The following is a 56,492-nucleotide window of genomic DNA, read 5'->3' on the forward strand; positions in this document are numbered from 1 at the left end:
ACGTGCCACTGGTGCCACGTGATGGAGGAAGAGTCATTTGAGGATGAGGAGGTCGCGGCGGTTCTGAACGATACCTTTGTCCCGATCAAGGTCGATCGCGAGGAGCGGCCCGATGTGGACAACATCTACATGAGCGTCTGCCAGATGATGAGCGGACGGGGAGGGTGGCCGCTAAACGTCCTGCTAACCCCGGACCGGCGTCCGTTTTATGCGACGACGTATCTGCCGAAGCGAGGACGCATGAAGCGGATGGGCGTCATGGAACTGGCGGAACGGGTCGGGGAACTATGGTCGGACGACCGGGCGTCTCTTCTCGCTGACGCCGACAAGATCACCGATGCACTGAAAGATGCCAGCGAGCGTACGCCGGATGGGTCGATGCCCGGGACCGAGGCCCTCACTCGTGCTTTCGACACCCTCTCCAATCGGTTCGACGAAGTGAAGGGAGGATTCGGGTCGCAGCCGAAATTCCCGTCCCCTCACAACCTTCTGTTTCTGCTGCGCGAGTACGACCGGACCGGCGACGAGCGCGCGCTCGACATGGTGACGAAGACGCTCGACTCCATGCGTCTGGGTGGCATCTTCGACCACGTCGGTTTTGGCTTTCACCGGTATTCGACAGATCGTCACTGGCTGCTCCCGCATTTCGAAAAAATGCTGTACGACCAGGCCATGCTGATGCTGGCGTACACAGAGGCCTATCAGGTCACGGGAAATGCTCGATACGCAGAGACGGCAACCGACATTCACCGGTACCTCGTCCGCGACATGCAAGCGGAGGAGGGCGGCTTTTTCTCGGCAGAGGATGCTGATAGCCTGACGCCAGAGGGCGAGCGCGAGGAAGGCGCCTTTTACGTTTGGACGACCGAGAAACTTCGGGAGGCCCTGGATGAAGACGACGCCGAATGGGTCATCGAAGTCTTTCAGGCCCGCGACGGCGGAAACTATGCCGATGAGTCTACCGGCAAGAAGACGGGTGGCAACATTCTCCACCTGACGCGTTCGCTGGAGGAGGTCGCAGAGGAGGAGAGCAAGGACGTAAAGGATCTGCAGCGCCGGTGGAATCGCATCCGGCGCCGTCTGCTGGAGGTTCGAAGCGAACGGCCGAGGCCAGGGCTCGACGACAAAATCCTGACCGACTGGAACGGTCTCCTCATTGCCGCTCTGGCACGGGCCGCGCGAGTGCTTCCTGAGGGGGCGCCGTTTCGTGGTTCGGCCACGGATGCCGCGTCGTTTCTGCGGCAACACATGGTGCAGCGAGGGGACGACGGTTCCGTGCAGCTACGTCATCGCTATCGAAACGGCGAAACCGCGATCCGCGGGCACCTCGATGACTACGTGTTTTTCGGGTGGGGTCTCATCGAGTTGTACGAAACCACGTTTGATACCGGATGGCTCGCGCTCGCGAAAGAGTTGGCCGACGCCATGCTGGATCGATTCGAGGATGATGCGAACGGGGGGTTCTTTTTCACGGCGGATGACGCAGAGCGTCTCATCGTTCGGCCGAAAGAGTTCTACGATGGTGCGATGCCGAGCGGGAACTCCGCCGCGCTCAGCCTGCTTGTGCGGCTGTCTCGCATGACAGGAGTAACGCGCTACGCCGAGGCAGTCGAGCGGCTGCGGGCTGCGGCCGGTGAACAGGTCCGTTCCCAGCCTGCAGGATTCACGGGATTCCTCGTCGGTCTCTATGAAGCCCTGGCCCCGTCCCGCGAGGTCGTTATTGCCGGCGATCTGGACGAACCGGGTACGCAGGCGATGATCGAGGTCGTGCGCCGGCGCTACATGCCCGGCACCGTGCTGTTGCACCGGCCGCCGGGAGACCACCCGGCCATCGCCGACGTGGCTCCGTTTACGGAGATGCAAACGGTGATCGAGGAGCGCCCGACGGCCTACGTGTGCCACGAGTTCGCCTGCCAGGAACCGGTGCAGTCGGCGGCGGAACTGGACAGGCAACTGTCCGGGTAAGGGCGGCTTTGCCGGAAACCTGGTGCCTCCGGCGTGAACCCGGGTGCAGCCGACCACGACCACACTTGGCAAAAATTCGTTTGCCATCCTGAAAGCGGTTCCGCAACGTGTCAAAGCATAATGCGGGTGGATGCGCGTCCACCCTGCAGCCTTTTCCCTTCCGACTTGTCCTCCTTCTGCCATGCGTGACGTCTTTCTCTGCTCTGCCGTACGAACCCCGATCGGTCGTCTCGGAGGAACGCTCAAGAAGCATTCACCCGTTGACCTCGGTGCCCACGCGATGAAAGCCGCTCTCGAGCGGGCGGATGTGGACGGGGGCGCCCTGGACATTTTCGTGTTCGGAAATGTACTTCGCGGCGGTCACGGGCAGCTCGTGCCGCGTCAGGCTTCGTTCAAGGCCGGGATTCCAAAGTCGATCGATGGATACGCGGTCGACATGGTCTGTGCATCGAGTATGATGTCGATTCTCAACGGCGCGACCATGATTAAGGCCGGGGAGGCGAATCTCGTTCTGGCCGGCGGCACGGAGTCGATGTCGCAGGCCGGCTTCTACCTGGATGCAAAGGCACGCTGGGGCTACACGTATGCGCCGCAGGGAGGAACGCTGGAGGACCTGATGTTCCGCGACGGTCTGTCCGATCCGGTCAGCGGCGACGCCATGGGAGACCAGACGGAGCGCCTTGCCGAGGAGCACGGCATCACACGCGAGGAACTGGATGAGATTGCCGCTACGTCGCAGCAGCGCGCCCACGCGGCGGCTGAAGCGGGGCGATTCGATGCGGAGATTGCCCCCATGGAGATTGAGACGCGCAAAGGGACGGAGACCTTTGAAACCGACGAAGGCGTTCGCCCCGGGACGACAGCCGAATCGCTCGGCAACCTGCGGCCGGCGTTCCGCTCGGACGGCGTGCTGACGGCCGGAAATTCGAGCCAGATCTCCGACGGCGCAGCCGCGGTGGTACTGGCCAGCCAGGAAGCGATCGATGCGCATGGATTGACGCCTCTCGCCCGGGTGACGCAGAGCTCGTGGTCGGCCGGGGAGTCGTGGCGCTTTCCCGAAGCTCCGATTCCTGCCGTGGAATCTGTTCTGGAGAAAACCGGCCGCACGGCGGCAGACGTCGACCTCTACGAGAACAACGAGGCGTTTGCCATCAACAACATCCTGTTTCACCGGGCTCTCGACGTACCGTACGAGAAGCTGAACGTGAACGGTGGTGCCATCGCCCTCGGGCACCCGATCGGCGCCTCCGGAACCCGGATCGTTGTGACGCTGCTTCACGCGCTCCAGCAGCGCGATGAGGAGACCGGCATCGCCGCGATCTGCCACGGCACCGGCGGAGGCGTCGCCCTTGGCGTGGATCGCGTGTGACGTTCACCGCAATCGCGAGGCGGTACGGACAAAACAAAAGCGAGCGCAGGCTGCCGACATCGGCGGCCTGCGCTTGCCGTTTCCAGGCGAGGCCGGACGTGACGACGCTGTTCTACGAGGCACTTCGACACCGAACCGTGCCCGGAACGGCGCGAAGCGAAACCAGAGGTCCGCCCCCGTTGATCGTTCCTTCCGCCCGGCGGGTCTCCAGGTCGCCCTGGAAGGGGAGAGACCGATCGAGTTCGACCGGTCGGCCTTCAAGCCGAACCTCCGCGCCCCGGTCGACCTCCACATTCATCGTGATTGGGGAGCCGAGGGCCACCAGGTCGATGTCTGCCGTAAGCGTTCCATGCAGGGAGATCGGGCTCGCGTGCAGATCGCCCCGAACGGGACCGGTGACGTCGATCAGCGTGACCGTCGATCCGTTCGCCTCAATGTCGACCGATCCCTCCACGTTGCGGACGTTCAGGCGTCCGCCAGAGGCCCGCAAACCGACAGCGTCCGACCGGGCGTCCCCGACAAAAACATGGGCGGCCGTGCTGTGGACCTGCAACTCCTGCCCGGAGAACTCCTTCACCGATACCGGTTCCCCGTTGGCCGTGATGCGCAGGCTGCCGCCAATATCGACAACGTCGACCGGGCAGGCTGCCGCGATGATGTCGATATCGCCGCGGAGGCCCGATGCGTGAATCTCGCCGGACGGAGCTGAGATCTCGGCATCGGTGTTCGGCGGGAGGGCGAGATCCAGGAACAATTCGGTGCCGTCCCTTCGCAACCATCGCCAGTAATCCGCGTCCCGGGAAGGTTCGTCCGCTTGCACATAGACGCGGTCCTGGACCTGTCGGGTGGAGAGGCGCAGCCGCTCAAGGACGTCGTTGGCGTCCTCTTCGCGGCATCCGGCGACCGACACACTCACGACCACGCGGTCCTCGGTGTCGCCGTGTCGGAGGCGGAGGGAGGCGCCGGGAACGCTCACATCGAGACGGCAACGGCGGTTGACACGGAATTCCTGATTCATCACCAGGACGGCATCGGAAGGAACGGTTCGCTCCTGCATGGCGTGAGGGAATCGGGCGTTGAGCAACGAGGTGCGCACCGGGTTCATCCGGCACGGGCAATATAAGCGCGGCGTCTACTCACTACAAGCAGAATAGAAGATGAATCCCCTTCCCACAACATTCTTCGCACGAGACACCCTTCTCGTCGCGCGGGATATGCTGGGTACCCATCTCGTTCGTCGTCATCCGGACGGCTCAGCGCGCATCGGACGGGTCGTGGAAACCGAGGCATACACGCAGGATGATCCGGCCTTTCACGGCTGGGGACTTCTCGACCCGGAAACGGGCACCCTTCGTCATGAAGGACGTGCTGCCGATCTCTTCAAGCCGCCCGGGACGGCGTACGTCTACCTGATTTACGGAATGCACTGGCTGCTGAACGTCGTCACCGAACGGGAAGGCGTCGGTGGGGCGGTGCTGGTGCGCGCGGTGGAGCCCATCGAAGGCATCGATCGTATGCGGATGTCGCGTTCCGTTGAGCAGGACTGGGACCTGACCAACGGGCCCGGTAAGCTCACGCAGGCCTTCGGGATCGACGGTGATGATCACACGCGAGACCTCACGGAACCGCCGATTTTCTTCACGCGCGGCCATCCCGTACCGGATGAACAGGTCGACACGACGTCACGGATCGGGATCTCCAAAGGCGTGGACCGATCGTGGCGGTTCCTGATTCGCGGCAACCGCTTCGTGTCTCCCGGCACGCCGTCCGATCAGACTTCCTGAAGCGCGCTCGGTGACGCGTCGAGGGACGAAGCCCTCCCGGAGCGATCGTGTAGTCGCGGCGGAATTAACGGACAAATGGGCAGATGGCGCCTTGCCGACCGCTGAGTGGAGGAATCCTTTGACGTGTAACGCGTAGCATAACAGCCCGCATACATCCGCGCCTTCAACCCGGGGCGCGTCCGACGTTTCGTATCGATTGCTCACGTCTTCCCCGAACATGGATCGACATCTACAAGCTTCTGCCGACGTTCAGCGAACCTCCGAGGAGATTCGCGATGAGTTCCTCCGCTTTTTCGAGGACAAGGGACATGAGGTGGTGCCGAGTGCATCGCTCGTTCCAGAGGGGGATGCTACCCTGCTGTTCACGAACGCCGGCATGAACCAGTTCAAGGATGTCTTCCTTGGCAGCGGGCAGCGTCCGTACACGCGCGCCGTCGACACGCAGAAGTGCCTTCGCGTGTCTGGCAAGCACAACGATCTGGAGGAGGTAGGGCATGACACGTACCACCATACCTTCTTCGAGATGCTCGGTAACTGGAGCTTCGGAGATTACTTCAAGCAGGAAGCCATTCGGTGGGCGTGGGAGCTGCTCGTTGACCAGTGGGGGTTGGACCCGGACCGCCTGTTTGCGACGGTTCACGCCGGCGATGAGGACCTCGGTCTGGACGCGGACAGCGAAGCGGCGGACCTGTGGGCGTCAGAGACGCCGATCGACCCGGACCATATCCTGTATGAGCCGTCGCAGGAGAACTTCTGGATGATGGGCGATACCGGGCCGTGCGGTCCATGCTCGGAGATCCACGTCGACCTGCGTACGGAGGAAGAACGGGCTGAAACGCCGGGCCGGAACCTGGTCAATCAAGACCACCCGCGGGTGATGGAGATCTGGAACCTTGTCTTCATCCAGTACAACGCCCAGCCGGACGGCTCGCTGGAGCGGCTCGCGGACCAGCACGTGGATACGGGGATGGGCTTCGAGCGCATCTGCGCTGTGCTGCAGGGCAAGTCTTCGACCTACGATACGGATCTTTTCACCCCGATCCTGCAGGCCACGGCCGATCTCTGCCCGCATGAGATGGTCCGCGGCTACGACGACATCGAGACGGAAGACGGCGATCAGCGCGAGCGTATTCGGATTGCGCTACGCGTGATCGCCGACCACATCCGCACGATTGCCTTTGCCATCTCCGATGGTGTGATGCCGGGCAATGCCGGCCGCGGATACGTCATTCGCCGGATTCTGCGGCGCGCCGTCCGCTATGGATACCAGACGCTCGGCATGCGTGAGCCGTTTCTGCACCGCCTCGTCAACCCGCTCGTCGAGAAGATGGGAGGGCAGTTCGACGAACTGGCCGGGCAGCAGGCATACGTCGAGCGGATGATCCGGTCGGAGGAGGAGAGCTTCCTGAAAACGCTTGGTACAGGCATCGACATCTTCGACCGGGTCACGCCGTACGTCGATAGCGTGGCCGAAGGAGCCGATGACGGTCAGGATGTAGAGGACGTGGTGGCCGAGATTCGATCCGACGGCCGCATGATGGACTTGCTTCAGAAAGCATTCGTGGACGCAGACGACCGCGATGTCATGCTCCGCGACTTCGTCGAGGCCGCCGGGGATGGCGATGTGCCAGGCCAGATCGCGTTCTTACTTCATGACACATACGGCTTCCCGATTGACCTCACCCAGCTGATGGCGAGGGAGCGCGGACTCGGGGTCGACATGCCGGCCTACGACGAACTGATGCAGCGCCAGAAAGAACGGGCGCGGTCGGCAGCGCAGTTCGACGTGGACCAGAGCGAAATCCACGCCTGGCAGGAGACTTCAACGGGGGAGTCGTCCGTGTTCGTCGGCTACGAGACCCTCACGGTAGATGATGCCGAGATCCGGGCCGTACGCAAAGTCGAAACGGAGGACGACACACGGTATGAGATGGAACTCGACCGCACGCCGTTCTATGCCGAGAGCGGAGGGCAGGTGGGTGACAGCGGGACCCTGCAGGTAGGCGACGAAACGCTCGCGGTCCTTGACACGCAGCGTCAGGGCGAGCGGATCGTTCATACTACCGACCGGCTGCCCACCGATCCATCCGGACCGGTGACGGCCACGGTCGATGCGGAGCGAAGGCGTCACATCGAAGCGCACCATTCAGCGACGCATCTTCTGCACGCCGCGCTGCGGAACGTTCTGGGCGATCACGTGCAGCAGAAAGGCTCGCGCGTCGCACCGGACGGCCTGCGGTTCGACTTCAGCCACATGCAGGGTGTGACGGATGACGAACTCAGAACGATCGAGCAGATCGTCAACGAGCGCATCCAGCAGAACATTTCAACCGGGGAGGACCGCAATGTCCCGATCGACGAGGCGCTGGATCGGGGTGCTATGGCCCTGTTCGGGGAGAAATACGGCGACCGTGTGCGTGTGATCACGTTCGATCCCGACTACAGCGTTGAACTGTGCGGCGGAACGCATGTCGGGGCCACGGGCGAGATCGGTCTGTTTCGCTTTCTTTCCGAAGGCTCCGTTGCGGCCGGCGTTCGCCGCGTCGAGGCGGTGGCAGGTGCACCGGCCGTGGATTACGTAGATGAGAAAATCGATGAACTGAACGCTGCTCGCAGGCAGTTTCAGTCACTTCAGGGGCCCTTGCACGAAGAGATCGCCCGGTTGCAGGAGCAGCGTGATCAGCTCGCCGATGAGCTCGAGGCAACACGACGAGAGGCGATGGCAGGAAAACTGGACGACGTGATCGCGTCTGCTTCTGACGTGGACGGCGTCCGGTGCGCCACCGGTCGCATCGGGGAAGCGAGCATGGACGACCTACAGGCCCTTGCGCAACAGTTGCGCGATCGGATGGGAGTGGAAAGCGTCGGCGTGCTTGGAAGCGTCGACTCCGAGGACGGCAAGGTCTACGTGGTCGTATCGGTCAGCGATGATCTCGTAGGTCGCGGCGTCAAAGCCGGCGACATCGTGGGCGTTCTCGGTCGGAAGCTGGGAGGGGGAGGCGGCGGGCGCCCGCAGCTCGCCTCCGCCGGCGGGCGCGAGATAGAAAAGCTGGACACTGTTTTGGCGGAGGCGCCCGATCTCGTCCGCGAGAATCTGTCGTAAATGCGGCGGCCGCACAGGCGAAAATATTAAGCGGTCCCTGCCTCCGACGGGCGGGGACCGCTCGCTATATGTCCACGTCGTTCCGTATTCTACGGGCGGCGTCTGTTCAAATCTCCGGCGCGGGCAGACGGCTGAACCCACACAAAAAACGCCTCTCCCGGCGCGTGCTGGAAGAGGCGTTCGGACGATACTTAGGCGGTGGGGGAGGGATTCGAACCCCCGGTACCCAAAAGGGCACTCCGGTTTTCGAGACCGGTGCGTTCAGCCAGGCTCCGCCACCCCACCGAATTCTGTGCAGCCGCGGAGAACATTACTCGCGGCGCCTGTTAATATGTCGAGTAGCGGTTACACGGCGCTACTTTCTGCGTTCCGAGGGGGCGTCATCTTCGTATTTTTATCACAGCGGCACCGACGCTGATGGCCAGCAGAGGCTCCGGGCTAGGACAGCGAGGCGGCAGCGCTGTCTACTGTTTCGCGAAGCCAGTGCGCGTACCCGAACGAATCAGCACAGGTGAGCTGTTCAGCCAGGGTATCGTCCACCACGCCGGGGAGAATCTGGAAAAGGGTCGACTCAAGGCCGTCCGGGTTTCCCTTCGACTCGATATTGACGGTCCATGCGCGGGTGTCCCGGCAGGTTACGACCGTACACTCCGCAAGCACGTCCACAGGGTCTGGCTCGATGATCTCCTGACCGACACGTTCCAGCAGGTTGATCTGACGCTTGCCTCGCAAAACGACCTGGCGGCGGTGTTTCGTGACCGGCACCCAGAGATCAGACCCGTTTCCGGTGATGGACGAGGGGGCGGTTTCGTCCAGAGGAAAACTCCATTTGACCCATCGCTCGATCGTCCCGCCGATACCGTGCGCGCGATCTACGTCGAGCGGGTTGCCGACGCGACGCTTTACCTCGACCCTGTCTTTCCGGATCTTGAGGTTCATGGCCGGGTCTCCGGATACCAGGTACCGATCCTGCCGGGTGGAAGCCGGGGAGGCGGCAAGCCGATCCATCCACGAGCCGGCTGCCGACGGCAGTTCTCCTTCACCGAACCAGCGAATCTCCAGGGTATGTTCGGTTGTCACGGGCGTGTGAGTCGGTAGGGGTATGCTCGAGAGGTGGAGGACGGCGGACCGAGTCCTTGCGCAATCCGGGCGCCGGCGATTGGGGGCTGACGGTCAGGCAGGTCGATACGCCGCTTCGACCCGTTCCTCTGCGCGACGGATCAGCTGGTCCTGCAGGCTCGAATCTTCCTCCTCCGCGTTCGACGGCGTCCGCTGGACGTATCGTCCGTCCGGATGCAACTCCCACGCCGACCGGTGATCCGCCAGGGCAAGATCCAGGATCTCCACGATGCGCCCTTTCAGGCGCGGATGCCGGACCGGGACGATCGCTTCGACGCGACTGTTAAGGTTGCGGCTCATCCAGTCCGCACTGCCCATAAAAACCTCCGGCTGGCCAGCGTTTTCGAAGTAGTAGATGCGTGTGTGTTCAAGGAAGCGCCCCAGAATGCTGATAACGCGGACGTTTTCGCTGAAGCCTTCGAGACCCGGACGCATGCGACAATGACCGCGAACGATGAGATCGATGTCTACACCGGCCTGGGAGGCGCGGTAAAGCTCCTGGATGATGCCCGTATCGTTCAGCGCGTTCATCTTCGCAACGATGCGCCCGGATCCGCCCGACTGTTCGATGTCGATCTCTCGCTGGATCAGCGCCTCGAACTTCCGGCGCATGTTCGTCGGGGCTACCAGCAGCTCCCGGTACTCCTGGTGCGGTGCGTACCCCGTCAGGTAGTGGAAGAGATGCGTCACGTCGTAGCCGATGTCTCGATCGCACGTCAGCAGACCGAGGTCCGTGTAGAGCCGGGCCGTCGTGGAGTTGTAATTACCCGTCCCGATGTGACAGTACGTTCGCGGGCCATCATCCTCCTGCCGGATGACGAGCGTCGTCTTGGCGTGTGTTTTCAGGCCAACGAGTCCATACGCCACGTGAACACCGGACTCTTCGAGCATGCGCCCCCATTCGATGTTGTTGGCCTCGTCGAACCGGGCCTTTACTTCAACCAGGACGGCCACCTGTTTGCCTTTCTCCGCGGCATCGACGAGTGCGGCTACGATCGGGCTATTGTCCGAGGTCCGGTACAGGGTCTGCTTGATCGCCAGCACCTGTGGATCGGTCGCCGCCTCCTCGACGAAGCGCTGCGCGCTGTGTTGGAAGGATTCGTAGGGATGATGGACGAGCAGATCGTCTTCCCGAATGGCAGCGAAAATGTTCGGATAGTCGGCGGTTTTCCCCTGACGAACGAGATCCGTCGGGTTACCCTCCCGGAGCAGGCGGGGCGGCGTGACCGGTTCCCAGGGTTCGAACTTCAGGTCGGGCCGGTCGATGCCCATCAGCTGCATGGCATCTCCGAGTCCGAGGAGGCTTTCGCTGACGTAGACGTCACCCGCCTCGATGGAGAGCTCATCGACCAATAGCTCGCGTACGTCGTCGGGCATATTTCCGTCGAGCTCCAGACGCACAACCCGTGCAAACCGCCGTTCCCGGAGTTCCTCCGAGATCATTTCAAGGAGGTCGTCGGCTTCTTCTTCGTCGCGCCGGATGTCGGCGTTGCGGGTTACGCGAAACGCGTGCACGGTCTTGATCTGCATCCCTCGGAAAAGGTCGCCGAGATTGTTGGCGATGACCTGCTCGAGCGGGACGTAATGATTGTCGCCGAGGTCGACCCACCGGTCTCGGTTCGAGGGGACCTTCACCCGCGCGAAGTGGTCGCTATTTCGAGCCGGATTCCGAAGGGTGACAGCCAGCGACAGGCTCAGGTTGGAAAGAAACGGGAAGGGGTGCCCGGGTCCGACGGCGAGCGGGGTGAGGATGGGAAAGATATTATTCTGAAAATGGTCGTCCGCGCGTCGCCGCTGACCCGAGGTGAGGTCTTCAAAGTCGAGAATGTGGACATCCGCACGACGGGCGAGAAGCGGCACCAGTTCGTTTTTCCAAAACCCCGTCATACGCCGGTAGAGCCGCTCTGCCGGCGCACGGACGGCCTCGATCTGTTCCTCCGGCGAGCGGCCGTCTGGAGACGTGGCGGATACGCCTGCCGCCTGTTGGCGCTTCAGGCCCCCCACGCGTTTCCGGAAAAACTCGTCCAGGTTGCTGTCCGTGATCGCGGCAAAGAACACGCGTTCCATCAGCGGCGTGCGATCGTCAAGGGCCTGACAGAGGACGCGCCAGTTGAAGTCCAGCGTGGACAGCTCACGGTTCAGGTAGAGGTGCGGGTCGTCGAGCGTCGCGTCCGCCTCGATGTCCCGCACAACAGTTGATGGCGGGAAGGATTCCCCGGACGGGTCTTCCGCATCCGTGAGGACGCGGCCACGCGTCTTGATCGCAGCGCCGGATGCAGGCGCTGCACCGGCATCTCCGCCCGGCTCTGGCCCGTCCTTGCTCTGGGACGAGCAGCCGGGTGTTTCTTCATCCAGGGGCGTGGGAGAAACGGCTTCCACGTCATCCGGGCGACGCGGACCGCCGGACGTCGATGACGCGGCTGGTGCGTCTCCGGACGTGGATGGATGCCCGTCAGCGTCATCGGAGTACGAGGGAGAAGAAGTGGCCACGGAAACCGAGAACGTAAGAAGGAGAGTCGGTGGAGGACGTCAAAACAGGACCGGCATTCCCGGTTCCATCCGAGACGGCTTCAGCCGGGCCGGAACGGACATCGTTCGGTTCGAGGACGGTGTTCGCGCCAGGTCTCGCCCGGCACGGGTCACAATTCCGCCTCTGCGGGGGGGCGGGCCGGCGATTCGGTGCCGGACGGTATGTCCTCGTCATGGGGCAGGACATCCGAACAGTGCTCGTATTCAAGCTCAAGCGTGGCGTGGTCGATGCCATACTCTTTGTCGAGAACACGCTTGATCGCTTGTTTTACCCGATCGAGATCGGACAGGCTCTTGATATCGCAGGTCGCAACGTGAGCCTCCAGAGCCACCCGCGTTTCATCCAGGCGCCAGATGTGGATGTGATGCATTTCCCCGACGTGCTTGAGCGAGGCGACCCGATCCGCCATGGCATCGATGTCGAATCCGCGCGGAGCGCTCTCCATCAGGATTGAGATTGTCTCCCGGAGCATTCCGTAACTCTGGATGAGTATGTACGCGGCGATCGACGCGGTAAGAATCGGGTCGATGATCGTCCAATCGAACCAGAGAATTACGAGGCCTCCGGCAATGACCGCGACGGAGCCGAGCGCGTCCGCAACGATGTGCACGAACGCGCTTCGGAGGTTCAGGCTGTCCCGCGAGGGGGCGTACAGCACGGCGGCCGTGGCCACATTGCCGACGAGGGTGCCTGCGCCGACCCAGATCATGAGCGTCCCGTCCACAGATGTAGGGTGCATCACTCGTTGTACCGCCTCCACGGTAAGATAGAGAGCGATCAGGACGAGCGTGATTAAATTGACGAAGGCACCGATCAGCTCGGCCCGATCGTACCCAAAGGTGCGGCGATCATCGGCCGCTCGGGCAGAAAGCCGACGCGCGATGAGCGACGTGCCCATGGATGCCGTGTCGCTCAGGTTGTGCGTGGCATCGGCAATCAATGCGAGGCTTCCGGCGAGGACTCCCGCGATGAATTCTGCCGCCGTGATCAACCCGTTGAACACGATCGCCAGAACCAGGCGTGTCGTACCTGTTGCGTCGGAAGGGGCGTGGTCGTGACGACGACTGTCGTAATGCTCGTTCGATGGACTCATCTCGGTCCCGCGATTGGGGAGCAGTCGGTGAATGGAGGGTGGCGATCGTAGGTCGCGCCGTCACCGAGTGATGCGACCGGAATTGGGCGGTCCACGTTGCACGCTTTCGGTATGTGGAACCGTACTCAACGCGTCGGCTTCCATGCTTGCCCACGGGCAGCCGTCACCAGATCTTGAACGAGCACAAAATGCACGTCCCACGACGCACGCAATGTGCCGGCACGCTGAAATGCGCGACACGTCGGCTGTGCGTGTGTATAGTGCTGCTTTTCGCTACGCAGTTTGTCGATGCTGACTTTACTGATGTCCGAGCGCAGACAAGAGAGTACGCGACCACGTACCGTCCTGCGGAGGTTGAGTATGTCTTGCGAACCTCCGGCCCGTTTACGGTGATATACCAGCGCGGATACGATCACGCGGCCAAACAGGCCGCGTCCGAGCTACACACCGAACGGCTGGCGACGGACTCCCTCATCTCCAGTCCTGTTCAAGGGCGCGACCTCCGTCTTCCTGTTGTACTAAACGCGTTCAACGATCGATCCAACGGGTACGTCCGGTCTTTTCCGTTCCGGACAGAGATCGAGTTGCCTACTCTTCAGTCCCCCGACCTCATTGGCGGGTTCGACACGTGGACCGGCATTGTCGGGCCGCATGAACTGGTTCACGCGATGCACGGCGACCTGCAGGCGCCGTTCGGAGTGGGGCGCGTGCTTGGGTGGATGGGAAACGACCTGGAGCGGACGCTAAATTTGTCGGTGCCATCCGGTTGGGTAGAGGGCGTAGCGGTATATCGCGAAAGCCGTATCGTGCCGGGCGGTGGGCGGCTGAATGCGCCTCGCTTCACGATGCGATACCGGGCGGCAATGGAGTCGGAGGACCCGTGGTCCCTCGCCCAGATGCTGGAACGACCGGCTTTTACGCAGCCCTTTGACCGGTTTTACGTTGGCGGGGCTCACGCCTTTACGATGCTTGCGCTGGAGGACAGCCCAGCATCCGCAGACGTATTTCCGCGCACGGCCGGCTTTTTCAATCAGTTCCCGTTTCTCGGCTTCGGCGCGGCGCTGTGGCACGGCACGGGTGAAGCACCCAACACCATTCGGGACCGCCTTCGTCGCCGGGCACAGGAGACCCGTAGGATCCGCAAGGCCGATCGACCGGCGCCCAGCACTATAGGGTCGGCCGCCGGCCTTTCCCATCGCCGGCCGTACTGGCTTGACGCGAATCACGTGGTCGCGACGGCCCGGGGGTATAACCTGCGCCGTGGACTCTACCGGATTAACGTGCGCACCGGTGAACGAGCGCGCATCGCGGCACACGCCGTGGCGAATGACAACGAATACACGCTTGCTCCCGACAGCCTCCGTGTCTGGACGACCCGCTTCGTCCCCGATGCGTTTTCCTCGACCCAGGAGCGCGTGGAAGTTCAGCCGGTTTCGCTAAAGAATGGACAACGAGGAGAGCGTACCGAAAGGCGGCGCGTGCGCACGCCGGTCGAGATGCCGGACGGCCGCCTTTTTGCCGTTCGCAACGACGGTCCGACAACGCACATCGTTGAACGAACATCGAGCGGTCGGTTCGTGCAGCGCACGGCATACACCAACGTCCGTGTCCTTCACATGTCGGCGTCTCCATCGGCGAATGTTGTCGCCGTGCTCGCGAATGTTGGCGGCGATCACCGCATTTATCGCTTCGAACCGGGGGAAGACGACAATCCCTCATCGTTCGTTCTGGAGCCCTGGTTCGCCCTCCCTGGTCTCCGCATGTACGACGTCAGTTGGGGCCCGGACGGCCGGTACATGCTGGTCTCGGCGGCGGCACCCTCGTCGTCCCCGGCGTTGCCGAAGCGGCCCCCGACCGCGACGGAAACGCCGAACGTTTACGTGCTGGACACCCAGCAAGGAGATGTTACGCGTCAGACGGATGCGCGGTACGGCGCCTTCGAGGCGGCCCTGTCGCCCGACCGTTCGGAACTCGCCTACATTCGGTATCGCCACGAGCGCTACGACCTAGTCGTTTCAGACTTCGACCCGACCGTTCCGCCGATTCCGGCCGATGCGGTTGAACGCGGGCCGGGGGCTTGGAGTGATCCAGCGCTGCTCAGAAGTGAGTCCGAGGTTCCGGACATCCCCTGGTCGGAGGCCCGGCCCTACCGCCCGAGGCGCCACCTCGCCCCACGGGTGCTCTACCCGGTCGTGCGCGACATCGACGACGCATCGGACATAGACGATCTGAGCGCCGGGGACGCATCGCCGGTGGGCTGGGGGCTGGGCATTCAGGGGACCGACCCGCTCCAGACGTGGTCCTACGGGGCCGAGGCATGGGTGCAGGATGCGTCGCTCTGGTCGGAGGCGTCCATCCAGTATGCCGGTGTCGCCCCCAGACCGTCGCTCAATTTCTTTCGCCGGCCCACCCTTCTCGGACCGGGTGCTCGCCTGGAGGAGGAGGGAGCTGGCGTCGGCCTCGACGCGCCGGTTACCTTTGCTTCAAACGTATATCAGTCGGTTGGGCGATTCGGCCTCGACATGGAGTGGCGGCGCACCCGCCTCGTGCGCGACGGTCAGCCGGAGAGCCGTGTCCAGCGGGTGACGCTGGATCCGTCGGCGGTCCTCGGGTATCGCCTTCAGCAAAACCCCAGGGACCTGATCCCGAACAGCGGCCTCCTTCTTTCGGGCGTCAGTACGCACGACGTGTGGACCGACGGGACGGCCCAGCAGGGCGTGCTCGGGCTCGTATCCGGATTCGTTCCGCTGCTTTCACGCTGGAATACCGGCATCCGGATCGGGGCGGGCGTCGTAAGCCAGCGACGGGGCACGGAGTTCGGTCTCGGCACATTCCTCCCGCGGGGAAACGAAAACTTTTCGCTCCCAGCCGGGACGTTCGTGCGGTGGAAAGGAGAGATTCTCCAGCCCCTGGCATTCGTGGATGATGGGCTCGTTACCGTGCCGGTGTACCTGAAAGCTGTCTACACGTACGCGTTCGGGTCCACGGTGACCCGCGCCTCGAATGTCTTTGGCGGCGGTCCACGCGTGAGCGCCGTCGGTGCCGGACTCGGGGCCCGCATCCGGCTGTTCTCCGTTGCTGACCTGGACCTGCGCCTCGGTCTGGCCTACGACGTGGAGGACAAGCGAGTGACCGTGGTCTACCGGTGACGGAATGCACGGGACCGCCCAATGCGGCTGACTGGTGACCGCGCGTGCGGCTGATGGGTGACCCGGAATTCAGGCGGAGGTGTGAACTTTCAAGATGAACGCGAGGTCGACGGCGACGTCTAACGTGTGTCACCTACAGCTGTCGAACTTTCGCCGCCATCCGTCAGTACGACAGTTATCCGATAGACGCGCACACAGCGGTGCTCAAATATGGATAAGCTGAAGTGCAAGACCTGCGGCTGCGAGAGCCTGCGCCCGATGCAGGTAGTATTTGATGAGGAAGAGGCACCGGAACTCATCGGTGACGATCAGGACTCGCGGTTCTACAGTTGTCAGGTATGCGGGGACAACTGGCTTTCTGTCAAGGAAACGACTCAGGATGGCAAGTGCACGATCACCTACGTTCACCAGATGGGGACGTCGCCGGTGCTGAAACGTGTCGCTCACATGTCAAACCAGATCATCGTCGACGACGACAACGTGGACGAGTGGGAGTACTTCAAGGGCGAAGAGCCGGTTGAGGAGGAGGAGTGGCGCGATCTTCTGTCAAGCCGACGTGACACGCTCAAAGCGACGTGCGTAAACTGAGAAGTTATACCGACCGGATGACGCGTGGCTGTATTAGCCTGTAATCGGCCGGCGTTCGCGAACGCCAAACGAGAGCCGCCCTGTCGACCAGATCGACGGGGCGGCTTTCTTTCTCTTTCCGTAAACACCGGCGCATATGCAACCCTCACGACGTCAGGCCGACTGCGTCCCCTGCGTTTGTTCCAGGCTGGTTTCGATGGCTGAGGTCAGATCCGCGCGCGTAAACGGCTTGCTGACGTACTGGTCGAAGCCTGCCTCCAGGAAATCTTCCCGGTCACCGGGCATAGCATACGCCGTGAGCGCGATGGCCGGCACGTCGGCCAGTTGCTCTCGTTGCCGGAGCAGATGAAGCAGATCCGTCCCGGTCCGCTGCCCGCTGAGGTTGATATCAAGGAGAAAAATATCGAAATCATTCTCATCGGCGGCATCCAACGCGTCGTCGACGCCGGATACAACGACGACATCGAACGAGCTCTTGAGCAGATGCTTCAGGAGGAGCTGGGTTTCGGAATTATCCTCCACCGCAAGGATGTGGGCTCGGGTCGAACTCATGGGACGGGTCGGAGCGCTCTCGTGGTCAGTCGTAACGGGTGACATCCGTGGCCAAAGTCGGATCTGCGGATCGGTATGGGCTGCTTCTGGAACCGGTATGTATTAGAACTTACGTGTCCGACCGGACAATTTCTTACCGAACGGACGCCCGTATCCATATCTGTTTGGATTCAGGTGTATTTCCTTCCATCAACGCCGTTCGGATCCACGACCGTTTCCGTAAAGAGTTCCTCTTAAACGATACCCGTGGTGAGCTTCGGGCGGGTCAAGGGAATCGCCAGTGCAGCTGCAGGTCTATCTCCCGCACGCGATTGCCGAGGTACTGATCCCGGCCTGATCCAACGCGGGCACGGTCGTCGTAGCGGGTGACGGCGTACTTCGCTTCCAGGAGAAGGTGATCGGTGAGTTCAGCGCGCAGCATCAGGTAGGACCGTTCGCCGCGCCCGAACAATGCCGGCACGCGAAACGCGTAACGCGGACCTCGCTCGTAGGCAAATACCCGCGCTTCGTAGCCGTCGGTTTCGAAGAGCGCAACACGTCCGATCAGTCGCACTCGTTCGATCAGCTTCCACGTGACATCTTGAACGAGGAGTGTGCCGTGAGCGCGGGGGCCGCCGGTATCGGATTCGCCCGGCGGACGGACGACGACGGCCTCCACACGTGTACCGAGCCTTAACCGGTCCGACCACGTGTAATCGACATTCCATCGCAGGCTGCTCCGCGATTCCGGTGCTACCCCATCCGTAACCAGTGGCGACGGACCCGTGTGACCGTCGATCCTCTGGTCCTTCATTTCCGTTCGTAGCTGTAGGTAGTGGTTCAGCCACGGCCGGGGCGTGTGTTCGACGATGAGCCGCACGTCCCGACCCGTCGTGGGGCGTGGCGTGTTGTAGCGGAGCCACGGAAATCGGTACTGATCAACGTACCCCATCACGTTCCAGTGGTCGTGAACGCGGACACGAGTCGCCAGGTATAGGCCGGTCTCGTTTTGAGGTGCCGTTTCTGAAAAGCCGAATCCGAAGCGATTGTCGTAATCCGGGGCATAGTAACGGGCGTGAAGTGCCAGGTCGAGCCGGTCGTCGTCTCGATAGGCGAATCCCCCGACCGCCGCGAGGCTCCCGCCGGGTCCGCGGGCGATCTCTCCGGAGACGATGGACGGTCCGGCATCGACGATTGCGTGAAGCGAGGCGATGCGCAGGTGGCGGCCCTCGTAATCGAAGGTGTCGGATGGCCGGTCGGTTGGCACTCTCCGCCGGTCGACCGTAGACGCTATTCCAGCACCTCCGATGGACCAACGTTGCCCCTCCAGCTTGATAAGGGCGCCCGCAACGGATTCCGTGACGGCATCGCGATTCGCGCGTTCGGTGGACGTTCGATGGAGTCCCGTGTTTGACAGGTTTGTCCACGGAGGGTCAAGCGGGTCGGTACGATCGTCGATGCTTGCGTCCAGGCGGCGTCGAGAAATGAACGACGAGATGGAGGCTACGGGCATCCAGGTTCGGTCCTGCCGCCAGCGCTCGGTCCCAACCCGAAGCGCGAGGCCGCGAAAGAACCGGTTCTCCTCGGTGGAAGCGAAGGGGGCGATGCCTCGGCCGTCTCGTAGAATGCCGTCCACCGCATTTCGACCCTTTCCGAAGGCCGGGCCCCGCCATAGGGCAACGCCGTGCCCTGCCGACACCGTGTAATCGCCGATGATGATGGACGAGGTCGGTCCAAGGTCGGAGATCGCCATCGTGCCTGCGACGTGGTCAAAGCCGGGTGCCCGCTTGGTCATGTCCCAACGCCAGGCCTCTCCGGGATCCTTGTCGAGTGCGGCGGCGGCCAAGAGGCGTTCACCGAGCGTGATCTCGGTCCGCGATGTGTGTCGTCCCGGGCCGCCCTCGTACCCCGAACGAGCGGAGTCGGGCCGGTAGCCGCGACCGAGATCGAGCCGGCGCGTCCATCGGTAGGCGGTGCGGATCTCGGCGTCGCGGACGGCTTTCGACCACGGCTCGGGACGTGTGGGCCTGTCCGTGCGTCCGGACGCCACGGGGGACGTCGTAATAAACGGACGCAGGCGACGGTATTGCCGCGGATCGATCCCTTCTACAGTTAAGATGTCAGATGGCGAAGAATATCGGCCGTGACGTGATCGGTGCCGAACGATGCGTCGGGCAAGAAGGAGGGAGAGGCCCGGGATGGCTGCCAGCTCTGACGCGGTGGCTGAATTCACGTCCACGGGGCGTGCCTGCAGTTCGATCAGGCGTTCCGCAATTGCCTCGCCGGTAGCCGTCGGAGTGTCCACATCGTCCACAAAGGCATCGAGCGGCGTCCCCGTCGAATCGAGGTGTTGCGCCCGGACGGTCAGGGAGGTCGTGCTGAGTAATAGAAGAAGTAAGCCGACTCGGAACATGTCTAAACGGAGCGTCCGGGGAACGGTCGGGCTTGATTGTGGGTGGTTTACCACGTAAGGGAAAGTCCGCCGCCGTGGGACCAGCCGAGATCGGGATGGCTTTCCGCCGAGACGTCGATCGCTAGCCCACGAAGACGGACCCCGGTGCCGAGTGTGAAGCGCGCTGGAAACCGAGCGGCTCCGGCACGGACGGCCAGTGCTGTGACTGGCCACACCTCGATGCCTCCGCGCAGCGACCAGGGGAAAGCCACGTCTTTGTATACGTCGGAGTAAAGGTTCACGGTGGGCGTGGCTCGGTAGTGCAGTCCGACGGAAAGCGACCGGGGAAGCGGTTCCCCCGCGATGCTGCTCCCGGTCAGATTGTCCGCGCGAATGCCTGCCGTCAGGGACGCCAGGACGGGGACGAGGAAGCCCGCTCGAAAGGAAAACGCCTGGGCGGAGGGGAAGCCCTCAATGCCGACGTGCTGGTAGCGGGCGCCCACACCCACGGAAAGCGTTCGGGAGGTGCCAAGCGACAGCCGGCGGGCGGCCGAAACGGTCATAAACGTTTCGCGATACGCCTCATGTCCGAACGTGCCCGCACCCGTCTGAAGAACCGCACCGGGCACGGGGAGGCGAAGGGCCACTGCGGCATGACGCAGTTCTGCCAGTCCGAAGGGCTGGCGCCCGAAGACCGTGACGGCACGCCGACGGGTATACCCCGGGATCGCCGGGTTCACGTGTACGCCGGAATCAAGTTCATCGGCCGTCGTGGCGAGGGCGAGGGCGACCGATCGGGCGCTACCAATGCGATCCATTCCGGTCTGAGCGGCGGCTACCGTAGGAAAAACAGCCAGCAAGAGGATAAAATACCGTACCATCCTATCCGAAATCAGACTTGTTCATATCACTATAAACGTAGATATAGATAAATATATACAAATAAAATAAAAGATCAAGAGTTGGTGGCAGAATTGTCAGAACGTCCCATTAAGGGTCGGGCCGACTGTCGAAACCCGTCGACGCACGTCGGGTTGGACGGATTGCACCAAGCAAGTCTATTACCGGGGGATGGCACCCCGTGTGGTATATCACCAGGGAGTGCCTGCGCCTCACCAGTCAAGGCCGATCCGTATGACCCGCATGCATCGATTTACATCGATCGTATCCCGATGGGCATGTGCCGTCGTGTTGACGGCGTTGCTCGTCGCGGTCGGTCCGCGACCGCTTCTCGGTCAGGAGTTGAATTGCTCGGTGAACCTCGACATCTCGCAGCTTTCCGGGTCTGATTTCGACTACCTCCGGGATCTCGAACGTCGCATTCGGGAGTATCTCAACCAGCGGCAATGGACGGAGGATCGGTACCGTCCGGAGGAGCGAATCGACTGCACCTTTCAGATTTTCATCGAGCGGACCGTTGGCATCCAGGAGTTTACCGCGCAGCTCGTCGTCGCGGCGCGGCGGCCCATCTACGACACAGCCCAGACGACGCCCACGTTTCGCGTCAAGGATCAGTGGACGTTTGAGTTTTCGCGCGGGTCGTCGCTCCTGTTCGAGCCGAACACCTTTGATCCGCTTACCTCCGTACTGGATTTCTACGCGTACGTCATCCTCGGCTACGACTACGACACGTTCTCACCGCTCGGTGGAACGCCGTACTTTCAGGAGGCGCGCCAGATTGCCGATCTGGCAGCCACGGCAAACGCATCCGGGTGGGAGTCCCTCGGCAACGATCAGACGCGGTCGGCGCTGATCACCGAGATCTTACGTCCCCGCATGCAGCGGCTGCGGGAGGCAACCTACACGTATCACCTGGAGGGACTGGACCGCTTCGTCGCAAGCACGGAAGAGGCCCGGGCGACGATTTTGGCCCAGCTCGAGGTGCTGGATGCTCTTACGCAGGAGGTATCGCGATCCTACGCACTGGACATATTCTTCGGGACGAAGTACGAAGAGTTTGCCGCGGTCTTCCGGGACTCTCGCCTTGGAAGCGAGGCCTATACCATTTTGACGACGATCGATCCGTCGCATTCCTCAACCTACAATGCTCTTGTAAATTGACGGCCTGAAACGGAGCGCTTCAACGACGACCACGTCTCGCCGTCGCGACACGCTACGAAGAGGCAGGCCAGAAATAAGGCCTGGAATTCAGGTTCGACCATCACGGGTCGCGGGAAGGCCGGGGAATAGACGGTGGTTTTTCACAGCACCCGTAGATCTTGCTGTAAACAAGGGCAGGATCAAAATACAGCAGATGGGTACAGACCATTGATTAATGAAATCGCATCAAATCATATGAAAATATTTCAACGCACGCATTTCGGGCGTAACAAGCGCTCTCGGTCGGCGTCTACATTGGCACGGTATCGGTGATATCCCGCATTGCATGATCTGCTTGATCACGAGCGCACGCCGTACATCGATCCCACAGGGTTACCGGCCGATGCAGGGACCCAACCGATCGCTGCTCTTCTTCGAACGAAACTGAACGCTTATGTACCATACTGAAGGCGTAGACGCAATTGCCACGATCACGGAACTCCGTGCGGAGACCTCCGAGTTGATCGACCACGTCCGCAAGACCAAAAACGGTATTCTCATTCAGAAGAACAACGAACCGTATGCTGTTCTCATGGATTGGGAGGTTTACAAAAAGGTGAAAGATCGTGTCGATCTTGCATCCCTTGGCAATGAGGTCACCGCGTAGCCACTACAGACCGCTGATGCTTCCGCACTCAACGTCTGCCGTTGAATTGCTAAAGGAAACCTCCGGTATCCGGGGGTTTCCTTTTTTTGCGATGCTCAGACGTGCGACACCTCCTCTGCCATTCCGTGGATCGCTGACGACGAGCTGCATCCATTGAAACGAAAACCGTCCCGCCGGAGGATGTCCGGCGAGACGGCGGCTTCATGAGAGACGGATACGACGTTTCACTGCACGTGTCGTGCGAAAGGGGGGACTCGAACCCCCACGGGTTTAACCCCACTAGATCCTAAATCTAGCGCGTCTGCCAATTCCGCCACTTTCGCAAAGCGATGACCGCGTGATTGAGCTTGATTCATACACGGCAGATTGCATAATTGACACGGCGGCACTTCGGTTCCACCGGTGCGGCGTGCGGAGACGGACTTGACCGTTTCGCCACGAACTGAGGCCGGACTGGACGTTGCGAAGGCCACACGAGCTGTTTGTGAACATCAGCGCGCAACACCGCGCCCGCTTCGGCGTTCCGTTCCGCACGCATGCCCCGAGCACTGGACTCTTCGTCTCTTTCGCCCCTTCATGTACGCCATCGTAGATATCGCTGCATCGTACCGGTCCCGTCTTATCGGTCTTCTCGCGGTCCTGGTTCTTGCCTTTTTTCCCCTCCAGCAGGCCGGTGCTCAGTCGGTTGATGTCTTTGAGCAGCGGGTTCGCAACGAGGTGGACCCTGACACCGTCACTGCCGGTCGGTTCGACGACGGGCGAATGTGGACGTTCGATCACCCGCCGCTCGACGATTTCGAGTCGCGGTACGGCTTCCGGCCCGACCAGGAGTGGCTTCGTCGAGCGCGTCTCGGTGCGCTACGGATCCCGGGCTGTTCTGCGTCCTTCGTGTCGGAGAACGGGCTTATCATGACGAATCACCACTGCGCGCGTAGCCACGCCACGGATGTCGAGCGAGAGGGGGAGAACCTGCTCGCGAACGGGTTCTACGCAGCGTCGATCGGCGACGAGCGGCGGGCGCCGAACTTCTACGCCGAGCAGTTGATCGCGATCAACGACGTGAGTGATCGCGTTGATCAGGCGCTGGATCGGGCGGAGACGGACGCGGAGCGGCAGCAGGCGCGCGAGCAGGTCTTCGCCGACATCTCAGAGGAGTTCACCGCTCAGGTCGGGGATGGTGCAGAAGGGTATCGGACGGAGATCATTCCCCTGTACGACGGCGCGCTGCATTCCGCCTACACGTTTCGCCGTTACGAAGACGTCCGCCTCGCCTTCGTGCCCGAACTACAGCTCGGCTACTTCGGCGGGGATACGGACAACTTCACGTACCCGCGATACGCTCTCGATATGGCGCTCTTCCGCGTCTATGAGGACGGTGAACCGGTCGAACCGGAGGTGCACTTCGAGTGGAGCACGGAGGGGAGCCGACCCGGCGAACCGGTCTTCGTCGTCGGCAACCCCGGAAGCACGCTGCGACTCGAAACGGTGAGCCAGCTCCGATTCCGCCGGGACGTGACCGATGCGTCGCTCCTCCGATTCCTGGAGACGCGCGTCGCCGCCCTCAAAGCGCATATGGACGAGACTGAGGATCCGGCCCCCGCGGTCCAGAATCGAATCTTCGGCCTACAGAACGCCAGCAAACTGTATCGCGGCCGCATGGAGGCCCTCACAGATGGATACATTATGGCGCGCATCCAGCAGGGCGAACAGAATTTCCTCGATGCAATCACTGCGGATTCGACCCTCGACGCTCGCTACGGTGGCCTGATTGACAGCATGTCCGCCATCCAGGCACAGAAGCGGGACGTCGCCGAGACGCATGCTGCATTCCGACTGGCAACGAACCCGGCCTACGCGTCGGCCACCTTCCGCCGCGCTCTTGCCGGAGCGCGGTACCTGGAGCGCTCGGCGGCAGGGACATCCGACGCGCAACTGGAGGATCTCCGTGGGCAGGTGATCGGGACGCGTCAGTCGGCCGGACTGAACCGCCGCTTCCTCGCCTCTCGGCTCGCGGACTTCGCCCACTACTACGGTTCATCGGACGAAGCCGTGCAGGCGATTCTGGAAGGGAGAACGCCTGAGAAAGCGGCCGAAGCGATTCTGAGCGAATCCGTGCTGGCCGATAGTGCCTCGGCGGCGCAGGCAATGGATGCCGGTGCCCTCACGGAGGACGACCCGGCCGTTGCCATGGTCCGCGCGGTCGCGGATCGCTACCAAACGTATCAGAGCGCCTGGGCAGGACTGAACGCACGCCAGAACAACGTCGCTAAGGAACTGGGTCGTGCTCGCTTCGCCCTCTACGGCCACGACGTGCCCCCGGACGCCACGTTCTCCCTTCGCCTTGCCGATGGGGTCGTGAGCGACTACAACTATAATGGGACCCGCGCGCCCGCATACACTACATTTTACGGCCTCTACGAGCATTTCCACATGCACGGGGAGAACAGTGAGTGGGATCTTCCCGACAACTGGCTATCACCCCCGGACACGTTCGAGAAGTCGACACCGATCAATATGGTCTCGACGAACGATATCACCGGCGGAAATTCCGGCTCTCCTGTCCTAAACCGACAGCTTCAGGTCGTCGGCCTGGCCTTTGACGGCAATATCGAGAGCCTCTCCGGTGACTTTATCTTTCTACCGGAGCGAGGCACGCGTACGGTTTCTGTGGATGTTCGCGGCATGCTCGAGGCGCTTGATGAAATATACGACGCGGATCGCCTCGTGATGGAGGTGACCGGCCGCGGATTCGTGGAAACTGAAGCGGCGGCCCCGGAAGGCCCGTAGCGTCCATTATGGCCGTTTAGTAAAGCGTCAAACGCGCCTCTTTTTACTGTGCTCTCTACCTCGATGGTTGACATGCGAAAAACGTTTACTTCGGGCCTTGCGCTCCTACTGACTGCCCTGCTGCTTGCAGGGTGCGGTCCGTCCCGCGAGACGGCCACCGTGGCCACCGTCACCGAAACGGCCCCGTCAACCGAGGCGGAGGCGCCCGAGCCTGAGCCGGTTACGGTCGTCCCGACCGGCTTCGACACCGTTACGGCCCAGCGGTTTGATCGGGGGAAAATGTGGACGTTTGAAAACGCGCCGATCGACTACTTCGAAGAAGAATACGGCTTCCGCCCGGACGAAACCTGGTTCCGCAAGGCGCGCCTCGGTGCGCTGCGCATTCCTGGGTGCTCCGCATCCTTTGTTTCGCCTCATGGCTTGGTCATGACGAATCACCATTGCGGCCGAGAGAGCGTGTCGCAGGTGAGCCAGGAAAGCGAGGCGCTCCTCGATAATGGCTTCTATGCCAAATCACTGGAGGACGAACGGAAGGTCCCCGATTTTTACGTGGAGCAACTCGTGGAAATCGAGGACGTGACCGAGAAAGTCAACCGGCGCCTGCAGGCTGACAACGACACGCGCGGCCGGAACCGCGAGCGTCAGATCCAGCAGATGCAGGCAGAGATGACGCAAGAGGCGAAGCGTCGCAACGAAGACCTGTCGGTCGAAATCGTCGCGCTGTACAGCGGTGCCCGCTACTCTGCCTACACGTACGAGCGATTCGACGACGTGCGACTCGTGATGGCGCCGGAACTGAGCCTCGGCTTCTTCGGTGGAGCGCCGGACAACTTCACCTACCCGCGGTACACCCTTGACGTGACATTCTTCCGCGCCTATAACGACGACGGGGAGCCGATGACGCCGAAGCAGCACTTTTCCTGGGACGAGGATGGCAGCGCCGCAGGGGATCCCGTGTTCGTGGTCGGGAATCCCGGGTCGACGAGCCGCCTGTCGACGGTCTCGCAGCTGAAATTCACGCGAGACCACTCGCTACCAGGACAGCTGGATGTGCTGGTAACCCGGGCCAAAATCCTGGAGCCGTACATCGAAGACCATCCGGAGAAGGCAGAAGAGTACGGACTGCGAAATACATTCTTCTCGATCGACAACTCGGTCAAAAACTATCGTGGCCAGCTTCGCGGGCTGCGAGATCCGTATCTCATCGCCCGTCGCGCAAAAGCCGAGAAAGCCCTGCAGGACTCCATCATGTCGGTGGATTCGCTCCGCTCCCGCTACGGAAACGTGCTCGAAGAAATCGAGCAATTGCAGCGCTCCAAACGCGTGGCTGCGGAGAAGAACAACGCATTTGCGGCATTCAGCGCAACATCTATTGGCTCGCGCGTTCTGACGCGGGCTGTATACGGCTACTTCTACGACACGTTGAAGCGGCGAGGAGCGGCACCGGACCGGCTCGAAGACATCCGCGAGGACGCAATGAACATCAAGGACTGGCCCGCGGAGGTAGAGGCCCCGTTCATTGCAGCGCGTCTCCGGGAAATCCGGTCTGCTTTCGGACCGAACGATCCGACGGTTCGCAAGATCATGTCGAACCGCACGCCGGAGCAGATTGCCGACTCCCTGGTCCAGACTAGCGCGCTGATGGACTCGTCGAAATACGCTCAGATGCTTGACAAGTCGTTCCTATCGAGCGACGATCCAGCCGTTGAGTTGATCGACGCGATCGCGCCGCTCTTCTTTACGACGAACCAGCAGATGTCCGATTTCAGCGCGACGGAGGAAACCCTGAATGGCCGACTTGCCCGGGCTCGGTTCGCCGTGGTTGGAACGGAAATACCGCCGGACGCGACGTTCACCCTTCGCCTGGCCGACGGGCGGATCGCCGGATATGAGTACAACGGTACGCGCGCCGGCGCCTTTACCAACTACTACGGGCTGTACGATCACTACTACTCGTACGGAAACCGAAACTGGACGCTGCCGAAGCGGTGGGTCGATCGACCCGACGATCTCGATCTTGAGACCCCGCTAAACCTGGTGTCGACCAACGACATCACAGGCGGGAACTCCGGTTCTCCGCTGCTGAACAAAGACCTCGAAGTGGTCGGGCTCGTTTTTGATAGCAACATCGAGGCACTGCCGAACGAGTTTCTCTACACGACCGCCAAGGCGCGCGCGGTTTCGGTGGATGCCCGTGGGATCGTTGAGGCGCTCCGCGACATCTACGGCGCGGATCGCATCGTCACCGAACTGCTCGAGGGTCGTCTCGCCGACTCAGACGCGCAGGCCGCACGCTAAGCACCGCCCGGACGGCCTCGATACGGGCCTTTTCCCCTTTATTCCACAGGATGCCTGACTTATGCCGACGTTTCAGTCCATCCCGGAGGTGATTGCTTCCTATCCCGACCGGTTCAAGCCTGAAGAGGCAGAAGATACCGACGCCGTCGTTCAACTCAATATCACCGGAGACGGCGGAGGCACGTACCAGCTCGTCATCCGTGACGGAGCCCTCGACATCCGCGAGGGCGCGACGGACGATCCGACGCTGACCGCCACCGTGGACGCGGATGACTGGATTCGAGTGAACAATGGCGAGGTGTCTCCCATGACGTTGCTCATGCAGGGCAAGCTGACGTTCAGTGGATCGCTACCCATGGCGCTGAAATTTCGGTCCATGTTCGAGACGTACGCTTGATATGCCGTGTCGCACGGCTTGACGAGGCGGGGTGCCGTGATACACGAAGTGAGACAAATCTGACGCAAACCAGCGGCGACCACGAATGAGTAACCGTGTGAGCAGCAGCTCCGTCGGGATGGAGCGACAAGTCGAGATGTATATGAACGGCCTACAGGGGAACATGCCGGACTATCCGGTCGATCCCGATAAGCTTCGCCAGGCCGCGCGCGACGTGCTCGACGATCGGGCATGGGGCTACCTCGACGGCGGTGCCGGCTCCGGCGACACGATGGCTGCCAACCGAGCTGCGTTTCGCCGGTGGCGACTCGAGCCGCGGATGCTTCGCGGCGTCGAGAATCGAGATCTGAGCGTGCAGGTCCTCGGCACCGACATCCGAGCGCCGCTGCTTTTTGCCCCGATCGGCGTGCTCTCCATCATCCATGAACAGGCTGAAGTCGCTGTCGCAGAAGCGTCACGACGGCTCGACCTGCCGCTGATTTTGAGCACGGCGTCGTCCCGTTCGATGGAAGAGGTGGCCAGCGCACAGGGTGACGGTACGCGGTGGTTCCAGCTCTACTGGGGGAAGAACGACGACGTCACCGCCAGCATGGTCGAACGGGCGGAAGCGGGCGGGTTCAGCGCCCTCGTGGTCACGCTCGACACGACTGTTCTATCCTGGCGCGATCGCGACCTTGAGAACGGGTATCTACCGTTCCTGGAAGGGGAGGGGCTGGGGAATTACTTCAGTGATCCGGCCTTTCGAGGGGCGCTCGACGACCCCCCGGAGGAAAACCCCACGCAGGCGATTCTGTACTTTGCCAGCATGTTCTCGAACCCCGGGCTCACCTGGGATGACCTGGACTGGTTGCGCGACCTGACGGATCTCCCCATCGTGCTGAAAGGGATTCTTTCCCCCACCGATGCCGAGCGCGCGGCGGATGCAGGCGTCGACGGCATGATCGTCTCAAACCACGGCGGGCGGCAGGTCGACGGTGCCGTTGCCGCCCTCGATGCGCTCCCACGCGTTGCGGATGCCGTGGGCGATCGGGTGGAAATCCTCTTCGACAGCGGGATCCGCCGGGGAAGCGACATTCTCAAGGCGCTGGCACTGGGCGCCCGGGCGGTGCTGGTGGGCCGGCCGTACTGCCATGGGCTGGCGCTTGGAGGTGCGGAGGGAGCCGCCGCCGTTATGCTCAACCTTCTCTCCGATCTCGACCTCACGCTTGGACTCTGCGGATGCACCGGGATGGATGAGATGTCGCGCGACCGGCTGTTGAGGGCCGCACCGGACGGCTCCATCGCCCTGGATACCTGATCGGGCCCGGCAGAGGCATCAGGTGTTGGTCTGTATCCGGGTGAACAGCCGCTCGATTGCCGGCGTCACGTCCTGAAGCGTCTCAACGCCTCCGAAATGACGTGCGCCTCGTCCCCAGGCGATGAACGGAACGGGGTGACGCGTGTGCTGCTTCTGCCCGAGCTCTTCGATGTTCCCGTGGTCGCTGGTCACAATCAGTGTATCCTCTGATGCATCCAGGCCATTGAGAAGGGCGCCGAGGAACCGGTCGACAGATGCGATCACAGACTCGGCGGGCACCTCCAGACGCCCGTGCCCTACCTTGTCGGTCAGGTAATACTCGAACAGGGTGAGCCGGTGGTGCCGATGGACCCGCAGTAAGTTCGATGCCGCTTCCGTTTCCGAGATCGGCCCGACGCCTGCGTCCGGGTCGGGCCACCCCTCACCGGTGATATTGGCTGCCACGGCTGCCCCCCGCGCCAACTCCTCGCTGCCGCGAATGGATAGACCCGTTTCCACTGCGGCAAAGGTTGTGACGGTCCACCGACCTCGACCGCTCACCCAGTCGAAGAATCCGTCCGGGTATGCGTTAGCGAAGGTCGCGGCCTTCGCTTGACCGTTTACCGGCATGCTGGCGGCTTCGACGCGGCGAAACAGGTTGTGGTCGCGAAGGATTGCGTGCGTCGTCGAGTGAGGATACGGCCCGAAGTGCCGCCCGACGTGTTCGGCACAGTTTACGCCGGTGAAGAGGGTGGCCTGTCCGGTCCCGCTCTGGGGAAGTCCTTCCACGCCGAGGGTCGCGTCGATGGAGCGGACGATCAACTGACTCGTCGTGACGGGCCGGAAGGGGGCAACCCAGGGTTGATTCCCCGCCAGGCGAGCCATAGCTGGCCATTCGCGCGTCGAAAGCGGGTTCTTGAGGCTGGGAGGACCGATTCCCACGCCGTCGAGAAACACGAAGAGGAGGGCCATGGAGTGCAGGCAGGATGATCGAAACAGAAAGCGATGGTACGTTCTTTACCGGCGGGCGTTCGCGTTCGTCCGTTGCATCCATTACCCTGATCGTGTGTCGGACGGGGCCACGTTCCGAAGCGTTCACACCTTGATATCTGTTATTGCAATTAAATTGTGAACCCTCTGCTTCGCGGCATCAAGAAATTCTTTTTTCCGTCTCCGGTGACGCCGACGCTGGCGCTTACCCTGAGCGGGGGCGGCGCCCGTTCGGCGTTTCAGGCGGGCGTCCTTCGGTACATCTCGGAGGCGTTTCCGGAGGTCTACTTCCCCGTTCTTACGGGAATTTCCGCCGGGGCGATCAATACCGCACAGATCGCCAATCACGTAGGTCCGCTGAACGAGGCTGCGCATCGTCTTGAGGCGTCCTGGCGCGATCTGGACGTTGAAGATGTGTTCGAGGTCGAATCGGGGCTCAGTATTCTCTGGGGGCTTCTCTGGAATCAGCGCGACGAACCTGATTCTACGTCTGTGCGCCCGGAGGACATTCGCCGAGAGCATGGACTGCTCGATACAACGCCGCTCTGGTATTTCTTGAGTGAAAAGCTCGGCGCGAATGACGGCGTCCTCGACGGCGTCGGGCAAAACTTGCGGCACGGTCGGCTACGAGCGGCGGCGGTCATCACGACAAATTACACGACCGGACAGACCGTGACGTGGGTCGAAGGGGAGGATTTCGACGTTTGGGAGCGTCCCAATCGCATCAGCATTCACACGGAGCTGACCGTCGATCACGTCATGGCGTCGACGGCTCTTCCGTTGGTGTTTCCGGCAGTGAACATCGGCGATTCGTGGTATGGAGATGGTGGGATTCGCCTTTCCGCGCCGCTGGCTCCGGCCGTTCATCTGGGGGCAGACCGGATCCTGGCCATTTCGAACCACTACTCCCGGAGTCGGGCAGAGGCCGATGCGCCGTCCGTCGTGGGGTATCCGCCTACGGCCCAGATCATCGGCCTGCTGATGAACGCGATTTTTGCCGATACGCTGGACCAGGATGCGTTTACCCTGGAACGGGTGAACAAGCTGGTGAGCGAATTACCACGACACCGCCGTATGGGAATGCGAGAGATCCGTCTGCTACGGCTTCGCCCGTCGGTGGATCTCGCGCAACTCGCGTACGAATACAAAGATCAGCTGCCCGCGTCCGTACGCTTCCTCACAAGCGGTCTCGGCGCCAGCGAGACACGCAGTCCGGACTGGATGAGCGTGCTCCTGTTTCTGCCGGACTACATCGATCGGCTGATGGACATTGGCTATCACGATGCCCGGGATGCGCACGATCGGCTAGAGGAGTTTTTTGCCGGGATGCGCGGGGAGCGAGCGGTGGACGTCCCGGATCGAGTCGAGAGAGAGCGAGAAGAGGAAACCGCTCCGGTCGCCGAGTAGCCGGAGGAACTGGGGTACCGGACTTCCACGTGCCGGTGCATCGGGAGCGACTGATCCGGGACGGTCGTCGGGTAAGATTCCACCGCGCGGGAAAGTTTACCCGGCCGTTGGGTCCGTTATTGCCGAGGTGATACGCTTTGATGGAGACCAGTCAGACGGCTGGCAGGGGAGGGCGGGCGCGTTATGTTGCGTGGTGCTTTCGTGTCTTGAAGGATGGACCTTCCTCTATCTTTCAGACCAGCCCGTCGATTTTCATGTTTATCCGCGTCTGGAGCAGTGCGACCCAGGGTGTTGACGCATTGCCGATTGAGATCGAGACGAACGTCGCCTCCGGCATGCACAAGTATACAGTCGTCGGACTGCCTCAAGGGGCGGTACGAGAGAGCCTGGATCGGATCTGGGCCGCGTTGAAGAATGAGAATTTGCAGGCGCCGCGAGGACGAATCACCGTGAACCTCGCACCGGCGGATGTGCCGAAGGACAGCGCCGCGTTCGATCTGCCGCTTGCTGTCGGGCTCATCGCGGCCGCAAGTGGAACGATCGACCCGGACGCCGTCGGGGCTCACTGGATCATGGGTGAACTGTCCCTCGACGGGACGGTCCGGCCCGTGCGTGGTGTCCTGCCGATGACGATTGCCGCACGGGATCGAGGCTGCTCCGGCGTGCTCGTGCCGGCACAAAATGCACCTGAAGCGGCGGTCGTGGAGGGGATCGACGTATATCCGATTCATCGGTTGCAAGACGCCGTGGCCGTTCTTTCCGGGACGTCTCAGGTAAACGGGCCGGGACCGTACGTTTCCGACCCGGGCGAAGCATCGCGGCAAGAACGGCCCGATATGCTGGATTTTCGGGATGTTCGGGGTCAAGAAAATGCGAAACGAGCACTCGAAGTCGCCGCCGCGGGAGGTCACAATGCCCTGCTCGTCGGCCCGCCGGGTTCGGGCAAAACGATGCTGGCGCGCCGGATGCCGACCGTGTTGCCGCAGCTGTCACGGGCAGAGGCGCTCGAAACGACGAAGATCCACTCCGTGGCCGGTCGGCTCCACGCCGGGGACGGGATCGTCGGTACGCGACCGTTTCGCTCCCCGCATCACACGATTTCCGACGCTGGATTGTGCGGCGGCGGCGCGAACCCGAGACCGGGTGAAATTTCCCTCGCCCATAATGGTGTACTGTTTCTGGATGAACTGCCCGAGTTCAAACGTCGAGTATTGGAGGTGATGCGACAACCCATTGAGGAGGGGCAGATTACCATCAGCCGTGCAAGATCGACGGTGACCTACCCTGCGCGCTTCATGTTGATCGCGAGCATGAACCCTTGCCCGTGCGGCCATTTGACGGATCCACAGCGAGAGTGCGTTTGTGCTCCCGCACAGGTTCAGCGGTACCTGTCGAAGCTGAGCGGACCGCTCATGGATCGCATCGATCTGCACGTGGAGGTGGCGCCGGTATCGTTCGACGAGATGGAGGGGCCGCGCGAAGGGGATCTTTCGGCGACGGTTCGGAGTCGCGTCGAACAGGCTCGCCGAGTGCAGGAAGATCGGTACGGCGATCGTGCGTCCGTGCACTGCAATGCTCAGATGGACAGTCGCCTGGTGGAGTCGCATTGCAATATCGATACGTCGGGCCGAACACTACTGAAGGCGGCGATCGAGCGCCTCGGTCTCAGCGCCCGGGCCTACACCCGCATCCTCAAGGTTGCGCGGACCATTGCGGATCTCGATGCGCAAGAAACAATCGCTGCGAGCCATGTCTCAGAAGCTGTACAGTACCGATCGTTGGACCGGGACTGGTGGCACGGGTAGGTCGCTCGCACGGATACGTCGTCCGGCATACGTCTGCTCAGCCGTAACATCGGTGCGGTCACATCGGTGCGGACCCGCGTTCATCCGGCGATAAGGTCGGCCGGGGGAGGGGATGCCAACGCCCGAAACTCGTTGCGTCCCCTGGCCAGGCCAACGGCGCGGAGGCAATGTTTGAGAATCCTTACCGGAGAGAGACGCGTAGAATTCACCGGCGAATACTATATAAAACGTATGAAAGATCGGTGAGGGAATGGTTGTTGCCGCATGCATGTGTAGGTTTAGGTATTAGGGTATAAGGTCTGCCCGATCTATGCCTGTGGATGGATGCTGTCTGCAGGCCTCTTTTGTGAAGATGGGTGGGACAACCTCGTACTTTTGAAAGCGGCATCCTTTTTGGTCTTGCTCTCCGCGCACGGTTATTGCTCGATGTAAAACCAGTCGTATGACCATGTTTGTGAGCATGCTTGAGATTCTTCGGTCAATCGCCGACGTTGCACACGTGGTCATATCCATTCGGCCGGGCTCTTCTATCTGATTCGATTCCGCAAGAGTGGATGCCTCCGAGCCGGCATTCCGATAAATGTACGCTCACATCCTGCAACGGAGCGATCACGAACGCATGAGATTCGCATTTGTCACTTGTCGCCCTGCGACGTAGCTTTACCTTCCGTGTGGCTCAGCCGGAGCCGTTCCTCCCGGGGCGCTCCGAAAATTGCTTGCTGTTTGCCGGGCCCCGGCCGCGCACCCGTTAGTCATCCATTACCGACGACATTCATGTTTGACTCCACGCTGACTCGCGTAGGGACCCTGTGCCTGGTACTTTTGCTGGGGACGAGTTTCCTCTCGGAGGCGTTCGCCCAGAATAATCCTCGAGGCAATCGCGGCCGCCCCGCCTATGGTCAGGATGGCCAGCAGGAACAGGCGCAGATGCAGCAGCCTGTTAACCAGCCATTCATCAGCGGGGTCTACGTCGGGATCGGTCTGAATACCTACCAGGGAGATCTGGACTCGAACCCGAACGACAACATTATCAAGCACCTCGGCGCAGCCCAGTTGGACGTCACGGTCGGCGTTGACAAGCGCTTTGGCGAGTTTGAGGAGTTCGGCCTCGGTGCGCACCTCTCGTACGACCGGATCTCCGGGCAGAACATTCGGAATCTCGAGTTTACCAATAACCTGCTGTCGTTAGAATTTACGGGTAGCTACGAGCTTCCGTACATCAAACAGGGATTGTTGCGCGTGTTTGCCGGCGGTGGCCCTATGTTTGTGATCAGCCCCACCTACTCGGGTTTCCCGGAGGATGACCCCACTCCTGAGGCAGAGTTCGAAGAGCTTGGAACGCGAGTTGTAGGGTCAATTGTCGCTGGCGTGCTGATCTCGAACAAGGTGCGAGTCGGGGCGCGGATTTCGACAACTGACTTCCTTGACGGCCACACCGGTATCTCAGGGGGAGGGCCGGTTGACCTGCTCGGCTTCATCACGGTCGGCTACCGATTCAACCTCATGAACTACTAAGGTACCTGTTTGCGCATCTTCTCTGCACGCACCTCTTCATTCACCCCACGCGAGACCCTACTTATGTCGATGAAACGATTCATCGCCGCCACTCTGCTGTTCATCCTCGTGGGCAGTGTGTCGGACGCGAACGCTCAGCGGCTCTTCCTGCAGGGAGGGGCGCTGGTCGCGGAGGACACCGAGTTGAGCTCGATCAGCGGGACGACGCCGTCGGTCGCTGGTGGTGTACAGTTCGACTACGCCAACTTTGGCCGCCTCCGCACAGGTATCACGTACCAGGACCTGCTTTCGCTTGAAGCCATCCTGCAGCTGCATCCACTGGGTGTGGACGCGCCCGTTAACCCGTACGTGTTTGCAGGGTATGGGCGGTATTTCTCGCGCGGCGTCAACCAGGAGAAAGGAATGGTCCCGCTCGGGATCGGCCTCGAATACGGAGTGCAGCCGAACCTGGCCATCTCCCTCGAGGTGTCCGGCCGCTGGGGATACGTGGAGAGAGAAGACATCTCCCAGACCGACACGCCCGAAATCGTGGCCGGCCTGATGCCGTCCCTCGGCCTCGTCTACCGCCTCGAGCGGATCGATCGCGTCGAGCCTGGGGCGACGCCTGTCGAAGAAGAGACGCGTGAGCCGCAGGACCCGGGCGACATGGAAGGCTTCGCTCGCCAGCAGAACTTTGGCGAGCGAGGCGGCGCCGTGCAGAGCCCCTTCGAGGACCCGACAATGCTAGCTACCGGCGGCCCTCCTTCGGCCTTCGAGACCCCGAACAGGGACTCCATCAAGACCAGTGAGCCGCTCATGATTTCCGGGCCGAATGACGCTGCGTACGACGATCCGGGCGTCCCGCCGATTTCCGGCGAGGTCGTTGTTTCGGAAGACGGCGATATGGTTCGCCTGCCGGATGGAACGTTCATCATGGGCCTCACGGACGAGGATCCGTTCGATATTCAGAACGCCGGTCGGCGTCGCGTGACCGTCAGTTCCTTCTACATGGACCGCTTTGAGGTCACGAACGCAGAATACCGCGAATTCCTCGATCAGTCGAATCGACGGGACGAGCTCCTGCCCGACTCCACCGCCTGGCGAGAAAGCGCCAGCCGTGCCGACTGGTCCACATACTTCTATGGTTCGACATATGACGACTACCCGGTCGTCGCCATCTCGTGGGAAGAAGCTGGAGCGTACTGTGAGTACGATGGAAAGCGTCTTCCGACAGAAGCCGAGTGGGAATACGCCGCACGAAGCGGCCGAGTGGGTGGCATCTACCCGTGGGCCGGGTTCTCTCCGCAGGACGGATTCGGACGCTGGCTCGCGAACTTCAATCCGGGCCGTCAGGGCCAGGCCGCCGATGGTTACGCCTTTACCGCGCCGGTAGGGTCGTACCCGCCGAGCCGATGGGGTGTGCACGACATGGCCGGAAACGTGGCGGAGTGGGTCGAAGACGCCTACACGCCCACGTACAGCCAGCTTTCGGACCTTGACCCCGTCCATCGCGACGAGACAGAAAGCCGCCACGTGATTCGCGGCGGCTCGTGGAGCTCGAATGCGTTCCGGATCGGCGTTGGTTTCCGTGATTTTCAAGAGAAGGACGAAGCCTCACCTCGGATTGGCGTGCGATGTGCAGCTGACATTAGCCAGATCGAAGGCGTGAGCCGCGATCGTGGTGGTGCTCAGCGCATCCCCTCACCGAATGAGCAGCAGCCAGGCGTGCCGCAGCAGGGCCAGCCACAGGGTCAGCAGCCGCCCGCACAGGGCCAGCCGCCACAGGGCCAGCCGCCGCAGCAGCAACCGCCACAGCAGCAACCGCCGCAGCAACAGCCTCCACAGCAGCAGCCACCGCAGGGTGGTGGGGGAGGTGGACTCTTCTAAGAGCCTTACACCCGATACGCTGTTTTGACTCGGGAACCGTGGTGTGCGTGCGCCCTGCGTAGTGCGTGCCTGTCGTTCCCCCTCTAACCCCTCCGTTCTCGCCTCAATTGTTATAGCACGCTAAATCGCTATGGCCTCAAAACGCTCAGAAGCCATCCTTTCGAGGATTACGAAGGTCCTCGGATTCTTTATCGGAATCTTTGGTGCCCTCGCCATCCTCGGGGTGTTCTTTAAAATCCTCAAATACCCGAACTGGGAGCTGTTCATGCAGCTCGGATTCATCGGTGAGGCTGCCGCCTTCGTGATCATGGGTTGCCTCGAACTGGGACAGGCCTTCATCATGGAGACGCCTTCCTCCGACGAAGAAGCAAAGCAGATGGCCGCCGGCCCGTCCGACCCCGGCACGCCGGTCACCGCCTCCGCCCGGAAAATGATCGAGAAGAAGGTCAACGACGACCTGAACGTCATGATGGGCGCTCTCGGCAAGGAGATCAAGCAGTTTGGCGGTGAGATCCACGACATGGTCGGGGAGATGAAGCGTGCCCGCGTTGCCGTACAGGACATGCGCTCGAAGCTCAGCGAAGTCGCCAGTGGTGACCTCGCCGAAGATGCCGAACGACTCGGTCGCGGCATGAGCGCGCTCGGTGGTGAAATGGAGAACGCCGGCTCCGCCGTTCAGGAGATGCGCAACGACCTGGACACCATGCTCAGCCGGTTCCGCCAGTTCAACAATCCGCAGGCCGCAAACGGCGTCTCTGAGAACAAGCAAACGGTGAAGTAAACAATGGCAGATTCAGGCGACATTAAGCAGCTGCGTTACCAGGTGATGCTGGCGCTGTATCTGCCGATCCTCCTGTATTCGTTCAGCACGTTTGACCTGGACGAAACGACGTTCGCCGTCAAGGAGGTGAAGCCGGTCATCGTCGGGGACCAGAATATCGTCCTCGGCCAGCCGTACACGGCGCGTGCATACCTGACCGCAGCCAGCAAAGTACAACTTGACGCGCCCGACGAACGCATGACGGTCATGGGCGACACGTCTCTCCAGATGCCCACGGGGAACCTCCTGGGCGAAGACGAGAACGTGAAAGACATCAATTACACCGCGGTCATGCAGTATGAGCAGGTGAACAAGGAGATGGCCCAGACGGAAGTCCGTGGCTCGTTCACCGTTCGGCGACCAGAACTCGTAGCCACGAGTGTGGCCACGCAGTCTCTCTATCGTCAGACGCTGAACCAGATTCGGATCGACGTACCGGGCCTGGAGAACCAGCCGCTCAAGCTCGAGGCCAACGGCAACATGCAGGACGGTCGCCAGCTGCGTCTCAGCCCGGCGGGTCAATCGGTTACCGTGCGAGCCTTCCTCGCGAGCAACGAAGAAGAGGACGTGTTCCTCGGCTCTAAGGAGTTCGCTGTGATCGATCCGCCCCGTCCGGAAATCAAGGTACTCGACGCCACGGGCAATCAGCTCACGAGCGGAGATGCCTTCTCCAAGGCGCGGCCGGTCCTCGACTTCGAGATTGAGCCTGATCGTGAGTACGCGTCCAGCTATCCGCAGGACGCTCGTTACCAAATCCGTCGCGCCCGCGTCTCTATTAGAAAGGGACTCGCAGCGAGCCAGGAGATTGGTACGTTCAATCTCTCGAACGGCAGTGAACTAAGACTCGTGCGTGAATTGCGCGACGCGCGCCCCAAGGACCAGATCTTGGTTCAGCTACAGGGAGTCGTCCGCATCAACCACGCTGGACAGGCCATTCCGGTCCAGTTGAGCGAGGCGAGCCGTTCCTTCAGCTTCGTCCTTTCCTAGTATGACCTTCGCGACGTTCCATCGATTCATCCCATCGCCGCTCCCATAACGTTATGATGCGTACCATCCATCCACTTAACGCATTACAGCGTGTTGGCGGGATCGCCACTCTCGCCCTCGCGTTACTCCTTTTCGTCGGCCCGCAGGACGCCAACGCCCAGCGCTGGCTCCAGACGACGCAGGTCATTGCTCCCGTTCAGTCCGAGACGCCCACCCGGGCCCTGCTGGACACGCTGATTAACGTCATCGATCGGAGCGACAGCCTGGCCATCAAGCGGGCCCCCGACGATCCTTCACGTACGGCCGTCAGCCAACTCGAAGATGAACTCCTAAACCAGGAGGGAATCGGCCTGTCGAGCGCGAACTACGTGTTCATCGACTACCGCTTCGAGGTGAATCGTGACGGCTTCGAGGAGCGGATCACGGATCTCTTCTTCATCTACCGGCCCCCGGGAACGGGAGAAGAGGACATCCCGATCATGTACCTCAGTGCTCGCGATGCCTGGGTTGACGACGTGCTTCGGAATAAGGGCACGACCCTCGTAACCAACGAGGCCGCCCTAAAGCCTTTCGGTGATCAGATCGCATTCGCGAAGATCGTCCGGGAACGAGATGCACGGATCGTTGAGATCGGCGACCGCACGGTTCGCGACGGCTTTGAAGCCAAGAAGCGCAACCTGGTCGACAAGATCACGCGACTGTCCTACTCGTCGCGATAGATTTCCTGTATTTCGCGACCGGCTTGAATGATGAGCGGCTCGTACCTTATGGTGCGGGCCGTTTCTTTATGTGCTACGCTCGGGCATTGGGTCATGCGGAGGCGCCGTTTGTCCACATGGCCCGTAAAGCAAGGACGCTGAGGACGGTAGAGCGAGTCTCCGAAGCGGCCGCACGCTTTCTTGGCTACGCGCAACGTCTTCCTCGGCCGCGCCAGCCATCTGCGGGTCGCCGCGGGTTGGGGGGGCGACGACAGATTGATGGATGGTGCGGCCCCGGATCTTAAGCAAGCCCAAGAACAGGAAAGGACCGGGCTCCATGGTCATGGTCCGTCGCCAGCAGATACACGATGACGTCTCCTCGTCATGTGTTAGCCGCTCCGCTGCCCGGACGCATCGTTCTTCGTGCTACCATGATGGTCGACACGCCCCGTCCTCATTCCATCCGGTCCTCATCTCCACACCGGGGTGAGCCACATCCGCAAACGGCAGACCGAGGCCCTGCTAAGCACCAATACAAGAGACCGCGCCCTCCCGTACAGGAGGACGCGGTCAACGTATTCGCCGGGTTCGATGTGGGGCGATGCCCCTGCGTCATTGGCGGTTTCGTTCGGTGGCCATAAGGACGCGAAGGTTCAGCGCCTGAGCGGCGGAGGCGACGGTCGCGAACTGTCCAATGGTTGCACCCTCGTCGGCCCGGAGTACTAGGGCGGACTGTGTGGTCCGCGTCTCGCGAATGGCCGCGACGAGACGGCCCTCCGAGACGCGCTGCCCGTTCACGAAGTATGTGCCTTCATCCGTAAGGACGACCGTGACATAATCACGATCCACCGGGGCGGACGACTCCACCTGAGGCAGCGTCACCTGAATTCCCATCTGCGGGATGAAATTCGAGGTCAGTAGAAAGAAGATGAGGAGCAGCAGGACAATGTCCGTCATGCCGGCCAGGCTGAATGTTGACAGCGGCTTGCGTGACGGAGAGAAGTCAAGTGGCATGATAGGTCGGCGGTGGCGAGACGGAAGGAAGCGGTACGGTCGCGAGACTACGACTGCGGCGGCACCGGTTCCTGAAGGAGGTCGATAAAGTCCGTGGCCGAGCGCTCCATGTCATTCGTAAGGCGACGAATTCGTGCCAGCAGGAAGTTGTAGGCGAGAAGGGCGAGAATACCGACGAGCAATCCGCCGGCGGTCGTGACGAGCGCTTCCCAGATCCCGCCAGCCAGCACGCTCGGGTTCACGTTCCCCTGCAAGTTTTGGATTTCCTGAAATGCTCGAATCATGCCAAGAACCGTACCGAAGAAGCCGAGCATTGGCGCGACACCAGCGATGCTGGCCAGCATGTTCGTTTTCTTCTCCAGCTCAAAGGTCTCGTATTTCCCGGCCGCCTGTACCGCATCCTGGATTTCAGAAATGGGCCGACCGAGCCGTTCCAGGCCTTGCTTCAGAATGCGCGTGATAGGGACGTCCTTCTGAACGCAGTAGGAAATCGCGCCGTCCACGTCGCCGGACCGAACGTAGTTCCGGATGCGATCCGTGACGACCTCCGGATCCGACTGGGCATTGCGGATCGTGATCAACCGCTCGATGAGCAGGTAAATCGCCACGAACGAGAGCAGGAGGATGGGAATCATCACCCAGCCGCCCTGAAAGAGGATGTCGAGCAGCGATTGCGCGCCCGCTCCGGCGGCTTGCGTGGTGTCAGCGGCGGTCGTATCGACTTGCGGCAAGAGCGCCATAGGCTATAGGTCGGGAGTCGTCGGAATGAGAGGGCGGAAAAACGGTGGACGTACGGCGGGTGCGTACGAACGAAGGTGCAGGTGCGGGTCGCCGGGAGGATCAGAAGCGAAGGGTCCCGGCGGAGAACACGGAATGGCGCCGTAGGGTCACCTACTCGATCGGGACCGGCCAGGCGCCGTCCGGCAGCCGGTTCTGAAGTTCACCTCGAACCCGATTTGCTTCGGCACGCGTGGAGAACTGACCGACGCCGACTCGATACCGGGTTGTGCCGTCGGCGGTTGCGCTGACGATGTCAACGGGGTAGTCCGTGTCCGAGAGGTTTCGGCGGAACTGGTCGACCATCGCCTCGGCACCCGACTGAGACGGGCGGGAGGCAACGGCGATCGTGAAGCCTCCGGCAGCGCGGTCGAAGCCCGACGATCCGGACGTCTCTCCTGCTGCAGGCGTCGTCTCGCTTGCCTGAGGCTGGTCAGCAGAGCCGTCAGACGAAGCGTCCGAGCCTGCGGGTGACGGCGTGGCCGCACCGGATGTCGCGTCGGGGTCCGTGCGTTCGGTCTGCGCCTGTGTGTTCTGGGCGGTCGTGACGCCGGCTTCGAATCCAAGGACACGCCCGGGGGAGGGTACGATGCCCTGTTGCCCGAGAACGATCCACCCACCGGCGAGCGCGAGAAGCAGGATCACCGTGATAGAAAGGACAGTGACTGTCCTCGATCCTTCGCTTTCTTCTTTGTCGGACTCTTGCTCGAACTCGGCTGCTTCGATCTTTGTGGTCTTCGGCGGTTCGCGCTTTTCTTTTTCCTCTTCGTCGAAGTCAAATATCGAGCGTGAAGGCTGATTTTCGGCTTCCTGCTCGTCGGCATCCGGTGGGCGGTACGATGGCAGGTCGTCCTCTTCCTGATCGGATGCCTCCGTCTCCCGTTCCTCGTCGTCCGTCCCATCCACGTCCTTGGACGTGACGGTAGAGAAATCCCATGCCGAGTCGGACGCCCAGATGTTCGGCTCTTCCTCCTCGTCCCCCGTGGCTGCCTGCGATTCGTCCTCGGTATCGGAGGCTGAGAATCCAGACGGTTCGTACGGATCCGGTTCTGCTTCCGCGCTCCGGTGGTCGTCTACGCTCGGCGGGGCCGCTGCGTCGATGTCGTCTTCCGCCTGCGGCACGTCATCGTCGTCGCGAAGGCGTGCGGGACTCGCGGGGACCTCGTCTTCGTCGGACGGCTCATCGCTGAGGGGACGGGCGGCGCCCACATTCCAGGAATCAGGATCTGATGCCTCGGTCGACGCTTCAGCCGCCGGCTCACCCGCCGGCGCCGCAGCGGCGGGTTCGTTAGCGGATTCGTCTGGCTCATCCACGGGCGCCTCAAATTCGTCCGTGTCGGGACCGTCGGTCGGGATCTCAAATTCGTCGGTATCCGCAGGCGAGGAGGGAGCGTCGGCTTCGCCGGACTCCGGCCGCCCACGCTCGGATGCACCGGAGCTGGCCGCTCCTGATCCGGTATCCAGCGGGTCCCACGCGCCCATGTCGAAGCCGCGCGTAATCGTTGTGGGTCCTTCGCCCTTGCCGGACGTCTCTTCTACTTCCGGCAGAGCTACGCGCTCTTCGCTGAGCCCTTCGAATCGCTGGTTGACGGCCCGGGCAACGGACGGCCGGGGGGTAAACGTGAGCGTCCCGTCTTCAACTGAAAACGCACCCAGGTTCGGAATCTTGACCCCTCGACCCTTGTGCGCTCGTTTACGGATCTCGCGGATCATGGCGCGAACCAGCTTTTCGGATCGGTCCGGGGGAAGACCGAGCTCATCGGCGACACGTTCGAAGATGGAAGCAGACATAGGGGGATGAACCGGATGCGCGTGCGGAAGGGAGGCGGGGTGGGGGTGCCGGAATCACGTGTCGGCGTTCTCGGGCGTGAACGTAATCACGTCTCTCGGCGGAGCCATGGTGGCTTCACCATCGTCGGCTTCGACCATCTGGCTTTGCCGGTGCTCGACATCAAATCGGCCGAGGTCCGGCACGTCGATAGATTCGCCCGCTTCAAGCGACTCGCGAACCGCGCGGGCGAACGCGTGGATGATGTCTTCTGCAGAAGGGCCAGCCATGAGTCTTAGGGCATCAATGGGGTACGCAGTGCATGCGGGCGTGAGACCGGTGGGTGGCGCGTCAGAACGACTGGGCGCCATGCATTGTCTATGGCATACCGGAGGCCCGCTATATTAAGCCATAACAAGAAGTAGGCCGTCTCGAAACGGCGACGCCCGTTCCGGGACGTTCACTTCCGTAACATACATCACACTCCATTGAAATTAAATGTCCGCTCGCATCGATTCAATCGACCGGGATAGGTGGTCGATATCGGTGGGAGGGTCCCTCTACCAGTGGATCCGGATTCCGGCACCGATGGTTGTGGGTGGTCGCTCGTATCCGGGGTACCGCTCGAAACTGGCACCGACGTTCTCCAGCCGCGCGACCACGTCAAGGCTCGGCGTGACGCGGTAGCTACCCGTGACATCCAGATCGACGACCGTATCGGTCTTGGTGGTCTCTCTCCGATCGACGTAGCGCGGGCTCTCGATGCCCAGTTCGACCCCGAGGCGGGCATCCCCGTCCATCATGCTGTAGCTCAGGGCGGATTCAACCAGGAGGGGAGAGAGAAATGGGATCGTAGTTTCCGAATCGACGAGTTGCCCATCGCGTATCGTTGCCCGAACGATCGCCTGAACGCGGTCGAACCCCTGCAGGGCAATGCTGGCTCCGGCTTCCGCAATCCGGGCACTTTCGTAGTTGGACCGGAAAAAGCCTCGTTCGTAGCCCACCTTCGGGCCCGTCTCGACGAATCGGTAGGAGGGGGCGTACCGATAACCGGCATGCGAGGTGATCCGAATCGGACCGGTGGAGACCCGCACCCCCGCCCGGGATCGCGTTGAGAACAACGTCGGCCGTACGTAGGGTCGTGGTGCGAGCCATGGCGTTTCCTCAAGCCGTGACCGCAATGTGTGGTGTTCGAATCCCGGGTCATTGACGGCGAACACCGTGAAGCGCGGCGTGATTGCAATTGTCAGCTCCACGGAGGGCACAACGAACGTCGCGGACGCCTCGGGGGTGGCCGGTAGATCGCTCGCGTCCCCGGACTGAAAGGCCAGGAGGCGGGCGCCTGCACGTACGATCGTCGGCCCGGACCGGTAGGCGACGGCAGACCCGCCGAGATCGACGGTTTGGATGTCCCCCGAGAACGCACCCGTACCGAGACCGGAGGTCGAGGCGGAGGCATCGGCTTCGATCTCTCGGGTGCCGAACGGCAGCGCGGCCCGAGCATCGACCGCGAGTCGCTGCTGGTCGAACTCGGTCGCATCGGTGGGGATGCCGGTATCGGTGGAGACGCTGGTTTGGTCAAAGGAGAAGCCGACCGACGCGGGGACGCGCCCCTGCACCCGGAGGCGACCAAATAGCCCACCGGACTGAACGGTGCGCCCCGGAGTCTCAGCGCCGACGGTCCCGAGACGATTCGGGCGGGCGCCGTAGAGGTCGTAGCCGGAGGACAGGCCGCGGAGCCCGGCATCCACCTGGACGACATCGCGCTGGGACACGAACCGCAGCGTTCCTTCGACGTCGTCGTGTTGCGTGGAGGCATCCGTCGATTCGAACGGCTCGTAACCCGCAGATCCGTCGTACGCGGCATCTACTTCGAAGGACTCCGTCGGGGAGACCGGTAGCGTGACGTGCCCTTCAGCGAAGCGAGACAGGTAGCGCCCGGCACCTGCTTCGACGTATCCGGTCGCCGGCGGGGGAGAGGGTTGGAGGCGTGCGCCAACGCTGGGAGGGGACGGCAACTGCTCCGGCAGCTCACTTCGTTCCTGCTTGTACGCCTGCGTGAACGGCTGCCGGTCCGGCGGGATCACCGGGACTGACGGAGGAGAAGCGAAGCCGCGGAGCGGTTGTCGCTCGAGAGTGGGGAAGCCCACCTCAAACTGACCCCGAATCTCGATCTCGCGCGGGGCAATCTCCGGGAGTTGCGGATCGCGTTCCGGATTGTCCTGTGCCGTCACCGGCATGACGGACCAGAGTAGCAGCAGTGTTGCGAGAACGGAAGGAAGGCGCGCGGGAGGGGTCATCGGGGAAGTCGCAGTCATGGGAGTCTGCATCGGCACGGAGGGGCGACGTCGGGCGGGCGGGTGTGCGTACGCTACAGCGCCTGTTTCTCTGTTCGGGCTTCGTCGGCGAAGCGCGTGCCGCCGAATTCCGCCATCACCTGGTCGTAAATGCGCGTCGCCTCCCCGGTCTCGCCAAGCTGACGGTAGGCCGCCGCCTGTTGCAATAGGGAGCGGGCTATCCATTCCGGATATCCGGGAAACAGCGACGAAACGCGATCCAGTTCTCGGATGGCCTCTCGGGGCTGTCCCTGCTCCCGGAGGAGCATCCCGAGGCGAACGAGGGCTTCCGCTCCTGTTTCGCTGTCGCTGTTTTCTGCTACTTGGCGGAACAGGTCTTCGGCTTGCGCGGTCCGGCCGTCCGTCGCGTACAGCCGTCCGAGCCCGAGGCGCGCGGATGCCAGGAGCGGGCCCCCGCGATTCGCGTCGATCAGCCGCTGAAGCAAGGCTTCGGCCTCATCCCGACGCCCGAGCTCCTGGAGTGCGACGCTCTGCCCGTAAAGCGCCTGCGCCCGAAGTTCCGGGTTGACGTCTTCATCCTCCGCGACCACCCTGTACGCGTCGAGGGCCGACCGAGGGTTGTTTTGCTCAAGAGACAGATCGCCGAGCCGGAGCGCGGCTTCCGGTCGCCGGTTGCTGTCCGGGTAATTGTCCACGAGTTGCTGTAGGTACGTGCGGGCCTCGTTGGGCTCCTCACGATTTGCATAAATCTCGCCGACGTAGAAGTACGCCTCCGGAAGCAGCGCGTCGTTGGTCGACGTTCGGATGAAGCGCTGGAATAGCTGGAGCGCGCGGTTTACCTCGCCGCTCTGGTAGGTGGCCTCCGCCCGCCGGAACCGAAGCTCATCGACCATGGGGCTGCCCGGGTTCTCCTGCGCGAAGTCGTCGATGATCTGCTCCGCCCGGTCGGGGTCGCCGGAGGCGAGCAGCGCGTACTGAAGGCTTGAGGCGGCCTCCGGCGCGAACGCGCTATTCGGGTAGTCCTGGAGCACGACCAGATAGGAATCGACCGCCTGCTGCATTTCACCGGCGTTGTAGTAGGTGTCCCCGATCCCGTACTGTGCACGGGCCGCCAGGCGTTCATTCGGCTGCCGGCGAATCAGTGTCTGGTATGCCTCTCGCGCAGCTGCGTAGTCCTGGCTCTGGAAGTGAATGAAGCCGATTCTGAACTGTGCCTCTCCGCGCCACGGGCTATTCGGGTAGTCATCGACGAGGCGTCGAAGCGTTCGGATGGCTTCGTCGTTGCGATCGGCGCGGGATAAGGCCTCGCCCGTCTGGTACAGGGCATAGTCGGCACCCTGACCGTCCACGCGGCGGTACTCTGCGATGGCATCGTCGTACTGCTTCAGGGCGTAGTAACTGTCGGCCAATCGCAGTCGCGCGTCCTGCCGGTACGGGATTTCCCGGTCCGGCTCGCGATAGGTGTCGAGGAACGTCCGGAAAGCGGAGGCTGCTGGCTGGTATTGACGCTGCCGGAAGTGCGTCCATCCGAGCGCGTACTGGGCTGCCGTTGCGTGGCGCCCGTTCGGGTGTTGCTGCAGGTACTGCTGAAAGCGTCGTTGTGCGTTCACGTAGTCGCCCTGCTCGTACAGGCAATCGCCGCCCCAGAATAGAGCGTCACGCGACCGTTGGCCGGTCCCATCCCGGGCCAGTGCGAGAAACGCGGAACCCGCCTCGTCGAAGCGCTCGTTCTCGTAAAGCGTCCATGCCTTCTGGAATTGCACCTCGCGCCGGACGGAGTCGGGGGCTGCATCGCGTTGCACGGCCTCATCGTAGGCTTCCAGGGCGCGGTCCAAGTCGTTCAGCGCAGTATACGCATTCCCGAGCATGTAGTGCGCATCCCCGAGGAGCGGTTCCGGCGGCCTTTGCCGGACAACCTGTCGGAAAGAGGCGGCCGCGGCCGAGTACTGCTCGCTCCGATACTCGAGCACGCCCCGTTCGTACGTCGCCGCTGCGGCCAGATCACCGTTGGGCCACGTCTCGGCGACCGTCCGGTACCCGGCTGCTGCCCGATCGCCCCGCCCGGCACGGGCGTGAGCAACGGCCTCGTGGTAGGCGGCTTTCATGGACAGGGCATCCTGTGCCTCATCGGCCGTGGCGACCGTTCGAACGCGGGCAAAGCTGTCGGCAGCCTGGTCCGGGTTGTCGGCATTCAGGTGCGTCCATCCCATGCCGTAGAGCGCGGGCCGGAGATAGGCGTCGTTCTGAGGCTCGTCGATGATGCGACGGTAGAACACGATCGCATTCTCCGTGTCTCCTCGCTGGTTGTAGGATTCAGCGAGAAAAAACAATGCGCGCCCGCGCTCCTCCGGTGGGAGCGTATCGATTTGTGGCCGCAACTCCTCAATCACCCGGTCGTACTGGCCGAGCTCGTAATATACCTCCGCGACGGCGGTGCCGAGGTTCTGTGCATACGGCGAGTCCGGGTACTGCCGGGCCAGCGATTCGAACGACGCCGCAGCCTCCTCAAACCGTTCGAGTCGCACCTGCGTCGATGCAAGATCGTACGCCGCGGCCGGTGCAATGTCGCTGTCCGGATGCCGACGGAGGACGCGCTCGAAGTACGTTGCGGCGTTGTCGAGATTTCCGTCTTCACGTTCGGCGGCCCCGAGCAAGTAGATGGCCCGCGGCGCGTTGGGGCTGTCCGGGTCCTCGCGGGCAATGCGTTCCATGATCCGGCGTCCCCTCGTCGTTTCCCCGCCATCGATGAAATACTGCCCCAGGCTAATCTGCGCCTCTTCGGCCCGCGGGTGTGCCGGATACGTGGATTGCAGGGTTTCAAAGAGACGGATCGCATGATGCTCCCGGTCCAGCGCGAGCGCAGAGCGTGCCTCAAGGTAAAGTGCCTGCGGAGCGGCCGGATGATCCGGGTGATCGTCGCGGAAGGACGCGAATGCAGCCTGCGACTTTCGAAAGAGGCGCTGTTCGTACAGCTGAACGGCTGCTGCGTAGGCTTCCTCCGGGCTGGTCGATGTGGGCTGGGCGATGCCGTGGAGGGGGACGAGAGCGATGAGGACGACGGCAGCGAGCGCCAGCAGCAGCGGATGCGGACGCTGAGCCCGGGACAGAAGCCGAAAGGAAGAGGCCATGTGGAACGTCGGGAGCGAAGGCACAAATACGGAAACGAAAACGGACGCGGGACGTCCGCCGTGCATCACGGTACCGAACAATACGGCGTGGGTTGCGCGGATTGGCACCCGCCGGCCGGCGTCGCCCCGCCCGGTCGTAGAGAACGCCTATTACGAAAGCAGAGGCAGCGGTCCGATCGGGGAGGCGGCGTGCTGCCGCGCCAGCCAGGGGATGACGGTGCACAGAATTATCGCGACAGGGAACGCCGGTGGATGGTTGCACCGTTGGAGCGGTGTCGCGCGTCGGAACCGTCGCGCAACATCCCGACCACCCGTTTCTCATCCAACGCGATACACGGCAGAATATTATGACGGAGGACCGCGAAAGCGCAAATGCCCCATCATCCTCATCCGAAGGGAGCGAGGGAGCGCGCGCTTCCTCAGACGGCGGGTCTGCTGCCTCGCAGCCGTCGCCTGCATCGGATGATCCGCATCCGTTCGACCGACCGTCGTCGGGAGAAGGCTTTCAGGGACCGGAAACCGGTGCCCGTCCCGAGGCCGATCCGTTCGGTAGCAGCCGCGGATTTGACGCAGGCCGTGGCTCCCGTGCCGGCGGGGATGATCCCTTCCGGTCGGAGGCCGGAGCGGGCGGCCTCCAGGATCTGCTGGCTATGGCCGGTATGGGGTCGGTGCCCATCGGCATCGCGAAGTCTTGGATCCGGGAGAATCAGACCACGGCCATGCTTGGGGCCTTTGCTGCCGGTGTGTTCATCGGCGCGATAAGCCGGAAGTAGAGCCGTCACAGCACCGAATCGTATCCCGTTCCCCAGTGGCACGACCCGCTATGTCCGACACGAATGCCAATCCCAGCGATCGATCGAACCAGCCGAGCGACGATCCCGTCGCCGAACATGAACCGGAGCGACCCGATGACGGAAACGATACCGTCGTAACGGGGGAGCCGGGGTATGATGAGCTGGTCGAAGAACTGGAGCGCCTACGAGCGGAGGTGACGCGTCTCCGGGCCCGGCAGGCGGCCGCTGAACGCGAGTCGTGGTTTCACCGACACCCCATGTTGGCCGTCCTTGCCACGTCGACACTCGGAGCCGTGGCAGGGTACGTTGCCGGTCGGATCGGCGCGCCCTCCGACGGCCTTTCCCACCGCACGCGCCGGCAGCTTCAAAAGATTGCAGAGCAGGCGCGGAATGTTGCATCCGACGTTCAGCGGGAGATCGAATCCCGTACGGACGCCTTTCGTCAAGGGAGCGAAACGGATGCCGGCGGGGACGGGGTAGCCACCGGATCTGCAGTGCCCGAGGTCGACGCGTCGAATGGTACCGAGTCCAGTTCTGCGGTCGAATCGATGTCGGGGAGAGCGTTCGACCGACTTGCCGGCACGGCACAGGAAGCCAGTCAGTCTGTCCGGCAGCGGGCCCGATCGGCTACGCGCGACGCAGCGGCGCGCGCCGTTCGTTCGTTTGCCTCGGACGATGACGTGGTCCCGGTCGAACTCAAAGCCCGTGCCGCCGGGATGGCCGCAACCACGCTGGGTGCCGCCCTGGCTCGGAAGCTGCTTCGCTCGGCCGGCCGGATCGGTACGTCCATGCTTCTCGCATATCTGACCAAGAAACTCGTCGACGCTATCCGCGGCCGCTGACGAACGCAACGCCATCACCAATCCTTGGCGTGGATTTCGCACGAGGCGTCTGCGATCCGGTCGCTACGTCCGTACGTTTACCGTGGTAGACGCGTTTTTCTTCACCCCACACCTGTAATCCGTGAGCATCCTTGCTGTAGGAACCGTCGCTTTTGACTCCATTGAGACGCCGTTCGGCCAGGCCAAGCGCGTGCTCGGGGGCAGCGCCTCCTACCTGACACTGGCAGCCCGGTACTTCTGCGAGGACGTGCGCCTCGTTGGCGTCGTTGGCGGCGACTTTCCCGATACCTACCGACAGGTGCTCGCCGACGGAGGCGTCGACTTGGAGGGGCTTGTGGTCCGTGAGGACGAAAAAACATTCTTCTGGCACGGGCGCTATCACTATGACCTGAACGAGCGCGACACGCTGGACACCCAGTTGAACGTCCTGCAGGACTTCGAGGCCAACATCCCCCCGTCCTACCGCGACAGCAACATCGTGTGTCTGGGGAATCTGGATCCGAAGATACAGCGCGACGTACTCGAGCAGATCGACGACCCGGAGTACGTCATCTGTGATACGATGAACTTCTGGATCGAAAACACGCCGGATAGTCTTCAAGAGACGCTCTCGCTCGTCGACTGCCTCGTGATTAACGACGCGGAGGCGCGGGAACTGGCGGATGAGCCGAACCTCGTCCGCGCCGCCTCGACCATTCGCAACATGGGACCGAAGACGCTGATCATTAAGAAGGGAGAGCACGGCGCTCTTCTGTTCCACGAGGACAAGGTCTTCAGCGCACCTGCCTACCCGCTGGAGGACATCCAGGACCCAACGGGAGCCGGCGATGCATTTGCCGGGGGCCTCGCCGGTCACCTGACCCGCGAGGGGCGCTTCGACGAAGACGCGCTTCGCCGTAGCATCATCTTCGGATCCACACTGGCATCATTCGCCGTCGAAGCGTTCGGCCCGGACCGCCTCACCAATCTCTCGGCAATCGCAATCACGGACCGGGCCCGCGCATTCCGCGAACTGGCGGCCATTCCCGAGTTGATGGCCGTTGAAGCGGCCTGATCGGCGGATTCACGGAGCCGGTCTTGCTCGTCCCCTCTCATCGGCGTCGGTGCCGCCATCGGCGGGGCCGCACGCCACTTCATCTCGGCGTTCCGCACGTTCCTCTTCTATGTCCGCATCTTCAGACACCGCCTCGTCGCCCGCTTCTCCTCCGTCAAACGCCGGCCCGGCCGCGCGGAAGGGGGGCACGATCGGCACCGTTCGGCTCATCAACGCCGTCTTCTACGGGCATCATGGCGTTATGCAGGAAGAGCACCGAATCGGCGGACGGTATGAGGTCGATGTATCGGTGGATCTCGACTTCGAGTCGGCAGCCGTCCACGACGATCTCGACGAGACCGTCAATTACGAGCAGGTGTACGCGTTCGTGCGCGAACTCGTCACGGAAAACAACTTCTACCTGATCGAGAAACTCGCGTACCGCATCGCGCACAAGGTTGTTGAATGCTATCCCGACATCGAAGGGGTAGAAGTCACGGTTCGCAAACCGAATCCACCGGTCGGCGGCCCCTGTGACCGCGCGGAGGCGGTTTACCGACTCACACCGGCCGACGACCGGGCGTGACGTCGGGACGGCGCGCATGAGGAGGCGGGTCCAATCAGTTGAGGGCATGGGGCCATGACGGTCATCACGAATGCCTGTCCGACTCGCCGTCGTCGGATACGGACGCCCCGTCCTCGATTACGAAAACGCGAAGGAAGTCACGGAGGAGGTGATCGACTTCCGTTGTTTCGGCTAGATCGTCCAGCACCTGCTGAAACTCATCTTCACCTGGCAGGTCCTCGCGGTAGTACTCGCGGTACGCGATGAGTCGCTCCCGCTCGCTCTCGGCGTCAAGTTCAGAGTGGAACTGTGTACCGTACATCGGCGCGTCGTCAACCCGGAAGGCTTGATTCGGCTGCTCATTTCGGGCAAGCTCGACGGCACCGGGCGGCAGCTCGACGACCCGGTCGTGGTGACCCATGTTCGCCCGGAAGATCGAGGGAAAGCCGGAGAAGAGGGGGTCTGCTGTGCCTGCCCGGGTCAGATGAACGGTTCCGCACCCGAGTTCTGCCCGCGCCTGATCGTGGATAACGGTGCCCCCGAGCGCCCGGGCGATCACCTGGTGTCCCCAGCACGACCCGAACGTCGGAACGGTCTTTTTCAGGCACACGCGAATCGCCTCGAGAAGCGTCGGCATCCACGGCGGATTGTCCATGGCCGAGTATTCGCCGGCTCCGCCGATCATCACGGCATCCACCTCGTCGATCCACTGCAGGCGAAGCGGCTCGCGCGCGACGTTCACGCGGGCGATTTGGTCCGTGCGTAGGCCGGTCCGATCCGCAAAGCACCGCTGCTCCTGCCGCTCCATCTCGGCCGTGTTGCGGGCCTGAATCAGCAGAATACGAATCTGGTCGAACGAGGGAGCGGGCATAGAATCAATAGGGCGCGGAAGGGACAAGTGTGAATCCGCCGGTCGAAAGGCGTTCGTCAGCGGGAAGAAAGGACAACTGCCGACGGCACGACGCGAACATTAGAGAAGCAGCAGGTCGCTGAAGTCAGATTTGAGCGTCGTATAAAGGCGTCTCAGCGGAAGGCCCATCACGTTGTAGTAGTCGCCCTGGATCCCCTCAATGTATAGTGGCCCCATTCGATCCTGAATGCCGTACCCACCGGCTTTGTCCATCGGCGAGCCCGAGGCAACGTATGCGTCGATTTCCGCACTGTCCATCGCGCCGAAGGTCACGCTCGTACGCTCGTAGCATGTCACCTCTCGGTCGGAGGCGGGGTGAATGAGGGAGACGCCGGTGTATACGTCGTGCGTTGTGTCGCGAAGACGCCTCAGCATTTGAAACGCATGCCGTTCCGACGTCGGTTTTCCGAGAATGTCAGCGTCGTGGACCACGATCGTGTCCGCCGCCAGCGTCAGCGCGGTAGGGTGCTGGGCAGCCACCGGGACGGCTTTCTGCGTGGCAATCCGCTGGGCAACGACGTCCGGCGGCTCGCCCTCCGGAATCACCTCCTCCGCCGGACTCACGCGGACCGTGAACGCAAGCTCGAGCTGTTCAAGCAAGTCTCGGCGTCGCGGGGACTGCGACGCAAGGATCAGTTGGGTCGATATCTGCATGAGGAGACAGGGGCGGTCATCGGAGCGAACAGGAAACGTAGCGACTGCCCTTTCGAATGTCGAGTATTCTCCGTGCACTACCGGTGGATTCCGCCCCGCGTCCGGCCGGAGGGAACGAGTACGACCGATGCGAGAAGCAGGGCTACGATACCGTCCAGCCAGGTCCCGGCCGCTTGATACCGTGTGGGCACAGGCGGCGGCACAGTCACGACGTGCGCCGTCGCGTCCATCCAGCCCGCATGGATCTCGATGCGTCCGTCCGGATGAGCCGTGAACGAGGGGCCGCTGACGGTGGCGACGAGGATCGGGTAGCCGGTCTCCCGCGCTCGGAGCGACGTCAGGGCGCGATACTGCGGCAGGACCGAGGAATGGCTCCACCACCCGACCTGGGAGAGACCGAGCAGGATATCCGGTTCGAGGCGGGCGACGGACCGCGCGTACGGCCGGAGAATAGTTTCGAAGCAGACGAGCGGCGCGATCCGCGGTCCGGAATCATCTCCGCCCTGAAGGATGCTTGCGCCATTTCCCCGCCGGTAGCCCGCCACGCCGCCGGCGGGGACGGTAAGGCGCTGGAGCATCGTCACATCGTCAACAAAGGGGACGTGCTCCGCAAAGGGGACGAGATGGTGTTTGCTGTAGACGTCCTGAAGCCCGCTCGATTTGAAAAGAAGAACGTCGTTCGTGTACGCCCGATGGCGCGACGTGGACCTGTTCGACACCGGTCGGACGGCCCCTGTGACGAGAGGTGCACGAAGCGCGTTCACCCGAGCCTTCCAGGTTGTGGCGGTGTCGCTCAAAACGAGCGGCGGCAACGCGGTTTCCGGCCACACGATCGCGTCAATGGCAGGTGGGCCGCCATGGCGTCGCCCGTCGCCGCTTTGCGATGGAGCGGACATAGCGGTTTCCGTCAAAGCAAGGAGTCGGTCCACGGCGGCCAGCGTATCGGTCCGTGCCCAGTCGAGAGGTTGCATAGCCGGCTGGACCAGGAGGAGGCGAGCGTGTGCCTGATCCGATGGCGGGCGGGGCGGCGATATGAATGAGCCACCGGCAACGATGACGGCGAGCGCCGCGATCGGTATGAGCGCCCAACGCGATGGTCCGCCTCCATTAGGGTGGCCCGCGTCGTGCGCGTGCTTCGCCCCTGTCGGCCGTAGTGCGCGCGATACGGTCGCATTCACGGCGAGGACGATCGCGGTAAGTACCGTTCCGCCCGCAATCGACGCGAGATCGGCGTGCGGCATGGACGCCTGCGTGTGCGACAGAACCGACCAGGGAAGGGCCCATGGTCCGATGCTGAGCATGTGCTCGAGCCCGAGCATGGCGAGCGCCCAGGTAACCATGGCCGGCTTATCGGAGAAGCGCCGCCGCACCCATGCGGCAGCGGCCCAGGGGATGCTCGCGAGTAGAGCCAGTGCCGCCACCCCCCCGACGGAAGCGAGCGCCGTGACAGGGAGGGGATGTAGAATTACCCAGTGAAAGGCAATACTGTACGCGAGAAGGTGAGCGAGGAGCGCGAGCGCGAATGCGGGGCCCGGGGACCGGGGCGGCTCGCCCACCGTCACCCGTAAAAGCGGCACATAGGCGATCATAGCCAGCCATCCCTGCTCAAAAACCCCCAGGCCGTGAATCGGAAACGACGCGCCGAGGAGGACGCCGGACAGAATGGACGCGCGGAAAAGGCGACGTGGCACGTGCGTCGACGTCTGCTGGGGTACAGAGGCGAGCGGATAGCTATCTCCGTCAACTGTGTCGTACCGCCCGGGTTCGGGCGGTACAGTCGTCAGAATCGTAACGTGAATCATTAGACATCGAAACGACGGACAAAATCGTAGAATGGCGTATTCTGCATTCACATGCGTTCGAAAGACAGATTTCTTCGGTCAGGTTCGGTCCCGGGTTGTGGCTGCCGTCTTCGCGCTAGTCACGATGGGGGAGGCGGGCGCACCCTGACCGTCGGCCGTGCCGGCGTGCGTTCTGACTGGTGCTCCGCGACATGGGCTCCTTCGGTCCGGGATCACCTGGAATCGTCCCCTCGACCTCGTCAAAACCATATGGCATTGGCATTTGACACAAGCACGATAAACGCATAGTTTAGGACTGATGTGTGTTTGTGCGGGTGCGCCGCGTCCCGGCTGCGTTTCCCCTTACTGATCGCGGTCTTGTTCTTGCCGTATATTCCCTCGCGCTTGCGTCACAGTGACCCGTACTGCACGTGCAGGCGTTCAAGAATGGCGACAATTTTTCTTCGAACCCTCCGGTTCGATCTGAAGAACGCGGTTCGGTCGTCGCGTACATCCCCTGACTCTCTTCAACAGCTCCCGCCCTGCGGCTTCGGTGCTTCATGATCGTCCTCAGTGTCTGCAACCATAAGGGAGGGACGGGCAAAACCACCTCTGTCATCCACATCGCCGCGGCGCTCGGATTGTCGGGAAAGCGCGTTCTGGTGCTTGACCTGGACCCGCAGGGCTTCCTATCGCGGACGCTGGACGTGGACGAACCTCCGCCGGAGGAGTCCGTGCTTGCGCTCTTCGACCCGAACCTGGACCCGCGCCGGATTCAGGCACGCGAGTTAAGTGGCTTCGACCTGATACCGTCGACGAGCCGCCTGACGAAGTTCATGCGGAGCCTCAATAAACCGACCGATGTGCTCTGGGTGCGGGAGACGATCGAGGCGTTAAAACCCAATTACGACGCCATCATGTTTGACACGGCCGCCGCCGTGACCGTCTACAGCCTGAACGCCCTGGTGGCGAGTCAGCACGTCGTCATCCCCGTTCTGCCCGAGTATCAGGGTGTCGTCGGAGCCGAGCAGACGTTTCAGACGACGAACCTCGTCCGCGACCGCCTCAACCCGAATCTTCAGACGCGGTCCATGCTCTTCACACAGGTCGACGCGCGGAAACGGATTCACCAGACCTATCAGCAGTATATCCGTCGTAAGTACGGCAACTACGCGATGGACAGCATCGTCCGCACGAGCACGTCGCTCGCCGAAGCGCATGATAACGGGACGACTGTTTTCGACCACGACCCGACCACCCGTGGGGCGCGGGACTATGCCAATGCAACGGACGAACTGCTTCGCCGCATTCAGAAGGGCGTAGACCTGCCGGGCCCGCCGGAAACCTCCGGCGACGCGACGGACGTCCCCGAGCCCAGCGAGCTGAAAGTGTCCTCGTAAGTCCGGCTCAGGCATCTTGCTGACCCGTTTTCTATCGGTCGTTTCGTTCGACGGTGACAGCGACGAATGGCCGCTCCGCTCGGCCGTGTTCGTCACCCTGCGACCGGTTCGCAACGGTGCGTTTGCTGCATCGATCGACGCTGCGTTATATTCAGACCGGCCGTATGTAAACGGTCTTGCCTGATCCAGCGGTATCGCCCGTTCGTCCTCGCCCCCTGCGACCTCCGTATGTCCGCCCCCCGCATTTTCAAGCTTCTGATCGCCGGCGTTGCGTCGGTCCTTCTTCTCGTTGTCGGAAACGTCGGCGTTGGGCCGATCCCGCCGCTGGAGGTGCTCTTCGACCCGGCCGACGG

General features: G+C 62.3%; 41 protein-coding genes and 2 tRNA genes. 24 read left to right on the forward strand and 19 right to left on the reverse strand.

Features of this window, described 5'->3' with window-relative positions; translation table 11 throughout:
* Together ACFCU0_RS00005 and ACFCU0_RS00010 are read left to right on the forward strand one after the other, a co-directional pair.
* Positions 1-1,965 (forward strand): thioredoxin domain-containing protein (locus ACFCU0_RS00005; RefSeq protein WP_434971597.1); only part of this gene is annotated, 1,965 nt, incomplete at its 5' end.
* A gap of 181 nt (positions 1,966-2,146) precedes the next feature.
* The gene (locus tag ACFCU0_RS00010; RefSeq protein WP_434971598.1) at positions 2,147-3,334 is read left to right on the forward strand and encodes a thiolase family protein; all 1,188 of its coding nucleotides are present in this window, start codon (positions 2,147-2,149) and stop codon (positions 3,332-3,334) included.
* A 112-nt stretch (positions 3,335-3,446) separates the two neighbouring features.
* Here ACFCU0_RS00010 and ACFCU0_RS00015 read toward each other — a convergent pair whose 3' ends face one another.
* Positions 3,447-4,391 carry a hypothetical protein gene (locus ACFCU0_RS00015; protein ID WP_434971599.1) on the reverse strand — a complete coding sequence of 315 codons (945 nt, stop codon included), beginning with the start codon at positions 4,389-4,391 and terminating at the stop codon, positions 3,447-3,449.
* A 100-nt stretch (positions 4,392-4,491) separates the two neighbouring features.
* Here ACFCU0_RS00015 and ACFCU0_RS00020 point away from each other — a divergent pair, with 100 nt between their 5' ends.
* Together ACFCU0_RS00020 and alaS are read left to right on the forward strand one after the other, a co-directional pair.
* Positions 4,492-5,118 (forward strand): DNA-3-methyladenine glycosylase, encoded by a 627-nt coding sequence (locus tag ACFCU0_RS00020; RefSeq protein WP_434971600.1) that lies wholly within the window; start codon positions 4,492-4,494, stop codon positions 5,116-5,118.
* A gap of 217 nt (positions 5,119-5,335) precedes the next feature.
* A complete protein-coding gene (alaS, locus tag ACFCU0_RS00025) occupies positions 5,336-8,221 on the forward strand; it encodes an alanine--tRNA ligase (RefSeq protein ID WP_434971601.1) in 2,886 nt (961 codons plus the stop codon).
* Between the two features lie 196 nt (positions 8,222-8,417).
* Here the strand turns inward: alaS and ACFCU0_RS00030 are convergent.
* From ACFCU0_RS00030 to ACFCU0_RS00045, 4 genes are all read right to left on the reverse strand, one after another.
* Positions 8,418-8,506 (reverse strand) — tRNA-Ser (locus ACFCU0_RS00030).
* Positions 8,507-8,659: 153 nt separating this feature from the next.
* Positions 8,660-9,301 carry a hypothetical protein gene (locus ACFCU0_RS00035; protein ID WP_434971602.1) on the reverse strand — a complete coding sequence of 214 codons (642 nt, stop codon included), beginning with the start codon at positions 9,299-9,301 and terminating at the stop codon, positions 8,660-8,662.
* A gap of 93 nt (positions 9,302-9,394) precedes the next feature.
* Positions 9,395-11,830, reverse strand: a complete 2,436-nt coding sequence (ppk1, locus tag ACFCU0_RS00040; RefSeq protein ID WP_434971603.1) for a polyphosphate kinase 1 — start codon at positions 11,828-11,830, stop codon at positions 9,395-9,397.
* Between the two features lie 149 nt (positions 11,831-11,979).
* A complete protein-coding gene (locus ACFCU0_RS00045; RefSeq protein WP_434971604.1) occupies positions 11,980-12,963 on the reverse strand; it encodes a cation diffusion facilitator family transporter in 984 nt (327 codons plus the stop codon).
* A gap of 389 nt (positions 12,964-13,352) precedes the next feature.
* On the opposite strand from ACFCU0_RS00045, the gene ACFCU0_RS00050 reads away from it, so the two are divergent.
* Positions 13,353-16,112, forward strand: coding sequence for a hypothetical protein (locus ACFCU0_RS00050; RefSeq protein ID WP_434971605.1), 2,760 nt, complete (start codon positions 13,353-13,355; stop codon positions 16,110-16,112).
* A gap of 258 nt (positions 16,113-16,370) precedes the next feature.
* On the forward strand, positions 16,371-16,700 hold the full coding sequence (locus tag ACFCU0_RS00055; RefSeq protein WP_434971606.1) for a hypothetical protein: 330 nt from the start codon (positions 16,371-16,373) through the stop codon (positions 16,698-16,700).
* A 153-nt stretch (positions 16,701-16,853) separates the two neighbouring features.
* Here the strand turns inward: ACFCU0_RS00055 and ACFCU0_RS00060 are convergent, their stop codons facing one another.
* The 3 genes from ACFCU0_RS00060 to ACFCU0_RS00070 form a co-directional block, all read right to left on the reverse strand.
* Positions 16,854-17,252: a response regulator gene (locus ACFCU0_RS00060; RefSeq protein ID WP_434971607.1), complete on the reverse strand. Its 399-nt coding sequence runs from the start codon at positions 17,250-17,252 to the stop codon at positions 16,854-16,856.
* A 265-nt stretch (positions 17,253-17,517) separates the two neighbouring features.
* Positions 17,518-19,644 (reverse strand): ComEA family DNA-binding protein, encoded by a 2,127-nt coding sequence (locus ACFCU0_RS00065; RefSeq protein WP_434971608.1) that lies wholly within the window; start codon positions 19,642-19,644, stop codon positions 17,518-17,520.
* Positions 19,645-19,691: 47 nt separating this feature from the next.
* Positions 19,692-20,504 carry a hypothetical protein gene (locus ACFCU0_RS00070; protein ID WP_434971609.1) on the reverse strand — a complete coding sequence of 271 codons (813 nt, stop codon included), beginning with the start codon at positions 20,502-20,504 and terminating at the stop codon, positions 19,692-19,694.
* Positions 20,505-20,766: 262 nt separating this feature from the next.
* Between ACFCU0_RS00070 and ACFCU0_RS00075 the strand changes: the two genes are divergently transcribed.
* Both ACFCU0_RS00075 and ACFCU0_RS00080 read left to right on the forward strand, forming a co-directional pair.
* Positions 20,767-21,684, forward strand: coding sequence for a DUF4835 family protein (locus ACFCU0_RS00075; protein WP_434971610.1), 918 nt, complete (start codon positions 20,767-20,769; stop codon positions 21,682-21,684).
* A gap of 433 nt (positions 21,685-22,117) precedes the next feature.
* The gene (locus ACFCU0_RS00080; protein WP_434971611.1) at positions 22,118-22,330 is read left to right on the forward strand and encodes a type II toxin-antitoxin system Phd/YefM family antitoxin; all 213 of its coding nucleotides are present in this window, start codon (positions 22,118-22,120) and stop codon (positions 22,328-22,330) included.
* Between the two features lie 239 nt (positions 22,331-22,569).
* Here the strand turns inward: ACFCU0_RS00080 and ACFCU0_RS00085 are convergent.
* Positions 22,570-22,653: transfer RNA gene (locus ACFCU0_RS00085), tRNA-Leu, on the reverse strand.
* 253 nt (positions 22,654-22,906) lie between these two features.
* Between ACFCU0_RS00085 and ACFCU0_RS00090 the strand changes: the two genes are divergently transcribed.
* The 4 genes from ACFCU0_RS00090 to ACFCU0_RS00105 all read left to right on the forward strand — a co-directional run bounded on the left by ACFCU0_RS00090 (position 22,907) and on the right by ACFCU0_RS00105 (position 29,109).
* Positions 22,907-25,117: a S46 family peptidase gene (locus tag ACFCU0_RS00090; protein ID WP_434971612.1), complete on the forward strand. Its 2,211-nt coding sequence runs from the start codon at positions 22,907-22,909 to the stop codon at positions 25,115-25,117.
* A 63-nt stretch (positions 25,118-25,180) separates the two neighbouring features.
* Positions 25,181-27,415, forward strand: a complete 2,235-nt coding sequence (locus ACFCU0_RS00095; RefSeq protein ID WP_434971613.1) for a S46 family peptidase — start codon at positions 25,181-25,183, stop codon at positions 27,413-27,415.
* A 61-nt stretch (positions 27,416-27,476) separates the two neighbouring features.
* A complete protein-coding gene (locus ACFCU0_RS00100) occupies positions 27,477-27,812 on the forward strand; it encodes an SCP2 sterol-binding domain-containing protein (RefSeq protein WP_434971614.1) in 336 nt (111 codons plus the stop codon).
* Between the two features lie 85 nt (positions 27,813-27,897).
* Complete coding sequence (locus ACFCU0_RS00105; protein WP_434971615.1) at positions 27,898-29,109, forward strand: alpha-hydroxy-acid oxidizing protein; 1,212 nt, start codon at positions 27,898-27,900, stop codon at positions 29,107-29,109.
* An 18-nt stretch (positions 29,110-29,127) separates the two neighbouring features.
* Here ACFCU0_RS00105 and ACFCU0_RS00110 read toward each other — a convergent pair whose 3' ends face one another.
* Positions 29,128-30,060, reverse strand: coding sequence for an alkaline phosphatase family protein (locus ACFCU0_RS00110; RefSeq protein WP_434971616.1), 933 nt, complete (start codon positions 30,058-30,060; stop codon positions 29,128-29,130).
* Between the two features lie 156 nt (positions 30,061-30,216).
* On the opposite strand from ACFCU0_RS00110, the gene ACFCU0_RS00115 reads away from it, so the two are divergent.
* The 7 genes from ACFCU0_RS00115 to ACFCU0_RS00145 all read left to right on the forward strand — a co-directional run bounded on the left by ACFCU0_RS00115 (position 30,217) and on the right by ACFCU0_RS00145 (position 39,197).
* Complete coding sequence (locus tag ACFCU0_RS00115) at positions 30,217-31,485, forward strand: patatin-like phospholipase family protein (protein WP_434971617.1); 1,269 nt, start codon at positions 30,217-30,219, stop codon at positions 31,483-31,485.
* A gap of 254 nt (positions 31,486-31,739) precedes the next feature.
* Positions 31,740-33,290, forward strand: a complete 1,551-nt coding sequence (locus tag ACFCU0_RS00120; RefSeq protein WP_434971618.1) for a YifB family Mg chelatase-like AAA ATPase — start codon at positions 31,740-31,742, stop codon at positions 33,288-33,290.
* 774 nt (positions 33,291-34,064) lie between these two features.
* Positions 34,065-34,805, forward strand: coding sequence for a hypothetical protein (locus ACFCU0_RS00125; RefSeq protein WP_434971619.1), 741 nt, complete (start codon positions 34,065-34,067; stop codon positions 34,803-34,805).
* A gap of 69 nt (positions 34,806-34,874) precedes the next feature.
* Positions 34,875-36,671 (forward strand): formylglycine-generating enzyme family protein, encoded by a 1,797-nt coding sequence (locus tag ACFCU0_RS00130; RefSeq protein WP_434971620.1) that lies wholly within the window; start codon positions 34,875-34,877, stop codon positions 36,669-36,671.
* Positions 36,672-36,801: 130 nt separating this feature from the next.
* The gene (locus ACFCU0_RS00135) at positions 36,802-37,452 is read left to right on the forward strand and encodes a hypothetical protein (RefSeq protein ID WP_434971621.1); all 651 of its coding nucleotides are present in this window, start codon (positions 36,802-36,804) and stop codon (positions 37,450-37,452) included.
* 3 nt (positions 37,453-37,455) lie between these two features.
* Entirely contained in the window at positions 37,456-38,478 is a 1,023-nt protein-coding gene (locus tag ACFCU0_RS00140; protein WP_434971622.1) for a hypothetical protein, read from the forward strand.
* A 53-nt stretch (positions 38,479-38,531) separates the two neighbouring features.
* Complete coding sequence (locus tag ACFCU0_RS00145) at positions 38,532-39,197, forward strand: hypothetical protein (RefSeq protein ID WP_434971623.1); 666 nt, start codon at positions 38,532-38,534, stop codon at positions 39,195-39,197.
* Positions 39,198-39,788: 591 nt separating this feature from the next.
* Here the strand turns inward: ACFCU0_RS00145 and ACFCU0_RS00150 are convergent.
* The 6 genes from ACFCU0_RS00150 to ACFCU0_RS00175 form a co-directional block, all read right to left on the reverse strand.
* Entirely contained in the window at positions 39,789-40,190 is a 402-nt protein-coding gene (locus ACFCU0_RS00150; RefSeq protein WP_434971624.1) for an ExbD/TolR family protein, read from the reverse strand.
* Positions 40,191-40,237: 47 nt separating this feature from the next.
* Complete coding sequence (locus ACFCU0_RS00155; protein ID WP_434971625.1) at positions 40,238-40,930, reverse strand: MotA/TolQ/ExbB proton channel family protein; 693 nt, start codon at positions 40,928-40,930, stop codon at positions 40,238-40,240.
* 151 nt (positions 40,931-41,081) lie between these two features.
* Positions 41,082-42,758, reverse strand: coding sequence for an SPOR domain-containing protein (locus tag ACFCU0_RS00160; RefSeq protein WP_434971626.1), 1,677 nt, complete (start codon positions 42,756-42,758; stop codon positions 41,082-41,084).
* Positions 42,759-42,812: 54 nt separating this feature from the next.
* Positions 42,813-43,025, reverse strand: a complete 213-nt coding sequence (locus tag ACFCU0_RS00165) for an HU family DNA-binding protein (RefSeq protein ID WP_434971627.1) — start codon at positions 43,023-43,025, stop codon at positions 42,813-42,815.
* A gap of 270 nt (positions 43,026-43,295) precedes the next feature.
* Positions 43,296-45,035, reverse strand: coding sequence for a hypothetical protein (locus tag ACFCU0_RS00170; RefSeq protein ID WP_434971628.1), 1,740 nt, complete (start codon positions 45,033-45,035; stop codon positions 43,296-43,298).
* Between the two features lie 71 nt (positions 45,036-45,106).
* The gene (locus tag ACFCU0_RS00175; RefSeq protein ID WP_434971629.1) at positions 45,107-48,160 is read right to left on the reverse strand and encodes a tetratricopeptide repeat protein; all 3,054 of its coding nucleotides are present in this window, start codon (positions 48,158-48,160) and stop codon (positions 45,107-45,109) included.
* Positions 48,161-48,507: 347 nt separating this feature from the next.
* On the opposite strand from ACFCU0_RS00175, the gene ACFCU0_RS00180 reads away from it, so the two are divergent.
* The 4 genes from ACFCU0_RS00180 (at position 48,508) to folB (ending at position 51,415) form a co-directional block, all read left to right on the forward strand.
* A complete protein-coding gene (locus tag ACFCU0_RS00180; protein WP_434971630.1) occupies positions 48,508-48,933 on the forward strand; it encodes a hypothetical protein in 426 nt (141 codons plus the stop codon).
* 50 nt (positions 48,934-48,983) lie between these two features.
* Positions 48,984-49,796, forward strand: a complete 813-nt coding sequence (locus ACFCU0_RS00185) for a hypothetical protein (RefSeq protein ID WP_434971631.1) — start codon at positions 48,984-48,986, stop codon at positions 49,794-49,796.
* Between the two features lie 121 nt (positions 49,797-49,917).
* The gene (locus ACFCU0_RS00190) at positions 49,918-50,850 is read left to right on the forward strand and encodes a PfkB family carbohydrate kinase (protein ID WP_434971632.1); all 933 of its coding nucleotides are present in this window, start codon (positions 49,918-49,920) and stop codon (positions 50,848-50,850) included.
* Positions 50,851-50,959: 109 nt separating this feature from the next.
* Positions 50,960-51,415, forward strand: coding sequence for a dihydroneopterin aldolase (folB, locus tag ACFCU0_RS00195; RefSeq protein WP_434971633.1), 456 nt, complete (start codon positions 50,960-50,962; stop codon positions 51,413-51,415).
* Between the two features lie 64 nt (positions 51,416-51,479).
* Here the strand turns inward: folB and ACFCU0_RS00200 are convergent, their stop codons facing one another.
* From ACFCU0_RS00200 to lnt, 3 genes are all read right to left on the reverse strand, one after another.
* Positions 51,480-52,265, reverse strand: coding sequence for a type 1 glutamine amidotransferase (locus tag ACFCU0_RS00200; protein WP_434971634.1), 786 nt, complete (start codon positions 52,263-52,265; stop codon positions 51,480-51,482).
* Positions 52,266-52,364: 99 nt separating this feature from the next.
* On the reverse strand, positions 52,365-52,958 hold the full coding sequence (locus ACFCU0_RS00205) for a Maf family protein (RefSeq protein ID WP_434971635.1): 594 nt from the start codon (positions 52,956-52,958) through the stop codon (positions 52,365-52,367).
* A gap of 77 nt (positions 52,959-53,035) precedes the next feature.
* Entirely contained in the window at positions 53,036-54,760 is a 1,725-nt protein-coding gene (gene lnt / locus ACFCU0_RS00210) for an apolipoprotein N-acyltransferase (RefSeq protein ID WP_434971636.1), read from the reverse strand.
* Between the two features lie 539 nt (positions 54,761-55,299).
* Here lnt and ACFCU0_RS00215 point away from each other — a divergent pair.
* Positions 55,300-56,139 carry a ParA family protein gene (locus ACFCU0_RS00215; protein WP_434971637.1) on the forward strand — a complete coding sequence of 280 codons (840 nt, stop codon included), beginning with the start codon at positions 55,300-55,302 and terminating at the stop codon, positions 56,137-56,139.
* Positions 56,140-56,492 lie beyond the last annotated feature (353 nt).

It is taken from the genome of Longibacter sp. (assembly GCF_051155795.1).
Lineage (GTDB): Bacteria > Bacteroidota > Rhodothermia > Rhodothermales > Salinibacteraceae > Longibacter.

Coding starts and splice junctions, on each gene's coding strand:
- ACFCU0_RS00010 (WP_434971598.1), top strand. CDS start 2,147: ATGCGTGACGTCTTTCTCTGCTCTGCCGTACGAACCCCGATCGGTCGT.
- ACFCU0_RS00015 (WP_434971599.1), bottom strand. CDS start 4,391: ATGCAGGAGCGAACCGTTCCTTCCGATGCCGTCCTGGTGATGAATCAG.
- ACFCU0_RS00020 (WP_434971600.1), top strand. CDS start 4,492: ATGAATCCCCTTCCCACAACATTCTTCGCACGAGACACCCTTCTCGTC.
- alaS (WP_434971601.1), top strand. CDS start 5,336: ATGGATCGACATCTACAAGCTTCTGCCGACGTTCAGCGAACCTCCGAG.
- ACFCU0_RS00045 (WP_434971604.1), bottom strand. CDS start 12,963: ATGAGTCCATCGAACGAGCATTACGACAGTCGTCGTCACGACCACGCC.
- ACFCU0_RS00055 (WP_434971606.1), top strand. CDS start 16,371: ATGCAGGTAGTATTTGATGAGGAAGAGGCACCGGAACTCATCGGTGAC.
- ACFCU0_RS00060 (WP_434971607.1), bottom strand. CDS start 17,252: ATGAGTTCGACCCGAGCCCACATCCTTGCGGTGGAGGATAATTCCGAA.
- ACFCU0_RS00065 (WP_434971608.1), bottom strand. CDS start 19,644: ATGTTCCGAGTCGGCTTACTTCTTCTATTACTCAGCACGACCTCCCTG.
- ACFCU0_RS00070 (WP_434971609.1), bottom strand. CDS start 20,504: ATGGTACGGTATTTTATCCTCTTGCTGGCTGTTTTTCCTACGGTAGCC.
- ACFCU0_RS00075 (WP_434971610.1), top strand. CDS start 20,767: ATGCATCGATTTACATCGATCGTATCCCGATGGGCATGTGCCGTCGTG.
- ACFCU0_RS00080 (WP_434971611.1), top strand. CDS start 22,118: ATGTACCATACTGAAGGCGTAGACGCAATTGCCACGATCACGGAACTC.
- ACFCU0_RS00090 (WP_434971612.1), top strand. CDS start 22,907: ATGTACGCCATCGTAGATATCGCTGCATCGTACCGGTCCCGTCTTATC.
- ACFCU0_RS00095 (WP_434971613.1), top strand. CDS start 25,181: ATGGTTGACATGCGAAAAACGTTTACTTCGGGCCTTGCGCTCCTACTG.
- ACFCU0_RS00100 (WP_434971614.1), top strand. CDS start 27,477: ATGCCGACGTTTCAGTCCATCCCGGAGGTGATTGCTTCCTATCCCGAC.
- ACFCU0_RS00105 (WP_434971615.1), top strand. CDS start 27,898: ATGAGTAACCGTGTGAGCAGCAGCTCCGTCGGGATGGAGCGACAAGTC.
- ACFCU0_RS00110 (WP_434971616.1), bottom strand. CDS start 30,060: ATGGCCCTCCTCTTCGTGTTTCTCGACGGCGTGGGAATCGGTCCTCCC.
- ACFCU0_RS00120 (WP_434971618.1), top strand. CDS start 31,740: ATGTTTATCCGCGTCTGGAGCAGTGCGACCCAGGGTGTTGACGCATTG.
- ACFCU0_RS00125 (WP_434971619.1), top strand. CDS start 34,065: ATGTTTGACTCCACGCTGACTCGCGTAGGGACCCTGTGCCTGGTACTT.
- ACFCU0_RS00130 (WP_434971620.1), top strand. CDS start 34,875: ATGAAACGATTCATCGCCGCCACTCTGCTGTTCATCCTCGTGGGCAGT.
- ACFCU0_RS00135 (WP_434971621.1), top strand. CDS start 36,802: ATGGCCTCAAAACGCTCAGAAGCCATCCTTTCGAGGATTACGAAGGTC.
- ACFCU0_RS00140 (WP_434971622.1), top strand. CDS start 37,456: ATGGCAGATTCAGGCGACATTAAGCAGCTGCGTTACCAGGTGATGCTG.
- ACFCU0_RS00145 (WP_434971623.1), top strand. CDS start 38,532: ATGATGCGTACCATCCATCCACTTAACGCATTACAGCGTGTTGGCGGG.
- ACFCU0_RS00150 (WP_434971624.1), bottom strand. CDS start 40,190: ATGCCACTTGACTTCTCTCCGTCACGCAAGCCGCTGTCAACATTCAGC.
- ACFCU0_RS00155 (WP_434971625.1), bottom strand. CDS start 40,930: ATGGCGCTCTTGCCGCAAGTCGATACGACCGCCGCTGACACCACGCAA.
- ACFCU0_RS00160 (WP_434971626.1), bottom strand. CDS start 42,758: ATGTCTGCTTCCATCTTCGAACGTGTCGCCGATGAGCTCGGTCTTCCC.
- ACFCU0_RS00165 (WP_434971627.1), bottom strand. CDS start 43,025: ATGGCTGGCCCTTCTGCAGAAGACATCATCCACGCGTTCGCCCGCGCG.
- ACFCU0_RS00170 (WP_434971628.1), bottom strand. CDS start 45,035: ATGACCCCTCCCGCGCGCCTTCCTTCCGTTCTCGCAACACTGCTGCTA.
- ACFCU0_RS00175 (WP_434971629.1), bottom strand. CDS start 48,160: ATGGCCTCTTCCTTTCGGCTTCTGTCCCGGGCTCAGCGTCCGCATCCG.
- ACFCU0_RS00180 (WP_434971630.1), top strand. CDS start 48,508: ATGACGGAGGACCGCGAAAGCGCAAATGCCCCATCATCCTCATCCGAA.
- ACFCU0_RS00185 (WP_434971631.1), top strand. CDS start 48,984: ATGTCCGACACGAATGCCAATCCCAGCGATCGATCGAACCAGCCGAGC.
- folB (WP_434971633.1), top strand. CDS start 50,960: ATGTCCGCATCTTCAGACACCGCCTCGTCGCCCGCTTCTCCTCCGTCA.
- ACFCU0_RS00200 (WP_434971634.1), bottom strand. CDS start 52,265: ATGCCCGCTCCCTCGTTCGACCAGATTCGTATTCTGCTGATTCAGGCC.
- ACFCU0_RS00205 (WP_434971635.1), bottom strand. CDS start 52,958: ATGCAGATATCGACCCAACTGATCCTTGCGTCGCAGTCCCCGCGACGC.
- lnt (WP_434971636.1), bottom strand. CDS start 54,760: ATGATTCACGTTACGATTCTGACGACTGTACCGCCCGAACCCGGGCGG.
- ACFCU0_RS00215 (WP_434971637.1), top strand. CDS start 55,300: ATGATCGTCCTCAGTGTCTGCAACCATAAGGGAGGGACGGGCAAAACC.